Raw genomic sequence first — 57259 nt, 5'->3', positions numbered from 1 at the left:
CCGGCTACCTGGTGGAGAAGTCGCTCTCGGTCGACAACCTCTTCGTCTTCATGCTGCTGCTGGCCGCGTTCGCGGTGCCGGCCGTGCTCGCCCAGCGGGTGCTGCTCTACGGCATCGCCGGCGCGCTGGTGCTGCGGGCGATCTTCATCGCCCTCGGCGCGGCCGCGTTGCAGACCCTCGACTTCGCGTTCCTGCTCTTCGCGATCATCCTCGTCGCCACCGCGGTGAAGCTGCTGCGTGACGCCCTGTCCGGGCACCAGCAGGAAGTCGACATCAACAAGATGCGCTCGGTGAAGCTGCTGCGCAGGATCATGCCGGTGGTCAACGAGTACCACGGCACCAGGATGACCGTCCGGCAGGGCGCCAAGCGGGCACTCACCCCGTTCGCCCTGGTGGTGGTCGCGGTGCTGGCCACCGACATCGTCTTCGCCGTCGACTCGGTCCCGGCGGTCTACGGCATCACCGAGGACCCGTACCTGGTCTTCGCCACCAACGCGTTCGCCCTGCTCGGCCTGCGGGCGCTCTACTTCGTCCTGCACGCGGCGCTGAGCCGGCTGGTGCACCTCAGCTACGGCCTGGCGATCATCCTGGCGTTCATCGGTCTCAAGCTCGGCCTGCACTGGGCACACGGGATCTGGGAGAGCGTCCCGCAGATCCCCACCCTCGCCTCGCTGGGCGTGATCATCGGCGTGCTGGTGGTGGTCACCGTCACCAGCCTGCGCGCCACCCGCGGCGGCGTGCCCGAGGACCGCGAGGTCGTCACCGAACGGCACTGACCGCGCCGCGCCGGGGCGGCGAGGGGGTACGCGGGAAAGCTCCCGCCCCGGCCGGCGCGGGTGGTACGACTGTGCAATGGGAATCGTGTCACCGGGCTTTCAGGGTCGGCCCCGATCACAGGAGCCGGCCCTGCCGCCCGGTCAGTACCTGACCGAGGACTTTCCGGTGCTGTCGGCCGGCCCGACACCCCGGGTCTCCCTGGACACCTGGGAGTTCGTCATCGCCGCCGAGAACGGCAACGAGTTCCGGTGGTCGTGGCAGGAGATGATGGCGCTTCCGCAGGAGACGCCGACCGTCGACATCCACTGCGTCACCCACTGGTCCAAGCTGGGCACCACCTGGCAGGGCGTCTCCCTGGACACGCTGCTCGACGGCGTGGACACCGGCGCCCACTTCGCGCTCGCCCACTCCTACGGCGGGTACACGACGAACCTGCCGCTCGACGACCTGCGCGGCGGGCGGGCCTGGGTGGTGCACACGTTCGACGGCGCGCCGCTGCCCGCCGAGCACGGCGGTCCGGCGCGGCTGCTGGTGCCGCACCTGTACTTCTGGAAGTCCGCCAAGTGGGTGCGCGGGATCCGGCTCAAGACGATGGACGAGCCGGGTTTCTGGGAGACCGCCGGCTACCACGACTACGGCGACCCGTGGCGCGAGCAGCGGTACCAGGGTGACTGAGCGCGCCGTGGCGACGGGCACCCCGGCCCGGATGCCGATCCGCTGGCAGGTCGCCCGGCTGGTGGAGCGGCGGGTGGAGACACCGACCGCGCAGACGCTGGTGCTGGAGGTGCCGGACTGGCCGGGTCACCTGCCCGGGCAGCACGTCGACGTGCGGTTGACCGCTCCGGACGGCTACCAGGCGGCCCGGTCGTACTCGATCGCCGGGCCGGTGGTGGACGGCCCGGGTGGGCCGCGGATCGAGGTGACCGTCCAGCGGGTGCCCGACGGCGAGGTGTCCCCGTACCTCATCGATGTCTTCGGTGACGGCGACCCGGTGGAGGTCCGCGGACCGCTCGGTGGCTGGTTCATCTGGCGGCCCGAGGAGACCGCGCCGGTGCAGCTCGTCGCCGGCGGCTCCGGCATCGTGCCGCTGATGGCGATGATCCGGGCGCGCCGGGCGACCGGCAGCCGGGTGCCGTTCCGGCTGATCTACTCGGTGCGCACCCCCACCGACGTGATCTACGCCGACGAGCTGCGCCGCCGGGTCCGCGACGACTTCGGGCTGGACGTGGCGTACGTGTACACGCGTGAGGCGCCCGAGGGCTGGCGCGGCGAACCGCACCGGGTCGGGCTGGCCGACGTGAACAGCCACGGCTGGCCGCCGGACCTGCGACCGCTCACCTACGTGTGCGGCCCGACCGGCTTCGTGGAGACCGTGGCCGACCTGCTGGTGGGCTTGGGTCACCCGTCGAGGCAGATCAAGACCGAACGCTTCGGCCCCACCGGCTGACCGTCCCGCCCGAGCAGGTTCAAGGAGACCCGATGACCGAGATGTCGTACCTGGACGGCAACATGCTCGACGGACCGATGCGTGAGCTGTTCACCGTCGACCTGAGCACCGCGATGGGCCGCTGCGAGAACTGCGGGATGACCGGCTCGATGGCCAGCCTGCACGTCTACTCGCACGCCCCCGGCCTGGTCGCGCGCTGCCCGTCCTGTGAGGAGGTGATGGTGCGGTTGGTCCGCGGCCCGGACCGGGCCTGGCTGGACATGCGCGGCACCACCTTCCTCCAGGTCCCGATGCCGATGGAGCAGACCCGTCCCGGGCCGCTCTGACCCGAGCGGGCTCCGTCGAGCACCGGAGCCGGTCGATCTCCCAAGACGGCGTACGGGTCGCCTCCGTCACCCGGATCGGTCGGTGGCCCCGTCCGCCTCGCCGTACTCGCCACGGATGGGCAGGTAGTAGGCGGGTAGGAAGCCGGCGATGATGGCGACGCCCGCGAGTGGGACGACCGCGCCGACGACGACGCCGGAGCCGATCCAGAGCAGCGCGAGGGCGAACCGGCCAGGCGGCTCGGTCGACGTGCGAGCTGCTGAGTGGTCCTGCCGGAAGGCACGTACCCAAGTGTGGAGGACGTCGTTCGTCTGCTCCCTGGTCCTCGGCCAAATACCCGGGTGCGGCCCGGCGGGCTCATCCGTAGGCTCCGACCCCCGGGCCGGCTGGCCCTCCCGTCGTCGGATCGGAGCTGAGCGCAGCGATGACCAGTCACCTCTTCGCGGTGTGTTTCGGCGCCACCGAACCCCTACGTGTCGGCCGGTTCTGGTCCGCGATCCTGGGGCGGGAGTTGGTCCACGACCCACGCCACGGCGTCATGGTGCTGCCGGACGACGACAGCGGGTTCCGGCTCCGCTTCCCGCTCATGCCGGAGCCGAAGGTCGTCCAGAACCGGGCGCACCTGGAACTGACGAGCGACTCGCCGGAGCACCAGCGGCAGACGATTGCCAGGGCGCTGGACCTGGGCGCGCGGCACATCGACGTCGGCCAGCTTCCCGAGGAGAGCCACGTGGTGCTCGCCGACCCCGGGGGCAACGAGTTCTGCGTCCTCGGCCCGGACAACACGTTCCTGGCCGGCTGCGGGTTCCTCGGTGACCTGTCCTGTGACGGTTCGCGGGACGTCGGGTACTTCTGGAGCGGCGCGCTCGGGTGGCCACTGGTCTGGGACCAGGACGAGGAGACCGCGATCCAGTCCCCGCTGGGCGGTCCGAAGATCACCTGGGGTGGTCCGCCGTTGATGCCGAACGGGGGCCGGGACCGGGTGACGTTCGACCTCGCCGCCGACGACGACCCGGGGGCGGAGGTCGACCGGCTGCTCTCCCTCGGGGCCGAGCGGGTCGGCGACGACCACGACGGCGCGGTGGTGCTGGCCGACCCGGACGGTACCGAGTTCCGGCTGCTGACCCACCCCCGTGCCGCCTAGGACGGTGCCCGACCGGTGCGGACGGCGTATGCCCGCCTCATCTTGATGTGGTTGCCGCAGCCGGCCATCGAGCACCAGCGGCGGGCCTGGTTGCGTGAGGCGTCGTAGTACGCCCAGCGGCACGTGTCGCGGGCGCAGACCTTGAGGCGCCGCCAGGAGCCGTCCGTGCCGCACTCGCGGATGGCGTCGACCAGACCGGCGACCGCCTGGTCCAGCGGGGTGTGGCCGGTGGCGACCAGGCGGTGGCCGTCGGCGGTGAAGCGCGGCGCGACCGGCATCGCCGCCAGCGTGTGGTTGAGGCGGTCGATCGCACCGGGGTCGGCGCGGTGACCGGCGTGGCCGAGAAGCACCGCGCGCAGACCCTCCCGGACCGTGACGGCCGCGTCGAGGTCGGCCGGCCCGAGGGGTACGTCCGCAGGCAGCAGACGCCGTTCGGCGAACCAGTCGCGCAGCCCGTCCGGGCTGGTCAGCGTCTCGTCGTCGATCTGCGGCTCGTAGGTGTTCACGAAGTCCCGGATCAGCCGGGCGGCAACCGGCACCACCGCGTCGTCGTCCACCGGCCACCCCCTGTCTGTTACACCACCGTATCGCCTTGACAGGTGTGAAATCGCCTGCGACTGTCGAACCTACACCGGTGAAAACGTTTTGCCGGTGTGACTTGATCGGGGGAGGGCGGGTCGTGGGTCCCACGCTCAAGGACGTGGCGCGGCTCGCCGGGGTGTCGGTCAAGACGGTCTCCAACGTCGTCAACGGCTACCCCCACGTGAGCGCCGGCGTACGCCACCGGGTCGAGGCCGCCGTCGCCGAGCTGGGCTACCGGCCGAACGCGTTCGCCCGGACCCTGCGGACCGGGCGCGTCGGCGTCCTCGCCCTCGTCCTGCCCGACACCGACCCGCCGTACGTCGACGACCTCACCCGCGAGGTCGTCGACGCGGCCGGGCGTGCCGGCTACCGGGTCGTCGTGGAGCGGGGGCCCGACGAGGAGGGCGCGAACACCACCCGCCCGATGCCCGTGGACGGGGTGCTGGTCGGAGGACCCGGCGGAACGGCCCGGGCGCTGACCGCCGCCGGTCGTCCCGTCGTGCTGATCGGCGGCGGGAGCACCGACGGGTCGTGCGACAGGGTGAGCGTGGACGTCGCCGGGGCCGCCGAGGACGCGACGGCCCACCTGCTACGGACCGGCCGCCGCAGGATCGCCGCGATCGGCGCGTACCCCCCGGGACCCGGCGGTGTGCCGCCGCCGGGCACGGCCGGCTACCACCGGGCGCTGCGCGCTGCCGGGTTGACGCCGCTGCCCCGTGATCTGCTGCCCGCCCGGCACGACCGCCGGGCCGACGGCTACCGCGCGGCCCGCGACCTGTTCGCGGGCCCGGAGCACCCGGATGCGATCTTCTGCCTCTCCGACCCCCTCGCGATCGGCGCGATGCGGGCCGTCTTCGACGCCGGGCTGCGTGTCCCCGCCGACGTCGCCGTGATCGGCGTCGGCGACATCGAGGAGGGGCGCTACTCGCGACCCACCCTCAGCACGGTCGCCGTCGACACCGGCTTCCTCGCCCGGGAGGCCGTGGGCCGTCTCACCACCCGGATCGGACAACCCGACGCCGATGTCGCCGAGGTCGTCGCGCCGCACACCGTGCTCGCCCGGGAGAGCACCGAGGTCCCGGCGACCTGACCGACAGCCCGATCACACCTACCGGTTGGACAACGACAGTGCGCGTCGGTCAGAGTGGTCGGCCGTGAGATACCTGCGCACCGGTGGTCCCGCCGCGATCCGACGGCCCCGCCCCGCCGACGTCGACGAGTTCGTCGCCGGCGCGCGGCGCAGTCGGGACCTGCACCACCCGTGGCTGGCCGCGCCGGGCAGCCCCGAGGAGTACGACCGCTACCTGGCCAAGATCCGTCGCCGGGACAACGCCGGTTACCTGATCTGCGACCGGGCCACCGGAGCGATCGCCGGCTACGTGAACATCAGCGGGATCGTGCTGGGCGCGCTGCGCGGCGGCTACCTCGGGTACGCGGCGTTCGCGCCGTACAGCGGCACCGGGCACGCGTCGGCGGGTATCGCGCTGGTGATCGACCACGCGTTCACGGCCGTCGGGCTGCACCGGCTGGAGGCGAACATCCAGCCGGGCAACGAGCCGTCCCGTCGGGTGGCCCGCAAGCTCGGCTTCCGGTTGGAGGGCTTCTCGCCCGACTACCTGTTCGTCGACGGCGCGTGGCGCGACCACGAGCGGTGGGCCATCACCGCGCCGGACAGGGACGGCGGAGACCCGGTCACGTAACGGCGTCCGTCGATCGGTCGGGGCACTGGAGGCTTGGTGGCTCGATTACTCTGGGACAGGTGACGGTGACGGTCGACCATGGCGACGAGCCGTGGCCGGTCCGTATCCGCGGCCCCCAGGGGGAGGTCCTGGGCGCGGGCATGCTGATCGACGACCGTCGCATCCTGACCTGCGCCCACGTCGTCGCCGACGCGTCGCACGACCCGCACGCCGTCCCGCGAGGGCCGATCGGCGTCGACCTGGTCGGTCAGCCCGGCTCGCCGAGCGTCTCGGCGCGCGTCGTGCCGGACTGCTGGGTGCTGCCCACCGACGAGGGTGGCGGCGACATCGCCCTGCTGGAGCTGGCGCGACCGCTGACGTCCGGCGCGTACGCACCGCTGCGCCGGATGCGACTGTGGGACCGGCACGTGGTCGTCCGTGGATTTCCGGACACTCTGGAGCACGGCCTGTACGTCCGGGCGCGGCTCGCCGGCCCGTCGGGCACGCGACGCGAACGGGTCCAGATGGACGCGGCCACCACCGGCCCGCAGGTCAGCCCCGGATTCAGCGGCGCCGCGGTGGTCGACGACATCACCAGGACGGTCGTCGGGATGGTCGTCAGCACGTACCTGGAGAGCGACGACGCGCCCGCGGTGGGCGCCGGCACCTCCCCGGCCAGCGGCCTGTCCTGGATGATCCCGGTCGAGACGATCCTGCACCACCTGCCCCGGCTCGGCGACCTGGTCCCCGGTACGCCGTCGGTCGACCGCGGCTTCCTTGCGGCCAGCCACCTCCCGGTCGACCCGGCGGTCGCCCGGCAGATCACCGACCTGTTCACGCGGCAGCTCGACGCCAACGTGCTGATCGTCGTCACCGTCCACTCCGGGTCCGCCTCGGCGGCGGCGGTACGCCAGGCCGCGGTGCGCTCCAGCCGCGAGCTCCGCCCCACCGGAGCACCGGCCGTGGCGGACGAGCACGCGGACGTGCCGCCGCTGGGCAGCATCGACCTGGCCGTGGACGTCACCGGTCGCGCGACCGAGGCGGTGTCCGAGCGGATCGCCGAGTGGACCGGCGCGGCCGACGACACGGCGGACCGCCCCGCCGCCGCGCTGCCTCCACGATCGACGATCATCGACAACATCGACGAGGCGGGCGATCCCGGGACGCTGCTCTCCGACGTCGTGATGCCGCTGGTCGACCAGGCCGCCACCCGGGACCTGCGGGTGCTGCTGACCTTTCGCGGTGAGGCCGTCGGGTTGCGCCTCGCCCTGCTCGCGCGCCGCGTCGCCACCCTCGCGGCCACCGAGTCCGCCGCCGAGAGGGCGTATCGCGCGGTGGCCACGGTGGTCGCCGACCCACCGCGGGTGCCGTCGCGGTCGACCAGGCTGCGGATCCGCCTCACCGCGCTGCGCGCCATGACCGACGAGTCCGTGCTGGCCGCCCGGCTCGCGTCGACCGAACGGGCCGTCGACCGCGCGGTACGCGAGGCCGAGGCCGTCCGGCGGCGGCTCGTCGCGGTGGAGGCCGACTGGTCCGAGCTGCGCGGTCGCCTCGACGGTTTCCTCGCCATGGCCGTCGACCACGGCCTCGACGAGGACGCCGCGCTGAGTCCGCTCTACCGCCGGGCGTACGAGCAGCTCACCGGCGGGGCCTGCGATCTGGTGGCCGCCGCGGCGGCGGTGCACCGGTACGCGGACGCCGTCCGGCACGCGGTGGGCACCCGTACCGCAAGGGGTGTGTCGTGATGTCGTGCACCCGGACGCCGGGCTGCGCCGGCACCGTCGACGACACCGGTTTCTGCGACGTCTGCGGCCTGGCGCCGCTGCCCGCCGTCGGCCCGGGCGGGTCCACGGCGGCGGCGACTCCGCTCGCGAGCACCCGGGACAACTGGACGGTCGCCAGTCTCGTCTCCCTGCCGGTGCTGGCCTTCTCGACCGACGGGGACGCGGCCCGGCCGCCCCGGGTGCCGGAGGAGGCCCGTTTCTGTCCCGGCCCGGGGCGGCACCCGGTCGGTCGCGGTCGGGGCGGCCGGCCCGGTCTGGAGAAGGGCTTCTGCCCGCGTTGCCGGACGCCGTTCAGCTTTCTGCCCAGCCTGAACGCCGGCGACCTGGTCGCCGGCCGCTACCAGGTGGTCCGCTGCCTGGCGCGCGGCGGGCAGGGCTGGGTCTACCTGGCCCGCGACACCCACCAGGACGACCTGGAGGTCGCGCTCAAGGGCGTGCTGCACGCCAACGACGACGCGGCCCTCGCGGCGGCGATCCAGGAACGGCAGTTCCTCAACACACTCGACCATCCGAACATCGTGCGCAGCACCGACTTCGCCACCCACGACGATCCGGTCGCCGGCCCGACCGGCTACATCGTGATGGACTACCTCGACGGCATGTCGTTGCGCCGGCTGCTGGTGGCCGCTGGGGACGCCCGGCAGCCCGACGTCACGCTCCCACTGGACCACATCCTCGCGTACGGCCACGAGATCCTCGCCGCACTCGACTACCTGCACCGGCGTGGGCTGCTCTACACCGACATGAAGCCCGACAACGTGATGCGCACGGCCGACCGCATCAAGGTGATCGACCTGGGTGGGGTCCGCCGCAGCGACGGCACGTACGAGAACCTGGTCGGGTCCGCCGACTTCCTGGTCAGCATCGAGGAACTCCGGGCGCGGGGTGCGACGCCCCGCTCCGACCTGTTCGCGCTCGGCCGGACACTGGCGGAGCTGTTCGAGCACCGCACGCCGGGGCCGGACACCCCGGGGGCGGCGGCGGACGCGCTGGGCGTCGAGTCGTTCCGCCGGCTCGTCGCCCGGGCCGTGCACCCCCGCTGGGACCGGCGGTTCGCCTCCGCGACCGAGATGTCGGAGCAGTTGCTCGGGGTGCTGCGCGAGATCCTGGCGGGCCAGCCGGATCGGCGGCAACCCGAACCGGTGTCGCTGTTCCAGCCGTCCGCGCGGCTGCTCGACGCCGGCCTCGGGTCGGTGCCGCCGTTGCACACCTGGGTCGACGGCCCCGACACCACGCTGCTCGACGACGGCCGTCCGGCCGCCCACGTGGTGGCCCTGGGCCTGCCGACACCCCGGCCCGACCCGGACGATCCGGCCGCCGACGACCTCGCCGCCGTCGGGGCGCCGGACGCCCGCAGCCTGCTCGCCAAACTCGCCACCGTGGGCCAGGCGTCGGTGGAGGTCGAGTTGAGCCGCTGCCGGGCGTACCTCGCGTTGCACGACCGCCGGTCGGCGGCCGAGGCGTTGGCCGAGGCCGGGGTGGTCCTCGGCGAGCGGGCCGAGGCGGACTGGCGGATCGCCTGGCACCAGGCGCTGCTGGCGCTGACCGATGACCGGATCGCCGAGGCGCGGCGACACTTCGACGCGGTGTACGGCGACATCCCGGGGGAGATCGCCCCGAAGCTGGGGCTCGGCTACTGCGCGGAGCGTGCCGGCGACACCGTCCTGGCGGCCCGCTTCTACGCGGCGGTGTGGCGGCGTGACCCGTTCCAGGCCAGCGCCGCGTTCGGCCTGGCGCGGCTGCGGCTCGCGGCGACCGACCGTGTCGGCGCGGTCGCCATCCTCGACGAGGTGCCCGCGTTGTCCCGCCACCACGACGCGGCCCGCGTCGCGGCGGTGCGCGTGCTCTCGTCCCGGTTGCCCGCCGGGCCGCCCAGCGTGGCCGAGGTGGAGCAGGCCGTCGGGCGGCTGGCGACGCTACACCTCGACGGGGGCGAACGGCAGGGCGAGTCCCGCGACCGGTTGACCACGGCGATCCGGGAGATGGCGCTCGACCTGCTGGCCTCCGGTGCCGCCGACGCGCTGGCCCCGAGCCCGGTGCTGGGCGAGCCGCCGACCGAGCGGGCGGTACGCGTGCTGCTGGAGCGTTCGTACCGGGCGCTCGGGCAGCAGGCGCACCGCCCCGACGACCACGACGTGCTGATCGACCGGGCGAACGCGGTCCGACCCCGCACCCGATGGTGACCGAGACGACGACCCGGAACGGAGCGTGAATCGGTGGACGCCGGCATGGAGTTCAGCCTTCAGGTCAGCCAGAACAAGTACCTGCCGGCGAACGGCCGCGAGATGCACGCCATCCTCTCGGTCGTCGGCGATTCCCCGGGGTCGGAGACGGCCGGGCCGGCCCGGGCGGACCCGCGACGGCTGGTCGAGGTGCTGGTGATCGACTGCTCGGGCTCGATGGCGAACCCCCCGACCAAGATCGCGGCGGCGCGGCGGGCAACCGCCGCCGCCATCGACGTGCTGCCCGACGGCGTCCGGTTCGCGGTGGTCGAGGGGACCGAGCGGGCCCGGATGGTGTACCCGTCGGCGGCCGAGCTGACGACCGCCTCGGCGGAGACCAGGGCGCACGCGCGGGCGGCGGTGTCCCGGCTCAGCCCGGGCGGTGGGACGGCGATGGGCAGCTGGCTGGCGGCCGCACGGGACCTGCTGCCGGACGACCCGTCCGCGATCTGCCACGTGCTGCTGCTGACCGACGGCATCAACCAGCACGAGACCCCGCAGGAGCTGGAGCGGGTCCTCGACACGTGCGCCGGTCGATTCGTCTGCGACGCCCGGGGCATCGGCGACGGGTGGCATCCCCGGGACCTGCTGCGGATCGCCGGCGTGCTGCGTGGCACCGCCGAGGCGGTACGCCGCCCGGCCGAGCTGGAGGCGGGTTTCCGGGAGACGATCGACGCCGCGCTCGGCAAGCTGCTGCCCGACCTGCGGATCCGGGTGCAGAGCATGCCGTACTCGTCGGTGACCTTCTTCAAACAGGCCAGTCCCACCCTGACCGACCTCACCGGGTACGCCGACACGGTCGACGGCCGGACCGTCGAGTTCGCCACCGGGTCCTGGGGTGCGGAGCGGCGCGACTACCACCTCTGCCTCGCCGTCGACCCCGCGGTGGCGCACCTGGAGGAGGACCAGATGGCCGCGCGGATCAACCTGCTCGTCGAGGGGGAGGTCCGGGCCGGTCCCGCCCCCGTGCTGGTGCACTGGACCGACGACCTGGTCAAGTCGTCCCGCCTCGACCCCCGCGTCTCGCAGGTGACCGGGCAGGAGGAGGTGCGTCAGGTCATCAACGCGGGCTGCGACGCGTACGACCGGGGTGACCGGGTCGAGGCCCACGCCCAGTGGACGCGTGCGGTCGAGCTGGCCCGGCTGACCCGCGACGAGAAGGCGCTGGAGCAGCTGCGCCACCTGGTGGATCTGGAACCCGACGGTCTGGTCCGGCTCAAACCCAACCTGAGCCGGGTCGACGTCAACGTGAGCCTGCTGTTCTCCAGCCGGACCGCGCATCCGGGAGACGCGGCCGGGCCGGTCCTGGACGCCCCGGTGGGCGAGGACCGGCTCTGCGCCGCGTGCGGCCACCTGTCGCCGCCCGACGCGGCGTACTGCGAGCAGTGCGACGCCGTCCTGGACGGCGGGGACGGCGGGGAGGTGCCGTGACGGTCGTGAGCCCGATGGGACAGCGGCAGGTCAGCACCACCCGTCGTACGCTGCTGCGGCTGCGGGCTGCGCTGCTCGCGGCCACGGCTGTCGCCCTCGTCGCCTGCCTGGCGGTGTTCCTCGGTGTGGCCCGTACGGCGGACGCGGCTGCCGACCGGTCGGTGCCGGCGATCCTCGCCGTGTACGACGCGCAGCACGCGCTGCGCAGCGCGCACGCGGCGGCGGTACGCAACCTGACCGACGGCGGGCTGCTGCTGGGCGACCCGGGGGTGGACTACCAGCGCCAGATCGCCGGCGCCGGGCAGTACCTGACCCTGGTGGCCGAGAACAACGCGGCCGGGGACGAAGGCACCCGTGACATCCAGACGGTCGAGGCTCTGCTGGTGACGTACACCGGTCTGATCGGGCGGGCCGACGCCAGCTACCGCGACGCCAGCCTGCCGGCTCTGGGTGGCGCCTGGCTGCGGGACGCGGCGAGCCTGATGGACGACATCCTGGGTCTGCTCGACGACCTGTTGGCCAAGCAGGTGGCGGTCCTCGACGAGCAGCGGGACAACGGCTGGACGCACCGGCTGACCCCGGCGCTGTGGCTGCTGCCGCTGCTCGCCCTCGGCGCGCTGCTGGTGCCGACGCAGATCTACCTGTCCCGCCGCTTCCGGCGGGCACTGAACCTGCCCCTCCTGCTGGCCACCGCGGCGACGGTGGGGATGGTCGCGCTCACCTCGCTGAGTCTGCAATCGGCGGCGGACCTCGACCAGGTCCGCCGCGACGTCGCGGCCGTGCGGGAGAGCCGGCAGGGGCAGTTCCAGCAGGTGCGTCAGGAGGCCGCCGACGCGCTCGCCGACGAGGTGCGGAAGCGGTGCCCGGGCGGCTGCGCCCGTACGGTGGCGGGTCTGCGGGCCAGCGCCGCACCGCCGTCGCCGTCGGCGGCCTCGCCGTCGGCGGGCGCGGCGGAGGCCGACACCCTGACCCACGCGGCCCGCGCCGCCGACAGCAACTCCGTCGAGTTCGTCCTGCCCCTGCTGGCGCTCGGCATCGGGGTGCTCATCCTCGCGGGGTTCCAGCCCCGCCTGGCCGAATACGGATACCGGTCGACATGAGACACCGTGGAAACCTCTCGTGGACGGCGCTGGCGCTGGTCGGCGTGCTGCTGGCCGGCACCGGCCTGAGTGGATGCTCCGGCGACGGGCCGGCCGGTGAGGTGACAGTCCTCGCGTCGTGGACCGGCGCGGAGCGGGCCGCCTTCGACGCGGTCCTGCGTGGCTTCGAGGCCGAGACCGGCGTCCACGTCGACTACCAGGGCCACCGGGACGTCAGCCAGGTCCTCCAGGCCGGCATCGAGCGTGGCCGACCGCCCGACATCGCCGTCCTGCCCCGCCTCAACGACCTGCAACGCTACGTCAACGAGGACCAGCTGCGTCCGCTCGACGAGATCGTCGACGGTGACGCCGGCGCCGCCGCGCAGGTGATCCGTCTCGGCCGCAAGACCACACCGATCGGCCCGCAACGGGCCTACGCGGTCGCCGTCGCCACCCACCTCAAGAGCATCTTCTGGTACGAGCCGCGCGCGTTGGCCGCCGTCGGTCACCGGCAGCCGCCGACGACCTGGTCCGAGCTGGTCGCCCAGAGTCGGGGCGTGGCGGCCGGCGGTCGGGTGCCGTGGTGCCTGGGAATGAGTTCGCCGCCGGTGTCCGGCTGGCCCGGCACCGACTGGATCGAGGACATCCTGCTGCACCAGTCGGGGCAGGCGGCGTACGAGCAGTGGACCCGGGGGGAGCTGCCCTGGCGTACGGGACCGGTGCGCGACGCCTGGGTGGCGTGGGGTGAGCTGATCGGGGTGTCGTCGTCACCGGCGACGGCGCGGGCGGGTCTCTTCACCACGTGGGCGGACGCGGGCAGTGGTCTGCTCACCGCGCCGCCGGGGTGCTACCTGGACCACCAGGCCTCGTTCGTGCTGCGCACGTACCGGGACGCGAGGCCGGACGGGGGTGGCCCGGTCGACTTCTTCCCCACCCCGCCTGTCGGCCCGTCGGACACGTCGTCGCTGCGCGAGGTGTCCGACGACATCGCGGCCATGTTCCGGGACACCGGGCCTGCCCGGGACCTGATGGCGTACCTGGCGTCCGAGCCGGCGCAGCGGATCTGGCGGGAGTCCAGCGACGAGCTGTTCTTCAGCCGTCGTGCGCAGTCGGGCGACTACGCCGACCCCGTCATCGGCAGGGTGGCGAGCCGGTTGCGGTCCGGGACGCTGTGCCGCGACGGGTCGGACCTGCTGCCGGCGGCGATGGCCACCGCCTTCGAACGGGCCGTGCTGGTCTACCTCCAGGACCCGGCCCGTCTGGACGCGCTGCTCGCCGAACTCGACGCCGTGCGGCGTTCGGTGCCACCGGCGGAGTACATGGACCTGGGTTGCGAACCGGCAGCGCCCCCGACGAATTGAGAAGGACGACACGATGACCGAACTGCGCAGGTTCGACCTCGACGGTGGTGGCTCGGTGGTGGTCGAGGTCGACGGCCGGCCCGGCGTGACGAACGCGGGCGCCGCCGGCAAGGTGGTCCGGGAGGCGCGCGAGACGTTCGACCGGGCGCTCACCGAGGTCCGCGACGCCGCCTCGGTCGCCCTGGGCCGGTTCCAGTCGATGGCACACCGACCCGACGAGGTCGAGATCACCTTCGGGGTTCAGTTGACCGCCGAGGCTGGCGCGGTCATCGCCCGGACGGGCGTGCAGGGTCAGCTGACGGTCACGGTGCGCTGGCAGCGACCACCGGACACCCCGGTCTCCTGACCGTCAACGGCTACCACCTGGGCACGGTCTGGCCGCACGACAACTCGATCGCCGCGCTCGGCCTGGCCCGGTACGGCTACCGGGCCGAGTCGAACCGGATCAGCCTGGCGATGTTCGAGGCGGCCGAGCAGTTCGGTCACCGGCTGCCGGAGGCGCTGAGCGGGTTCGACAGGCACCGGCTGCTGTTCGCGGTCCCGTACCCGTCCGCGTGCAGCCCGCAGGCGTGGGCGGCCGGCGCGCCGCTGGCCCTGCTCCGCGCCATGCTCGGCCTCAACCCGGTCGACGGCCGGCTGGTGCTCGACCCGGACATCCCGGAGGAACTGGGCCGGATCGCCGCCGAGCGGGTGCGCGCGTACGGCGAACTGTGGGCGATGGAGGCGGTCGGCCGCCGCGGCCACGTACGCCTCCAGCCGAGCTGACGTTTGTCCCGGGCCTCGACGGGAAACGGCCCGCAATGACGAAACCTCGTGTGGTGATCGTGGGGGCCGGATTCGCTGGTTACCACGCGGCGAAGACGTTGAGCCGGATCGCCCGGGACCGGGCCGAGATCGTGGTGCTGAACTCGACCGACTACTTCCTGTACCTGCCGCTGCTGCCGGAGGTTGCCGCCGGGGTGATCGAGCCCCGACGGATCGCCGTGCCGCTGACCGGGACGCTCAAGGGCGTACGGGTGGTGATCGGGGAGGCGGACCACGTCGACCTGCAGAACCGCTGGGTCGGCTTCACACAGCCGGAGGGGGAGAAGAACCGGCTGGCGTACGACCGGTTGGTGCTCGCGGTGGGCAGCGTCAACAAGCTGTTGCCGATCCCCGGGGTCACCGAGTACGCGCACGGCTTCCGGGGCCTGCCCGAGGCGGTCTACCTGCACGACCACATCGTCCGGCAGGTCGAGCTGGCCGAGCAGGCCGAGGATCCCGCCGAGCAGCGGGCCCGGTCCACGTTCGTGGTGGTCGGCGCGGGCTACACGGGCACCGAGGTCGCCGCGCACGGGCAGCTGTTCACCGACGCGCTGCACGCCCAGCGGCCCCGGTTGACGGTCCGCCCCCGCTGGATGCTGCTCGACGTGGCGCCCCGGGTTCTGCCGGAGCTGGACAAGCGGATGTCGGACACCTCGCACAAGGTGCTGAACCGGCGCGGGGTGGACGTCCGGATGGGCACCTCCGTGGCCGAGGCGACCTGCGACGGGGTGAAGTTGACCGACGGCGAGTACGTGCCCACCTGCACCCTCGTCTGGTGCGTGGGGGTGCGGCCCGACCCGTTCGTCAACGAGCTGGGCCTGCGCACCGATCGGGGGCGGCTGGTCACCGACGAGTTCCTCAACGTTCCCGGCTACCCGGAGGTGTTCGCCTGCGGCGACGCCGCCGCGGTGCCCGACCTCACCCACCCCGGTCAGGTCTGCGGGATGACCGCCCAGCACGCGCAGCGGCAGGGCAAGCTGGCCGCCCGCAACATCGCCGCGTCGTACGGCTTCGGGCGGCGCCGGCCGTACAAGCACCACGATCTGGGCTGGGTGGTCGACCTGGGCGGCAAGGACGCGGCGGCGAACCCCCTGCACGTCAACCTGGCCGGGTTGCCGGCCAAGGCGGTCACCCGGGCGTACCACCTGATGGCGATGCCCGGGAACCGCACCCGTGTCGGCGCCGACTGGGCGTTGGACGCCGCGCTGACCCGCTCGGCGGTCCAGCTCGGGTTGGTTCCGGCGAACGCGGTGCCGTTGGAGAGCACGTCACCCGAGGTCGCTGCCCGGGTCCGCTGAGCGGCCCGGGACGGCGGGGCCGGGCCGGCGCAGCCGGCGCGGCCCGTACTCGCGCAGCAGGGTCTGCGCGATGCCGGCGGCGGGGATGGCCAGCAGCGCGCCGAGCAGGCCGGCCAGCTCCGCCGAGAGCAGCACGCTGACCAGCACGGTCAGTGGGTTGAGCCGGACCGCGCGGGACAGGATGAGCGGCTGGAGCAGATGGTTCTCGGCCTGCTGGTAGACCACGAAGAACACGAGCACCACCACGCCCGCGACGGGGGAGTGCAGGAAACCGGCGCCGGCGGCGATCACCGCGCCGAGGGTGGCGCCGACCAGCGGGATCAGGTCGGTCACGGCCACCAGCAGGGCGATCACGGCGGCGAACGGCACCCCGGTGAGGGCCAGCACCAGGTAGGTCAGGCCGCCGCAGATCACACTGATGAGCAGGTTGCCGCTGAGGTAGCCGGTCACGGTCCGCGACACCTCACGGCCCACCCGGCGCAACCGTTCGCCCTGACCGTCCCCGGCCGCCGCGAGCACGCCGCCGGTGATCCGCGGGGATTCCAACACCATGAGGTACGCCAGCACGACGACCGTGACCAGCCCGGCCACCGTCTCCACGATGCCGCGCAGCACCCCGACGGCGGGTTGGCGCAGCCGGGTGCCCAGGTCGCGCAACTGGTCGGAGTGCTCCGAGGCGTACCGGCGGGCGCCGGTGCGTTCCAGCAGCTGCCCCAGCGGTCCCTGCCCGGCGCGGGCGTCGCGCAGCAGCTGCGGTGCCTGGTCGGCGAAGCGGCCCAGCTCGTCCACCAGCGGCACCAGGATGATCGCGCCCACAGCGGCCACGACCACGAGCACGGCGAGGAACACCAGCAGCGTGGCGAGCGCCCGCCGCCGGACCAGTCGACGTTGCAGCCGGTCGACGAGGGGCTTGATCGCGACGGCGAAGAAGGCGGCCACCACGACCCACACCAGCACCCGGCGGGTCGCGTACACGAAGGCCAACGCGAACGCGGTCGCCAGCACCAGACCGATGACGATCAGGGTCCGGCGGGCGGTCACCCGTGTGTCGGCGTCGCTCACCCGCCGGGCCTTCCCCGCGCACGCCGTCGGAAACCCGGCATCACCCCTGATTGCGGACGGGTCGGCCCCGTCAGGGCGTGTCGTCGTCGCTGACGGGTCGGGCGCCCGCGACGAACGTGTCGAGCGCGGCGCCGTGCAGCAGACCGCCGGGCACCGGATCGCGCAGGGCGGCCACCGCCAGCCTGCCGACCGGCAGCCCGCCGGCCCGGGGTGTCGCGGCGAGCACCAGGTTGCCGTAACGGCGGCCGCGCAGCATCCGCCGGTCGCCGAGCACGCACACGTCCCCGAAGACCGCCCGCAGGACCGCCACCTGCACCCGGGTGCCGACCAGCGGCGGCAGGTCGGTGACGTTCACCAGGTACAGGCCGTCCGGGCGCAGGGTCCGCGCCACCTCGGCCGCGAACTCGACGGTACGGACGTGCCGGGGCATCCGGGCCGCCCGGTAGATGTCGGCGATCACCAGGTCGTAGCTGGCCGCCGGGGACGCGGTGACCGCCTCGCGGGCGTCGGCGACCTGCACCCGCACCTCGGGCGGCAGCGGTGGCAGTTCCCGGGCCACGAGCGCGACCACCGCCGCGTCCCGCTCGACGACCCGCTGCGCAGAGCCGGGCCGGGTCGCCGCCAGCCAGCGGGGCAGCGTCAACGCGCCGCCGCCCAGGTGCAGGACGTCCAGCGGGACACCCCGTGGGGCGGTCAGCTCGGCCGCGGCGGCGATCCGCCGGACGTACTCGAAGTGCAGGTGCCGCGGGTCCTCGACGTCCACGTACGACTGCTCGACGCCGGCGGACAGCAGCGTGCGCCCGGTCCGGCGGACCGGGTCGGTCACCAGTTCCAGCCGGTCGGCGGTGCGGTTCATGACCGGCACGCTAGCCGAGCGGGCCGGCGGAGCGGGGGGCTGCCCCGCGTCCGCCGGCCGTCGTCCGTCGCGGTGGCCGGTCAGCCGGCCATCCCCGCGCCCACCTCGTCGATCGCGTCGTCGATGCGGTGGGCGAGGTCCACGTCGAGCGCGGTGACCCCGTCGGCCTGGCTGGTCCGTACCGTCAGCACGGCAGCCGTGCCGCCGGGACGCCCGATGCTCGGGCCGCGTCCGGTCTCCTGGCGCAGCCGGTCCAGCCGGTCCAGCACCCGGTCCAGGTTGTCCGGCGGCAGCGCCACCACGCGGTACAGGCCGTCGCTGTCCCCGGCCCAGTACGGCAGGTCGTCGAGCGCCGCCTGGAGCTGGTCGGCGTCGAGGGTCGGCGTGGTGGTGGAGGCGCCCACGAGACCACCGCCGGCCTCCGGCGGGTTCAGCAGCTCGCGCAGCCCGTCCGGCACGTGCAGCGACTCGACGAGGTCGCCGTCCTGGTCGGCGAGCGCGGCGAGGGTCGCCTCGGCCTGGTAGCGGGCCTGCTCGGGTGTGCGGCCGCTGATCCGGCCCACCTCGGCCAGGAAGCCGGGCAGGTCGCGGTGCCGTTCGATGCCGTCGACCGGCAGGACGTCGTGCAGCGAGTTCGGCACCGCGTCGAGCAGCGTCTGCCGTTCCGCCGCGTCCAGGGCGAACGCCAGGACCAGCACTGTCGCCTCGGCGCCGACCTTGGCCGTGCTGAAATCCACGCCCGCCCGGCGACCCACCTCGTCGACGAGGGTGTGGTAGCCCACGGTGTTCACCCCGGCCCCGCCGTCACGCAGGGGCGGTTGCGGTCGGGGATTGTCCGGGGTGCCGGGCGTCGGCGGGGCGGGCCCGCCGCGCGTGGAGTCCTGCTTGTGCCGCCCGGCCGCTGCGGGACCGGCGCGCTTGCCCTGCTCCAGGCTGGTGACCTGCTTGGAGGCGCTCAGGCTGGCGCCGAACTCGCTGGGCTGGCGACCCTGCTCGCGGGCCTGCCGGGCCAGTGCCCGGCGCCGCTGGTTGTCGCCCTCCATCTGCTTGCGCATGGTGTGACACCACCTTCCGCTGGGGATCGTGGCTGCGCCCGTCGCCTTCCCGCCGCCCCGGCAGCCGAAACGGTCGCCGCCGGGTGGGCCGGCCGGGCGGCGGCGGGCTTCATCCGCCACGGGTGAGGGACGCTCACCCGCACGGCCCGCAGGATCGGGTCAGGACCGGAGTTCTTCCGAGGTACGCGGAAGGAAGGTCGTCATGAAGCGGATCGTCGAGATCGTCCCCGCACGACCCGGCTGGTACGCGCGCTGGCAGCTCACGCCCGACGCCACCCGGTGCTATCCGGTGAGCCTGTGGGCGTTGGTGGAGGAGGCCGACGGGTCCGGGCGCGAGGTGGTCGGCATGGACTGCATCGGCCAGTGGCCCGGCGCGGACGACAACGAGGTGGGTGGGGAGTTCGTCCGCTACCTGTACCAGACGCCCGATTCGGGTGTTCCCGAGGACGCCGACGCGACGCCTGTCGGCGCGCTCCGCGACGACGGACCCCGGCTCCAGCCGATGACGGCACCCTAGACATTCCTCCGGCCCCCGACCCCAGGTCCCAGGGTCGGGGGCCACCCCGCCCGGGGGTGGCCCGGATCAGCCGATGGAGCGCACGTCGGCGTCGGCGTCGGTGGTGGCGTGCTCGACGGCCAGCAACTCGGTCAGGCCGGTGCGGTCGAGCATCTGCCGCAGCTGTGGGCCGACCCCGGTCAACCGGATCGACCCGGCGGCGCGGTGCACCACCAGCAGGGCGCTGAGCCCGGAGGAGTCGCAGAGGCTCACCCCGCCCAGGTCGACGAGCAACCGCTGGCCGTCCGCGTCGCGCAGGTGCGCCACCGCCGCGATCAGCTCGGGTGCGGTGTCGTAGTCGAGTTCGCCGGTCAGCCGCAGCTGGAGGTGCCCGGCGTCGAGCCGGGTCACCTCGATGGTCAGCAGCTGGTCGGACATTCCACCATGTTCGCAGTCCCGCGCCCGAACGCAAAGCCGGGGGACCCGTTTCCGTGGCCCGCGTGGCGGCGAACGCTCAGGCGGTCGCGGCGGGCCGCCGCCCGTCCGTTCGCGCCTGGGTGTGCCGGGCGAGCAGCCCCGCCACCCCGGTGATGTCGAGGATGGACGCCAGGAACGGGGGGACCGCGCGCAGCCGGATGTCGGTGCCGACCTCCCGGCCCTCCCGCCACGCGTGCACGATCACGGCCAGACCGGTGCTGTCGATGAAGTGCAGGTCGGTGAAGTCCAGTACCAGGGTCGGTGGCGCGTCGGCGAGCACCCGGTCGACCTCCACCCGCAACGGCCCGCACGTCGCGTACGCCAGCTCACCGGTGACCCGGATCACCGGCCCGGCCGGGTCGGACAGATCGACGGACGTGGTCAGGTCGCTGGCCTCGGGTCGTCGCACTGGGGATTGCACGCTCACGCCTTTCCACCGGTGCCGCTCGGGCCGGTTCGAGGAGGATCGTAACAACGCGCCGTGCGGTCCGCCGGATACGCGGCACAGGTCGGTGGGCTGCCGTGGGATGCCGCTTCCGGCATGCCGGCGTAGGGTGGTCGGGAGACAGGTGATCCCAGACGCCGTCCCCCGCGTGGGTCCGGTGGACCACGAGGAGTGAGGCTCAGCTGGTGACTGCTTCCGACGTCAGGGGCTTCGACCCGGGCGACGGACGGATCTCCACGCCGAGTGCCGCACGGGCGTTGACGTGGTCCGCCGACGACGCGCCCCAGCCTCCCGCCGCGCTGCCGCCGCTGGCTCCCGACCGGGGCCGGGCCGAGCCCGCCTGGTCCGAGGTCGTCGAGCACTTCCGCGAGGGCCTGGTGGTCTGTGACGCCGACGGCGTCGTACGGCACGTCAGCCCGGTGGCCGAGCGGCTGCTGCCCGAGGTGCTCCCCGGCGGGCAGCTCGCCGCCGCCGGTGTGCCCGGCCTCGCTTCCGACAGTCCGGCACGTTTCACCCACGGCGGTCGTCAGCTCACCGCCCGCCGGGTGTCCCTCTCCGGCGGCCGCTTCTGCTGGTACGTCGAGGACGTCACCGAGAGCGCGAGCCGCGCGGACGCGCTGCTGGCCGAGCGGGCACGGTCGGCCTTCCTGGCCGTGGTGGGCGACAAGCTGGGCAACCCGCTGCATCCGGACCGGGCCGCCGCCGCGGTCGTCCGCCTCGCCGTGCCGGCCCTGGCGGAGGTGGCAGTGCTGGTGCTCGCGCCGCGCGCCGGCCGGGCCCGCTGGTGGCGCGCGTCGCGCAGCGATGACGAGACGCCGCTTGTGGACAGCGGTGTGCTCCCGAGCTCCGACCTGCCGGCGGCCATCGCCGACGGGTTGACCGGCGTGGAGCCGCACGCGGTGGACTGGCTGGTGGAGCAGGCGGTCGACGCCGGCTGGCTGCCCGGTCTCAGTGTCGCCGAGAGCACCGCCCGGGTCGTGCCGCTGCCGGGCCGCGACGCCCCGGCCGGGGTCCTGTTCGTGGCGCGTCGCAACACCCGCTGGTACGACGAGGACGATGTGCAGCTGGTCCGCGCCTTCGCGGCCCGGGCCGGCGCCGCGCTGACCACCGCGCTGCTCTACCGCGACCAGGCGGAGGTGGCCGACACCCTGCAGGCCAGCCTGCTGCCGGTGGAGCCGGTCGAGGCCGCCGGTGTGCAGTGGGGCACCGCGTACCGGCCGGCGCAGGCGGGGCTGCGGATCGGCGGCGACTTCTACGGCTCGCACCGGCTCGCCGACGGCGGTTCGGTGTTCTTCCTCGGCGACGTGTCGGGCAAGGGTGTCGAGGCGGCCGTCTTCACGGGTCAACTGCGGCAGTGTCTCCAGGCGCTGCACCGGTTGGAGTCCCATCCGGGGCGGCTGCTGCGGCTGCTCAACGACGCGCTGCTGGAGACGACCCAGGCGCACGGTCAGGGCCGGTTCGCCACGATCGTGCTCGGCGTGGCCCGCCCGCACCGCGACGGGGGTCTCACGCTCACCATGGCCGGTGGCGGGCACCTGCCGCCGCTGGTGCTGCGCGCCTCGGGCGAGGTCGAGTCGGTGCCGCTGCGCGGCATGCTGATCGGGGTGGTGCCCGATCCGCGCGTCGGCGAGGTGACCGTACGGCTGGCCCCGGGCGAAACCTGCCTGCTCTACAGCGACGGGGTGACCGAGGCGCGGGGCGGCCGCCGGGGCGACGAGCAGTTCGGCACCGATCGGCTGGTCACCGCGGTGACCGGTTGTCAGCGCATGCCGGCGCCCGCCCTGGCCGAGCGGGTCGAGCAGGTCACCTGCGACTGGCTGGGGCACGGCGACCACGACGACATCGCGGTGCTGGCGTTGCGCGCGGTGGGCCCGAGCGGCCGTACCCCCCGGCACCTGCACTCGGTGCCCGAGCCCGCCGGCGCCGAGCCGCGGAGGGAGACCGACTCGTGAGCGCTCCGACGGCCCCCGTCGACCCGACCGACGCGTACCGCGGCTACCTGGACTGTCTCGGCGACGCCGACGAGTACGCCGCCATCGACGTGGCGCTCGGCCTGCTCGACGCGGGCGTACCCGCCGAACGGGTGCTGCTCGACCTGGTCGCGCCGGCGCAGGCCGAGGTGGGCGAGCGGTGGGCGCGCAACGAGTGGAGCGTGGCGCAGGAGCACGCCGCCACGCACATCAGCGAACGGGTGGTGGCGGCGGTGGCCGCGCACGCCAACCCCCGCCCCACCGGCGGGCGGGTCGTGGTCGCCTGCATGGACGGGGAGTGGCACGCCCTGCCTCCCCGGCTGGTGGCCGAGGTGCTGCGGCTGCGGGGCTGGCAGGTGACCTTCCTGGGTGCCAGCGTGCCGGCGGCGCACCTGGTGTCGTACCTGCACCGGCACGACGCGCACGCGGTCGCCCTGGCGTGCGCGCTGCCGATGCGGCTGCCGCACGCGCACCGGATGATCGAGGCGTGCCGGCGTTCGGACGTACCGGTGGTGGTGGGCGGGCGTGGTTTCGGCCCGGACGGGCGGTGGGCCGCCCGGCTCGGCGCGGCGTGGGCACCGAGCGCGCCGGCGGCGGCGGAGCTGATCGCCGACGAGCGGGCGCTGCGCCGGGTCCCGCCGGCCCAGCTGTCGCACCTGGTCGACGACGAGTACGCGAGCCTGGTCCGCAGGCGGGGCGAGTTGATCGACAGCGCGCTCGCCGACCTGCGGGAGCGGGTGCCGGCGGTACGGGACTACACGGCCGCCCAGTTCGACTCGACGGTGAGCGACCTGGGCCACATCGTGGACTTCCTGGCCGCCGCGCTGTACGTCGACGACCCGTCGCTGTTCACGGAGTTCGTGTCGTGGCTGGTGGAGATCCTGGCCAGCCGCGGGGTGCCGGCCGCCGCCGTGGACCTGACCCTGGGGCACTACGCCGGTGTGCTGCGGGACTTCCCGCGCGCGGCGCGGGCGCTCGCGCTGAGCCGGTCGGGTGCGACCGCCGCCGGCTCCCACGCCGTGCGCTGAACGTCCATCCCGGCGGCAGCCGAGTCGATCACCGCGGCCTGCGGCCGTCGACGTACCTCTGCGTATACTTGCCGCACTGCAAACGTCCCACCGAAGCCGGTGGAGCGAGGGGGAGAACGGTGACGTTCAGCGTCAGGTACGCCGGGCGCGACGGCGGTGGCGCTCGCCTGCAGCTCGCCGGTGAACTGGACCTGAGCACAGCCCCCCAGCTGTCCGCCGCGATCGACAAACTCGCCGAGGCCGGCGAGAGCCGGCTGCTGCTCGACCTCGCCGACCTCACGTTCTGCGACTCCACCGGGATGGCCGTGTTCGTCCGAGGTGACAACCGGGCCGCCGCCGACGGCGGTTGGTTGCGGCTCACCGGCGCCCACGGTCGGGTCGAGCGGGTGTTGCGGGTCACCGGTCTGGCGGACGTGTTGCGCTACGAACCGGACACCGTCGACCCGGCGTCCCGCAGCGCCTCCTGATGGGCTACATTTCCCCGCCAACACGGTGACCGTCAGGTCCCGTCTCCGTCGACCCGAGGCAGGAAAAGATGGGCGTAGACAGCCCGCAGCCGGTACGCATCCTGGTCGTCGACGACGACCCGGGTGACGTGCTGATGATCGAGGAAGCGTTGGCGGACTCCGACGTCGAGAAGGTCATCGACGTGGTCAGCGACGGCGAGGAGGCGATGGAGTTCCTGCGCGCCGAGGGCCGCCACGAGCAGGCCCGACGCCCTGACGTCATCCTGCTGGACCTGAACATGCCCCGGATGGACGGGCGGCAGGTGCTCGGCGCGGTCAAGCAGGACGAGGATCTGCGCACCATCCCGATCGTGGTCCTGACCACCTCCAACGCGGACACCGACATCGTCGGCAGTTACACGTTGCAGGCCAACGCGTACGTCACCAAGCCGATCGACCTGGACGACTTCAACGACGTGGTCCGCCGCATCGACGAGTTCTTCGGACGGGTCGTCGTCCTGCCCAAGCGCCCCTGACCCGGGCCGGGGCCGCCCGCGCCCTCGGATGCTGAACATTTCTCCCGAACTCCCTCGGCCGCTGCCGCCGCCGTCGAGGATCCAGTGGGGAAGTGACAGCAGCTGCCTGGGGGGGCGACAGGATGAGGTTCTCCGTCGTTGAGAACGGTTACGACAAGCGGCAGGTGGACGCCTGCCTGGACGAGCTGGGGGTCCGGCTGGCCCGGCTCGCCGCGCGGGCGCGGAGCGCCGCCGGGGCCACCGGGGAGTGGGACGAGATCCGCGAGGAGGCGGCCTTTCTCAGCGGCCTGCTCCAGCGGCTCGACCTGGGGGACACCGCGGTGCCCCGACACGCCCAGGACGCGGCGGGTCGGGAGGCGGCCGACATCCTGGCCCGGGCGCGCGTCGAGTTGGACGAGGCCCACGCGGAGGCGCGGCAGGTGCGCGAGCGGGCGTACGCCGATGCCGTGCGGGCCCGCCGCGAGTTCGAGGCGGCGTTGCACGCTCGCCGGCGGCGGGTGGAGCGGGCCGACGAGATCCTCAGCGGGGTGACCGTCGACGGCGAGTCGGTGCCGGTCGACACGGCGACGGCGGCGGCCGGCACGGGCGCGCCGGCGACGCGGGTGGCCGCCGGCGGTGTCGCGGCGGAGCCGCCGAGCGGGCGTCCGGCGGCGGACACCCGCCAGCCCCGGCTCAGGTGGTGAGGGCCGCCGCGACGGTGGTGGCCCGCTCCTCGTGCTGGGCGTACGCGTCGGGGTAGGCGGAGATCTGCACCGACTGAGCGGCGGCGGTGACGCTCATGTCCTGCCAGCCGGGGATCTCGTTGAGGGCCGAGTAGAAGGCCCGGGCGGCGTACGAGGGGCGCATCAGTTCGGCCACCGTGCCCCAGCCGCTGCTGGGCCGCTGCTGGAACAGCCCGACCGAGTCGTGGTCGGAGCCGCTGCCCTGGTTCGGGTACTGCGCCGACTCGGGCAGCACGTCGCTGGCCAGGTTGTAGAGGTTGCTCTCCTGCATCGCGGTGGCCAGCGCCACCACCAGGGCGCGACGCGGCATCTTCATCTCCAGGCCGACGTCGACGATGATCTTGGCGTTGTCCATCTGCGCCTGGTCGAGGCCGGCGACCGGGCGGGGCCGGCGGGGCTTCACCGGCTTCTTCGGGGCCGTGCGGACGGCGGCGCGGCTGGGGGTGGGCGTCGCCACCGGGCTGGGGGTGACCCGGGCGGGGGCGACGTCCCGGTCCAGTGACCGGGAGGCGCGCTGGTCGGCGATGGCGGCGCGGTCGGCGACGGCCTCGGCGAGCGGCTCCACGGGGCGGACGTCGTCCTCGCCGCCGCGGGCGGTGGCCACGGCGGCCAGGCCGAGGCAGCAGGTGACACCGGTAGCCAGGGCCACCCGCACCGGCGTGGAGCCCAGCAGGCTCCGGCGGGGCGGTTCGGGGGCCCGGTGACGGCCGATCGTCCGTTCGGTTGATGCGGCGTCGCCCGAGAGGGTGGTGGGGCGCGCGTCGGTCAGCTTCTTCTCGGAGGGGTCGTCGGCATGCACCCGCCGAGGCTAGATAGCTCAGGGCTCTATGCCATCGGCCCTTACGGTGGCATGCGCCACAATTTGCCCGGATCGCGGACACAATAAGGGGCGAAGGCCACCGGAAAGCCCAGAACCTCGCCGATCGGGCCAGACGGGTATTTCCGATTGGCTGCACGAAGGCGGTCATCGGCTCGAGCCCGCGCGCCGGATCGGGCCGCGGGTCAGCATCACCCGTACGGGCGAGGGCCGCGTGCCGGAACGTCGGCGCCGACCTGCCCACCCGGAGGGGTCAGTGGCGGCCGTTCTCGGCCGGCGTGACCGTCAGCCGGTGCCGGGTGTTGTCGCCGCTGGAGAACGGCCAGAGCCGGTCCGCGTACTCGACCAGGTCGGCGAGCTGGTCCCGGCTCAGACCGGCCGAGGAGATCTCGGCGTGCACGTCGGCCCGGTAGCGGCCGTCGTTGTCGCGCCCCAGCTTCGCCTCCGCCCGCACCTGCACCGTGTGCGCCTCGTCGGTGATCTCCCCGGCCACCTCCACCGCCGCGTGGTGCAGGCAGGACGCGAAGGCGGCGGCCAGCAACTGCTCCGGGGTCAGCCCCGTGCAGTGCGGCGCCAGCGGTGAGGCCAGCGCGGTGGAGAGCCCGCCATCGTCGGTGCGTACGTGACCGCCCTCGGCGGTCGCGGTGGCCTCACGCAGCCAGGAACTCTGATCCGGCATCGCGTTTCTCCCGTCGCTCACCGCCCGGCTACCCGGCCGTGGCCCGCCGAAACGCCGCGAGAGCCACGGTCAGCGGCCGTCCCACCCGTCGGCGAGCGCCACGGCCTCGGTGGCCTCGGTCGCCGCCCGCTCGGTCCACGGCGACACCGGGGCCGGCTCGCGGGGGGCCGGCACCAGCATCGGCACGTACACCCGGGCGTCCACCGCCTCGGCCAGCAGCAGCGCGGCGACCAGGCTGGTCGGGCGTCGCGCCGGGTCGTCGTCCAGGCAGGAGTGGCACAGCTCGGCCACCTCCGCCGGCAACCCGTCGATCTCCGGCAGGCGGTCCGGTGGCCGGTGTCGACGCGCGCCGAGCAGCTCGCTGGTGCTGGCCGCCCGGTACGGCAGGCGGCTGGTGAGGCAGTAGTAGAGCAGCACGCCGAGGGCGTACATGTCCGCCGCCGGGGTCGCCGGCGCGCCGTCGAGCTGCTCGGGCGCCAGGTACGCCGGGGTGCCCATCAGCATCCCGGACGGCAGCGGGTCCCGTGCGCCGGCCGGGGTGGCGATGCCGAAGTCGAGAACCTTCACCCCGGCCGGGGTGAGCATGACGTTCGCCGGCTTCACGTCCCGGTGCACGATGCCGCTGGCGTGCGCCGCGGCCAACGCCGCGGCGACCTCCGCGCACACCCGCGTGGAGATCCGCCAGTCCAGCGGACCCGACCGCAGGTGCGCGGCGAGTGTCTCGCCCTCGGCGAGTTCCATCACGATGTACGGCACCGGGCGACCGGGCAGTGTGGACGAGGTGCCGAAGTCGTGCACGCTCGCCACGTTGGGGTGCACCAGACGGGCCGCCGAGCGGGCCTCCGCCCGGATCCGCTCCACCGGCCCGTGCTGTCCGTCCGGGCCGGGCAGGATCAGCTTCACCGCGACCGGCCGGTCCAGCACCTCGTCGTGGGCCCGCCACACCTCGGACATCCCGCCGACGCCGATGCGCTGTTCGAGCCGGTACCGCCCGTCCAGCGTCCGCATCGACCACTCCTTGCCCCCGACCCGCCGGCGGCGGGTGCTTCGATGGCGGTACCCGGGCTCCGAGCTGGGCAAACCGACGCGGGAATCGTGGGCGCGCGATCCCGCCGTACCTCGCTGCGGGCACACGGCGGGTGCGGTAGCTTGCGAGCCAGGGCCGGCTCACCGAGCGTGCCGGCACGGTCACCGGGGGGACGCCGCGATGAGCGAGGTCACCGTACGCTTCGTCGGCGGGCCCGCGGACGGCCTGGTGCGGCAGGTGCCCGCCGGCCCGGACGGCGCGCCGCCGCAGCGGTGGATCATGCGCCACCCGGACGGCACCGGCCCCACCCAGCCCGGCCCCGACCACCTCTACGAACGCGACCGGCCCGACGGGCTGGGCGGCTGGAGCATGCGGTTCGTCCGCACCGACGCGTTCGGGGTGTCCGAGTGACCCGGCGGTGACGCGCGCACCGGCCGCACAGCCGGCGCACAGGTGGCGCAGGGGCGCGGCACAGGTGCCCCACCCACGATGGGGGGCATGGTGATGGACGGGCACGTCGCGCCGGGCCGGATCGAGCTGCGTCGCCCCGACGGCGAGCCGGTGCGGGTGCTGGTGGTCGACGACGAGGCGACCCTGACCGACCTGCTGTCGATGGCGCTGCGCTACGAGGGCTGGCAGGTGCGCAGCGCCGGCAACGGTCAGGCGGCGCTGAGCACCGCGCGGCAGTTCCAGCCGGACGCCGTGGTGCTCGACGTGATGCTGCCCGACCTGGACGGCTTCCAGGTGCTGCGCCGGCTGCGTGAGCACGCCCCGACCGTGCCGGTGCTCTTCCTGACCGCCCGCGACGCCGTCGAGGAACGCATCGCCGGCCTGACCGTCGGCGGCGACGACTACGTGACCAAGCCGTTCAGCCTGGAGGAGGTGATCGCCCGGCTGCGCGCGCTGCTGCGCCGCTCCGGCTTCGCGGTCGCCGCCCGGGAGGACGCGGTGCTCACCGTCGGTGACCTGAGCCTCGACGAGGACAGCCACGAGGTACGCCGGGCCGGCCAGCTGATCACCCTCACCGCGACCGAGTTCGAGCTGCTGCGCTACCTGATGCGTAACCCGCGCCGGGTGCTCAGCAAGGCGCAGATCCTCGACCGGGTGTGGAACTACGACTTCGGCGGCCAGGCCAACGTGGTCGAGCTGTACATCTCGTACCTGCGCAAGAAGATCGACGCCGGGCGCGCACCGATGATCCACACGCTGCGTGGCGCGGGGTATGTCCTCAAGCCCGCCGAGTAGCCGCCGCCCGGTGCGCGCCGCCCGCCGGTGGCTGGCCGGCCGGTCCCTGCGTACCCGACTGGTGTTCGCCCTTGTCGCCCTGCTGGCCGTGGTCAGTGTCGCCATTGGCGGGCTGACCACGGTGGCGTTGCGGCACTTCCTGATCGACCGGCTCGACGCGCAGCTCGCGCCCGCGACGGCGATGCGGGGTGAGCGTCCGGGGCGGCCGGCCTTCCCGGGCAGCGGACCGGCCGTCCCACCCGGCTCGCCGTCCGGCACGGTGGTCGCGGTGATCACCGACGGCCGGGTGACGAGCGCGCGGACCCTCACCAACAGTCCGTCCAGCGACGACCCGTTCCCCGACGAGCAGGCCGTCCCGGTCGGGGAGGTCGCCACCCTTGCGGACCTGCCGGTCGGCGCCGCCCCGCGCACCGTCGACCTCGGCACCCGCGGTGACTACCGGGCCGTGGCCCGGCAGTACTGGGACGGCCGGGTACGCGTCGTCGCCATGCCGCTGTCCGGCGTCCAGGAGACCGTCTGGTGGATGGTCGCCGCGCAGGTCGCGGTGGCCGCCGTCGGACTGGTCATCGCCGGTGCCGCGGGCGCGCTGATCGTGCGGGCCACGCTGCGCCCGCTGACCCGGGTGGCCGCCACCGCCACCCGGGTCACCGAGCTGCCCCTGGACCGTGGTGAGGTGGCGCTCGCCGTCCGCGTCCCGGCCGCCGACACCGACGCGCGTACCGAGGTCGGTCAGGTCGGCGCGGCGCTGAACCGGATGCTCGGCCACGTCGCCGACGCCCTCGCCGCCCGGCAGGCCAGCGAGACCCGGGTACGCCAGTTCGTCGCCGACGCCAGCCACGAACTGCGCACGCCCCTCGCCGCCATTCGCGGGTACGCCGAGGTGGCCCGGCGTGGCCGCGACGAGGTCCCCGCCGACGTGGCGCACGCGCTGCGCCGCGTCGAGTCCGAGAGCACCCGGATGACCAGCCTCGTCGACGACCTGCTGCTGCTGGCCCGCCTCGACACCGGCCGCCCGCTCGCTGTCGAACCGGTCGACCTGACCGCCCTGGTGATCGACGCGGTCAGCGACGCGCACGTGGCCGGCCCCGAGCACCGCTGGCAGCTCGACCTGCCCGAGGTGGCGATCGGGGTGCCCGGCGACGCGGCCCGGCTGCACCAGGTGGTGGCGAACCTGCTGGCCAACGCCCGCGTGCACACCCCACCCGGCACGACGGTGACGACCACGCTGAGCGTCGACGGTAGCGACGCGGTGCTGACGGTCGCCGACGACGGGCCGGGGGTGCCGGCGGAGCTGCGCCCGGCGATGTTCGAGCGGTTCGCCCGGGGCGACAGCTCCCGGTCGCGGGAGCACGGCAGCACCGGCCTCGGCCTGGCGATCGTCGCGGCGGTCGTGGACGCCCACCACGGCACGGTCGCGGTGGACAGCCGCCCGGGGCGGACGGTGTTCACCGTCCGGCTGCGCAGTCCCACAGCCGACGCATAGGCCGCGCACGGCGTCGCGCCAGCCCGACGCTCAAGGCTGGCCGCATGGACAGAACCGAGACCCTGCCGACGCCTTCGGACCCGGGCCCGCCGCCTCCGGCGACGCGTCCCGCCGCGCCACCGCCGCCGACGCGGCGCTCGCCGGCCTGGACCCGGCCCGCGCTGGCCACCCTGCTGCTCGCCACCGCCGTGCTCTACCTCTGGGGCCTGGGTGCCTCCGGCTGGGCCAACTCGTTCTACGCGGCGGCCGTGCAGGCCGGCTCGGTGAGCGCGAAGGCGTTCCTCTACGGCTCGTCGGACGCGGCCAACTCCATCACCGTCGACAAGACACCCGCGTCGCTGTGGCTGATGGCCCTGTCGGTACGCCTGTTCGGGCTCAACAGCTGGGCCATGCTCGTGCCGCAGGCGCTCTGCGGCGTCGCCTCGGTGGGTGTGCTGTACGCGACGGTGAAGCGCTGGCACGGGCCGGTCGCCGGCCTCATCGCCGGTGCGGTCCTCGCCGTCACCCCGGTGGCGACGCTGATGTTCCGGTTCAACAACCCCGACGCGCTGCTGGTCCTGCTGCTGGTCGCCGGGGCGTACGCCACCGTGCGGGCGGTGGAGACGGCCGGCACCCGGTGGATCGTCCTGGTCGGTGTGCTCGTCGGCTTCGGCTTCCTGACCAAGATGCTCCAGGCGTTCCTGGTGGTGCCGGTCTTCGCCGGGGTCTACCTGCTGGCCGCGCCGACCGGCCTGTGGCGGCGGGTCCGCCAACTGCTCCTGGCCGGCCTCGCGGTGCTGGTGTCCGCCGGCTGGTGGGTGGCGCTCGTCGAGCTGGTCCCGGCCAGCGCCCGGCCGTACATCGGCGGGTCGCAGGGCAACAGCATCCTGGAGTTGACCCTCGGCTACAACGGCCTCGGCCGGATCACCGGTGACGAGGTCGGCAGCGTCGGCGGCGGCGGTCCCCGGATGGGCGGGGGTGGCGGTGGCCCGTTCTCCGGGCAGACCGGCCTGCTGCGGATGTTCGACGGCGAGGTCGGCGGTCAGGTCTCCTGGCTGCTGCCGGCCGCGCTGATCCTGCTCGTGGCCGGGCTGGTGGCGGCCGGGCGGGCGGCGCGTACCGACCGGACCCGGGCCGGGCTGCTGCTCTGGGGTGGCTGGCTGCTGGTCACCGGCCTGATCTTCAGCTTCATGTCCGGGATCTTCCACGCGTACTACACGGTGGCGCTCGCCCCGGCCGTCGGCGCGCTTGTCGGCATCGGCACGACGCTGCTCTGGCGGCAACGCCGCCCGCTGCCCCCGTCGGACGACGCCACGGTCGCCGGAGCACGCGGTCAGCGGTGGCGTCCGCTCGCCGCCACGGTGACGCTCGCCGGCACTCTCGCGGTCACCGTCTGGTGGGCGTGGGTGCTGCTCGGGCGCAGCCCCGACTGGTACCCGTGGCTGCGGGTCGTGGTGCTCGTCGTCGGCCTGCTCGGGGCGGCGCTGCTCCTGCTGGTCGCCCGACTGCCCCGCCGGTTCGTGCCGGTGGTGCTGGGTCTGGGCGCGGCGGCGGCCCTCGCGGGCCCGGTGGCGTACGCCGTGCAGACCGCCGCGACCCCGCACACCGGGTCGATCCCGAGCGCCGGTCCGTCCGTGGCGGGCGGCTTCGGGCGCGGCGGCTTCCCCGGGGGGCGACCGGCCGACGGCCAGTTCCCCGGCGCAGGCGGGAACGACGGCGGCCGTGACGCGGGAGGCCGCGAGGGTGGCCGTGACGCGGGGGGCCGCGACGGTGGTCAGATGCCGGGCGCGCCCGGCGTTGGTCAGATGCCCGGCTTCCCCGGGGGCGGCCAGCGGCCGGGCTTCCCGGGCGGCGGCATGGGTGGGCTGCTCGACGCCCGCGAGCCCAGCGCCGCGCTGCGCGAGCTGCTGGAGCACGACAGCGACAGCTACACCTGGGTGGCGGCGACCATCGGCTCGAACAACGCCTCCGGCTACCAGCTCGCCACCCGAGCGCCGGTGATGCCGATCGGCGGTTTCAACGGCAGCGACCCGTCACCGACCCTCGCGCAGTTCCGGCGCCACGTCGCCGACCAGAAGATCCACTACTTCGTCGGTGGCGGTGGCTTCCGCGCCAACGGCGGCAGCTCCGCCGCGCAGGAGATCGCCACCTGGGTCCAGGAGACCTTCACGGCGCAGGCCGTGGACGGGGTCACCGTCTACGACCTGAGCACCGGCGGGAACGCGTCGTGAGCGCGGTCAGCGGCCCCCGCGCCGCCGTCCGGACCCGCCCCAGCAGCGCCGGCGTCGTGCTGGACGTGGTGATCCCGGTCCACAACGAGGAGACCGACCTCGGGCCGTGCGTACGGCGGCTGCACGCCCACCTGAGCGAGCACTTCCCGTACCCGTTCCAGATCACCATCGCCGACAACGCCAGCGTCGACGGCACCCTGACCGTCGCCGACGGTCTCGCCGGCGAGCTGCCCGGCGTCGAGGTCCTGCACCTGGACGCCAAGGGCCGGGGCAGGGCGCTGTCGGCCGCCTGGTCGGGATCGTCCGCGCCGGTGCTCGCGTACATGGACGTGGACCTGTCCACCGACCTGGCGGCGCTGCTGCCACTCGTCGCGCCGCTGATCTCCGGGCACTCGGACCTGGCGATCGGCACCCGGCTGGCGCGTACCTCCCGGGTGGTGCGCGGCGCCAGGCGGGAGGTCATCTCACGGGCGTACAACCTGCTGCTGCGCGGGGCGCTGGCGGTGCGGTTCTCCGACGCGCAGTGCGGGTTCAAGGCGATCCGCGCGGACGTGGCCGCTCGGCTGCTCCCGCTGGTCGGCGACACCGGCTGGTTCTTCGACACCGAGCTGCTGGTGCTCGCCCAGCGGGCGGGGTTGCGCATCCACGAGGTGCCGGTGGACTGGGTCGACGACCCGGACAGCCGGGTCGACATCGTCGCCACCGCCCTGGCCGACCTGCGCGGCATCGGCCGGTTGGGACGGGCGCTGCTGACCGGCGCGCTGCCGCTGGCCGACCTGCGCGCGCAGCTCGGCCGGGCACCGCTGGCCGTGTCGCCCGCCCGGGTGCCGGTCGGGCTGCCCCGGCAGCTGGTCCGGTTCGCCGCCGTCGGGGTGGCCAGCACGCTGGCGTACCTGCTGCTCTTCGTGGCCACCCGGGGAGCGCTCGGGGCGCAACCGGCGAACCTGCTGGCGCTGCTGGTGACCGCCGTGGCGAACACGGCCGCGAACCGCCGGTTGACGTTCGGCATCAGCGGACGTCGGCACGCCGGCCGGCACCACGCCCAGGGGCTGCTCGCCTTCGGGCTCGGTCTCGCGCTGACCAGCGGCTCGCTGGCCGTGCTGCACGCGGTGACCGCCGTACCGGCCCGGTCGGTGGAGGTGGCGGTGCTGGTGGCCGCGAACCTGGCCGCCACCGTGCTGCGGTTCGTGCTGCTGCGCCTCGGCATGCACCACCGGCGCACCTGAGGCGCCGGCCGCTGGCGGACCTGGGACGCTGGCCGCTCAGCTGCCGAGCACCTGCGCGAGGACCTCGACGACGCGTCGGGTGTGCCGCCCGTCGGGGTCCTCGTCGACGTTCAGGTCGGCCACGCTCATGCCGAGCAGCCGGTCGGCGCGGGCCAGGGGAGTGACCAGGGCGATCAGGTCGGGCCAGCGCAGCCCGTCCGGCTCGGGGTAGGTCACCGCCGGCAGGTCGCGCGGGTCCACCGCGTCCAGGTCGAGGTGCAGCCACGCCGGCCCGGACCCGGCGGCGGCCAGCCTGTCGCCCACCGCCGCCGCACCCTCGCCGAGCAGCTCGGCGGCGGGCAGCTGGTGGATCGCCGGGTCGATCCGGGACGACTCGACCCGGCCGCTGTCGTCGTCCGCCGGGCGGTGCCCGAGCAGGTGTACCCGCCCGGGGTCGAGCAGCGGGCCGTCGCACCCGATGGCGGCGGCCGGGCCGTGCCCGGTGACGACCGACAGGTCCATGTCGGCGGCCTCACCGGTCGGTGACGTCCCGCCGTCGAGGAAGTCCGGATGGGCGTCGACGAACCACAGCTCGGTCGCCGGCGGCAGGGCGCGGCAGATGCCGGGCAGGATGGCGCAGTCCCCGCCGAGCACCAGCGGCCGCCGTCCCTCGGCGAGCAGTGCCACGATCCGGGCGGTGATGGCCGCGCCGGCGTGGACCAGGCCGGCCGCGCCGATCACCCCGCTCGCCGCGTCCCGTACCGGGTCGCGCAACCAGGCCTCGTCCACCCGGCCGCCGTCGTCGGCGGCGAGGGCGTCCAGCAGCCCGGCGTCGCGCAGCGCGGCCGGGGCCCGCTCCTCGCCGCGGCCCGCGCCGGAGGAGTCCAGTGGCGCGTCCACGATCGTCAGGCGCACGCCCGCAGCGTACCGGCGGGGACCGTCGTCCCGGCCACATTCTGTGGTGAGGCTGGGAGTACGCCGATGTGCCCGCGACGGTGCTGGCGATCGGCGTACGGTGGCAGAAGTCCGGCTTTCTGGGTCAAAAGCCTCACCGCTGTACGCCCGGGACGCCGGTGTCGACACGGGGCGAGGACAAGGAGCGATCGGTGATCCATCTGGCCTACCTGGACGCGGGGTCCGGCAGCCTGATCGTGCAGGCGGTCGTCGGGGGAGTCGCCGGCGTCGCGGTCGCCGCCAAGCTCTACTGGCGACGACTGGTCGACCGGTTCCGCCGGCAGCCCACCGACCAGCGGTGACTCGCTCGGTACCGGCGACGCCGACCGTACCCACCCGGGTACGGACCGAGCCGGCCTCCTTCCGCGACCCGGCCAACCGGGTCTTCCACGTCGGCGACGAGGTGCTGCGTGGGCTGGACACCGGGGCCGCCGAACACTGGCGGGCGCTCACCGCCAGCACGTTCTTCCCCGCGCTCGTCGCCGCCGGCAAGGTCTGCGCCACAGAGGAGGCCCCGTCCGCCCTGGTGCCGGCGGGCCTGCCGTGGGCCGCGGTGCTGCGCCACGAACGGATCCCGTTCGTCTCCCACCCGTACGAGTGGTCCTTCACCATGCTGCGCGACGCCGCGCTGCTGCACACCGAGATCCTGGCCGCTGCCCTCGCCGACGGCTTCACCACCAAGGACGGCTCGGCCTACAACCTCCAGTGGCACGGGGTGCAGCCGGTCTTCATCGACGTCGGCTCGTTCGAGCCGGTCCGCGACGGCGAACCGTGGGCCGGCTACCGGCAGTTCTGCCAGACCGTGCTCTACCCGCTGCTGCTCACCGCCCACCTCGGCGTGGACTTCCAGCCGTGGCTGCGCGCCCAGGTCGACGGCATCGAGGCCGAGCAGCTCCGGCCGCTGTTCGGCGGGACCCGCCGGCTGCGCCCCGGCGTCCTGACCCACCTGCACCTGCACGGCGCCATGCAGCAGCGCAACGCCGCCGCCAGCACCACCGACGTCCGCGCCCAACTGCGCGCCGCCGGCTTCTCCCGCGAACTGCTGCTGTCCACCGTGCGCGGTATCGAGAAGCTGCTGCGCCGCCTCGAACGCCGTCCGACCGGCAGCCACTGGGCGGACTACCAGCGCACCTGCGGCTACACCGCGCAGGACCGGTTGGCCAAGGAACAGTTCGTGACCGCCGCGCTGACCGCCGGCACCCGGCCCCGCCTGGTGCTCGACCTGGGCGCGAACGACGGCCGGTACTCCCGGCTGGCCGCCGCGTACGCCGACCACGTGGTCGCCGTCGAGCAGGACCCGGCCGTGGTCGACGACCTGTACCGTGCGCTGCGCGCCGAGGGGCAGCAGCGCGTCCTGCCGCTGGTGCTGGACCTGGCCGACCCGTCACCCGGCGGGGGCTGGCGGGGCGTCGAACGGGCCGGTTTCGCGCAACGGGCCGACGCGGACGCCGTGCTCGCCCTGGCGGTCGTGCACCACCTGGCGATCGGACGCAACGTGCCACTGCCGGAGGTCGTCGACTGGCTGGCCGGGCTGACCGCGCGGGGTGGGGCGGTGGTGGTGGAGTTCGTCCACCCCGACGACCCGATGGCCCAGCGATTGCTCGCCAACAAACCCGAAGGGCTCTTCCCCGACTACCGGCGGGACGCGTTCGAGGCGCTGCTCGCCGCCCGTGGCCGGATCACCGAGCGTCTGGAGCTGCCCTCGGGCACCCGCACCCTCTACCGGGCGGTGATGGGTGGCTGAACCGGCGGGGCGCTGGGACCGGGGCTGGCGCGGCGAACTGGGGCGCCTGCTGGAGGTCGTGGCGCTGGTCGGGCTGGTGGTCACCCAGCCGCTGCTGGACGTGCTGGGCCGCAGCCCCGACTTCTTCCTGTTCCACCGGGCGGACACCGGGCAGATCCTGCTGCTGACGGCCCTGGTGGCGGTGGTGCCGACCGTGCCGGTGGCGCTGCTCGGCGCGCTCAGTCGGCTCGCCGGCCGCAGCGCCCGCGCCGTCGCGCACACCGGACTGGTCGGGCTGCTGTTGGCGGCGCTCGCCGTGCAGGTGGGCCGACACCTGACGCCGCTTCGGGGCGTACCCCTGCTGGTGGTGGCCGTGCTGGCCGGCGCGGCCGGCGCGGCCGCGCACCGGCGGTGGCGGGCGCCCGCCCGGGTGCTGCGGCTGGCCGCCGTCGGTCCGCTGGCCTTCGTCGCGCTGTTCCTGTTCGTCTCGCCGACCTCGGCGGTCGTGCTGCCGCGCGGCGACGGCGGCGCGGCCGGCACCGCGCAGGGTACGGCCGTGCACCCGCCGGTGGTCATGCTGATCCTCGACGAGCTGCCTCTGGTCAGCCTCCTGGGCGGAGACGGGCGGATCGACGCGGCCCGGTACCCGAACTTCGCCGAGCTGGCCGGCGGCTCGACCTGGTACCGCAACGCCACAGGGGTCAGCGGGTGGACGCCCAACGCGCTGCCGGCGATGCTCACCGGGAAGTACCCGGCGCGGCAGGTCGCCCCGCACTACTCGCAGTACCCGGACAACATCTTCACCGCCTTCGGCGGCCTGTACGACATCCAGGCCGAGGAGAGCATCACCCGGCTCTGCCCGCCCAGCCGCTGCGAGCAGCCGGTCGCCCCCCAGCAGGGCCTCGGCGTGCTGGTCCGGGAGACCGGCACACTGCTCGGGCAGGTCGCCGGGCCGACGGAGAGCACCGTCGACCCGGAGGACTCCTACCGGGAGCGGACCCGCGCCGAGGCCGGCGTGGACGCCGCCGAGCCGGTGCCGGCCGACCCGAAGTTCCGCTGGGACAGCCTCGACGACAACCAGCCCGCCCGCTTCACCAGCTTCCTGGCCGGGCTGAAACCCGAACCCCGGCCGGTGCTGCACTTCCTGCACCTGCTGATGCCGCACTCACCGTGGGCGTACCTGCCGTCCGGCGCGCGCTACGACGCCCCGGAGGACCTGCCGAACGACGGCGCCGGCTGGGTCGAGCTGGCCCGGCAGCGCCACCTCGCGCAGTTGGGCTACACCGACCGGCTGATCGGCGAGACGCTGCGGACGCTGCGCGCCAGCGGCCTGTACGACCGGGCGCTCGTGGTGGTGACCGCCGACCACGGTGTGAGCTTCCGCCCGGGCGCGCAGGGCCGGGGGATGGACGCGATCAAGGCCGCCGCCGGTGAGGTCGCCTGGGTGCCGATGTTCGTCAAGGAGCCCCGGCAGCGGGCCGGCCGGGTGGACGACCGCAACTGGGAACACGTCGACCTGCTGCCGACTGTCGCCGACGAGGCCGGGATCCGGCTGCCCTGGCGGGTCGACGGCCGTTCCGCCCGGCAGGCCCCGCGCACCGACGGCACGAAGCACTTCTACGACCGGCCCGGCGAACCGGTCACCTTCCCCGGTGGGGTGCCCACCCCGCCGCCGCTGCCGGCGCCGCATCCCCTGGTGGGCACCGAGGTCCGGGCCGGCGCCACGGAGGGCGACGCGCGGGTCGCCGACCTGGCCGCGTTCCGCGCGACGGACCCGGACACCGGCACCCTTCCGGCGCTCGTCTGGGGGGACGTGCCGGACCGGATACCGGACGGAACGATGCTGGCGGTGGCGGTCAACGGCACGATCGGGGCGGTCGTCCCGGTGGTGCCACCCGATCCCGGCGGCCGCCGGTTCGCCGCGTTGCTCACCGACGACCGGCTGTTCCGGGCCGGGACCAACCAGCTCGACGTCTACCAGGTCGCCGGGGACGGTACGCTGCGACGCCTCGCGCTGTCCTGAACCGGTCCGGCGCCCGGTCCCGGGTACCGGGACGGGGGTTTCCCGGCCATCCGGTCGGGAATCGGGTGACGCAGGCCTCACCGCAGAACCATGGCGGGCGTTGTCCCCGGAGCCGCAATTACGGTAGAAGCGAAGGCAATTCAACGTAGATCTGCCGGCGAAGCGAGGAACCACATGACGGAAGTCAAGCTCGATCACCCCGGTGGGCAGCTGTCGATGCCGGTGCATCCCGCGGTCGAGGGCCCCGCCGGTGTCGGGGTGAGCAAGCTGCTGAAGGAAACCGGGATGACGACGTACGATCCCGGTTTCGTCAACACCGCGGCTGCCTCATCCGCGATCACCTACATCGACGGCGACGCGGGGATCCTGCGTTACCGCGGATACCCGATCGAGCAGCTGGCCGAGAAGTCCTCCTTCCTGGAGGTCTCGTACCTGCTCATCTACGGTGAGCTGCCGACCGAGCAGCAGTTGACCGAGTTCACCGAGTGGATCCGGCGGCACTCGCTGCTGCACGAGGAGATGCGTCGCTTCTTCGACGGCTTCCCCCGGGACGCCCACCCGATGGCGGTGCTGTCCTCGGCGGTGAGCGCCCTGTCGACCTTCTACCAGGACAGCCTGGACCCGTTCGACTCGGAGCACGTGGAGATCTCCACGGTCCGGTTGATGGCGAAAGTCCCCACCATCGCCTCGTACGCGTACAAGAAGTCGATCGGGCAGCCGCTGCTCTACCCGGACAACTCGCTGGGGTACGTGGACAACCTGCTGCGGATGACCTTCGGCGTGCCGGCGGAGCCGTACGAGGTCGACCCGGTGATGTCGAAGGTGCTGGACATGCTCTTCGTCCTGCACGCCGACCACGAGCAGAACTGCTCGACGTCGACGGTGCGGCTGGTGGGTTCCAGCAACGCCAACCTGTTCGCCTCGGTGTCGGCCGGCGTGAACGCGCTGTTCGGCCCGCTGCACGGTGGCGCCAACCAGGCGGTGCTGGAGATGCTCCAGCAGATCCACGCCGGCGACGACGACGTCCGCTCCTTTGTCCGCAAGGTCAAGAACAAGGAGGACGGCGTCAAGCTGATGGGCTTCGGCCACCGGGTCTACAAGAACTACGACCCGCGGGCGGCGATCGTCAAGAAGGCCGCGCAGGACGTGCTGGGTCGGATGGCCAAGCCGGACCCGCTGCTGGACATCGCCATGGAGCTGGAGGAGATCGCGCTCGCCGACGACTTCTTCGTCTCGCGCCGGCTCTACCCGAACGTGGACTTCTACACCGGCCTGATCTACAAGGCCATGGGCTTCCCCACGAAGATGTTCACGGTGCTCTTCGCGCTCGGCCGGCTGCCCGGCTGGATCGCCCAGTGGCGCGAGATGATCAACGACCCGGAGACCAAGATCGGCCGTCCGCGGCAGGTCTACGTCGGCTCGGCCGAGCGGGACTACGTCCCGGTCACCGAGCGCTGACGCTCCACCGTCCCGCACGATCGCAGGCCGTCGACCCGGAAACCGGGTCGGCGGCCTGCGCCGTTGCCGCCCCGCGAGCGGCTCAGGGCAGCGGGACGACGTACGAGTCGACGCGGGCGATCAGCCCGTCGCGGAACGTGAACAGGTCGTTGAAGGCGAACCGGAACGGCCCGTGGTCCACGCTGACGCCGCCGCCCTCGCCGGTGGTGACGACGACCGGGCCGTCCTCGTAGACCCGTTGGACGTCCAACCGGGGGCTGCCGGTGAACGCCGGGTTCTCGATCTCGCCGTCGAACTCCGCCTTGCCGTTCGTGGTGCGGTGACCGTGGATGACCCACTCGACGTCGTCGGTGAGGGTCGCGAGGATGCGCGGGTGGTCGCTGGTCCGGAAGCCGGCGAAGTATTCCGCGACGAGGTCGCGTTGGGTCGTCCGCGTCATGTCGTGCTCCGTCCTGGTGTGGGTTCGTCGTGCTGGAGGTGGGTGGCGAGGGCGTCGAGGATCGAGGCGAGCCCGTCGACCGCCCGGGTGCTGCGCAGCTCGGGGGGTAGCCGACGCTGGTGGACGGTGAGGTCGGTGCCGTCCGCGGCGGGCCGGATGGTGACGGTCGTGCGCAGGCCGGTGACCGGCTCGTCGAACACCAGCTCGTGCGGGGCGGAGATGCTCAGGTAGACGAAGCGGAGCCGGCGGGACGCGCCGTCGGGCGCGCGGGTGTCGAGCGCGAAGGCGCCGCCGGGCCGCAGGTCCACGGTCACGGACTCCGGGGGTACGGTGGCGTGCGATCCGCCCCAGAACGCCGCGATGCCGCCCGGTGAGGTGAACGCGGTCCAGACACGCTCGGGCGTCGCCCTCAGGTGACGCCGGGCGATCAGTTCGTCGCCGTGGAGTTCGGCGCGGGCGGTCATCGGACCGTTCCGTCGTCGTCGAGGTGCCGCTCGAGGGCGTCGAGTCGGTCGTCCCAGGCGCGGCGCTGCTCGTCGATCCACCCGCCGAGCAGCGACAGGTGGTCGGCCCGCAGCCGGCAGGGGCGTCTGGTGCCCTCGCGTCGCTGCTCGACCAGACCGCACCGCCGCAGGACGCCGACGTGGTGCGAGATCGCCTGTGGGGTGAGGTCGAACGGTTCGGCGAGCTGGCCCACCGTGGCGTCGCCTCGGGCGAGACGCGTCACGAGGGCGCGACGGACGGGGTCGCCGAGGGCGGCGAAGGCCGAGTCGAGATCCGGGCCGGACGCCGTGGGTGAGGTGGACATGGCGCCACCCTAACGCAAGCACTCCTTTGCGCAAACCATCGTTTGCACAGTGCGTGGCGCGCGACGGTCCCGGAGGCTCACCGCACGGCGTCCCGGATCGTGCTGCGACGCGGGGGCTCCTGCACCCCGCGCCGCCGCCCGGTCAGCGCAGGCCGGCGGCGGCGAGCAGGTTGCCCTCGGGCAGCGCCGGCAGGGTCCGCCCCTGGGACATGCGCCGCTCGGCCCGCTCGGCGGTGCACGCCGCGTCGGTGGCGATCGCCGCGGCGTAGCTGGCGGCGGTGCGCTGCGCGATCGCCGACCAGCCGTACTGGTCGTGGACCATCCGGCGGGCGCGGCGGGCCATGACACGGGCGTGGTCGGGGTCGGACAGCAGCGCGTCCACGGCGTCGGTCAACCCGTCCGGGTCGTGCGGGCGGAAGGTCGTACCGGTCAGGCCCGGCTCGATGATCTCCGCGAGGCCGCCGGTGGCCGCGACGGCGAGGGGCGCGCCGGCCGCGGCGCCCTCCAGCGCCACCATGCCGAACGGCTCGTAGATGCTCGGCACCGCGAAGCAGTCGGACGCGGCCATCAGCGCCGGCAGGTCCGTGCCGCCCAGGAAGCCCGGCATGGTGACCATGCCACCGAGCCCACGGCGGTGCACCTCGGCCTCTAGCTCGGCGCGGTACGGGCCGTCACCGGCGATCACGGCACGCAGGCCGGGGTGGCGCTCGCGCAGCCGGGGCAGGGCGGCGATCAGGTGCTGCACGCCCTTCTCGTAGACCAGGCGGCCGGCGAAGGTGACCAGCTTGCCGTCGCCGGCGAACCGGGCGCGGGCGGCGGCCACGGCGCGCGCCGGCACCCGCCAGCGGTGCGGCTCCACGCCGTTGGCGACCACGTCGACCCGTCCGGCCGGTACGCCGAACAGGGCGTTCACCTCGTCGCGCATGTACCCGGAGCAGACGATCACCCGGCCGGACTCGCCGCTGAGCCACTGCTCCACGCCGTGGATGGTGCGGTTCATCTCCTCCGGCAGCCAGCCCTGGTGCCGCCCCGCCTCGGTGGCGTGGATGGTGGTCACCAGCGGGATGTCCAGGTGGTCGCGCAGGGTCATCGCGGTGTGGGCGACGAGCCAGTCGTGGGCGTGGATGACGTCGTACGAGCCGGCTTCGGTGGCGCGTAGGGCGGTGCGGGTGAGGGTGTGGTTGAAGGCCATGGTCCAGGCGAGCAGGGAGCTGGTGGCCAGGGGGAAGGTGACGGGGTCTTCGGGGGCGCGCAGGATGCGTACGCCGTCGGCGTACTCCTCCAGGGGTGCGCCGTCGGTGTGGCGGGTGACGACGGTGACCTCGTGGCCGGCGGCGGCGAGGGCGACGGAGAGGGCGTGCACGTGTCGGCCGAGGCCGCCGACGAGTACCGGCGGGTACTCCCACGACAGCATCAGGATGCGACGGGTCTGCGGCGGCACTCCCGGGCCGGGCTGCGTCGGCACGGCCACGCCGGGCTGCGCGGGCCGGGAGGTGAGGGTGGGCCGGTGTGCCCGGTCCGTGGCGCCAGCGAGCTGCTCGCCGACCCGCAGGGTCGTCACATCTGTCTCCGTCCGTGCATGGTGGTACGCGCCGGCGTCGATGGCGGCGAAGCGTGGGGTGTCGGGGTGGCCGAGGGCCGAGTGGGCACGCGCGGGCGCGTGTCCCCAACCAGCAAAGGGCATCGAGCGCGATACCGCACCTTCAGAGCCGCCATGGTGACGGAAGACACCTGAGGGGTGTAGCGCGCACCAGACAGGTGGATTTCGACCCTCGCCTGAAAGGATGGATTGGCGTGCCGGGGCGTAGGGCAATACCCGCGCACATGACCGTGCTTTGAGGGAGCGACATGCAGGTCTGGCCGGGTGAGCGGTATCCCCTGGGCGCCACGTACGACGGAATGGGCACCAACTTCGCCATCTTCTCCGAGGTGGCCGAGCGGATCGAGTTGTGCCTCTTCGACGAGTGGGACACCGGCGCGGAGCGCCGTGTCGAGCTGCGGGAGGTGGACGCGTACGTCTGGCACGCGTACCTGCCGGGCATCGAGCCGGGGCAGCGGTACGGCTACCGGGTGCACGGCCCGTACGACCCGGCGAACGGGCTGCGCTGCAACCCGCACAAGCTGCTGCTCGACCCGTACGCGAAGGCCATCGACGGCGACGTCGAGTGGGACCCGGCGGTCTACGACTACGACATGGCCGAGCCGGAGCGGATGAACGAGACCGACTCGGCGCCGTTCATGCCCAAGTCGGTGGTGGTGAACCCGTACTTCGACTGGGGCAACGACAAGCCGCCGCGCACCCCGTACCACCACTCGGTGATCTACGAGGCGCACGTGCGCGGGTTGACCATGCGGCACCCGGACATCCCGGAGGAGCTGCGCGGCACGTACGCGGGCATCGCCTCCCCGCCGATGATCGACTATCTGACCCGGCTCGGGGTGACGGCGATCGAGTTGATGCCGGTGCACCAGTTCGTGCACGACCACCGCCTGAGCGATCTGGGTCTGCGCAACTACTGGGGTTACAACACCATCGGGTTCTTCGCCCCGCACCACGGCTACTCGGCGCTCGGCCGCCTGGGTCAGCAGGTGCAGGAGTTCCGGGGGATGGTCAAGGCGCTGCACGCGGCGGGCATCGAGGTCATCCTCGACGTGGTCTACAACCACACCGCCGAGGGCAACCACCTCGGGCCGACGTTGAGCTTCAAGGGCGTGGACGCGCCCAGCTACTACCGGCTCAGCGAGGAGGACCGCCGCTACTTCGTCGACTACACCGGCACCGGCAACAGCCTGAACGTGCGCAGCCCGCACTCCCTGCAACTGATCATGGATTCGCTGCGGTACTGGGTGACCGAGATGCACGTCGACGGTTTCCGGTTCGACCTGGCGGCCACCCTGGCCCGCGAGTTCTACGAGGTGGACCGGCTGTCGACCTTCTTCGAGGTGGTGCAGCAGGACCCGGTGGTCAGCCAGGTCAAGCTGATCGCCGAACCGTGGGACGTCGGCCCCGGCGGCTACCAGGTGGGCAACTTCCCGCCGTTGTGGACGGAGTGGAACGGCAAGTACCGCGACACGGTGCGGGACTTCTGGCGCGGCGAGCCGGCCACCCTAGCCGAGTTCGCGTCCCGGATCTCCGGCTCCGCCGACCTCTACCAGGACGACGGGCGGCGGCCGTTCCACAGCATCAACTTCGTGACGGTGCACGACGGGTTCACGCTCAACGACCTGGTGTCGTACAACGACAAGCACAACGAGGCCAACGGCGAGGACAACCGGGACGGCGAGAGCCACAACCGGTCGTGGAACTGCGGTGTGGAGGGCGAGACCGGCGACGAGGCGGTGCTCGCGCTGCGCGCCAAGCAGCGGCGCAACTTCCTGGCCACGCTCATGCTGTCGCAGGGCGTGCCGATGATCGGTCACGGCGACGAGTTGGGGCGTACCCAGCACGGCAACAACAACGTCTACTGCCAGGACAGCGAGCTGGCCTGGGTCGACTGGGACAACGTCGACGAGCAGTTGCTGGAGTTCGTCCGGACGCTCACCGCGTTCCGCAAGCGGCACCAGGTGTTCCGCCGCCGCCGGTTCTTCACCGGCCTGCCGGTGGGCGGACGGGACGTCGACGCGCCCCTGCCGGACCTGGCCTGGCACACCCCGGACGGGCGGGAGATGACCGGCGACGACTGGGGCAACGACTTCGGCCGCTCGGTGGCGCTGTTCGTCAACGGTGAGGGCATCCGGGAGCGCGGCCAGTACGGCCAGAAACACCACGACGCCTCGTTCCTGCTCTGCTTCAACGCCCACGACGCGCCGCTTGACTTCACCCTGCCCGGCAGCGAGTACGGCCAGAAGTGGGAACGGGTGATCAGCACGGCCGACCCCGAGCCCGACGACGCGACGGTGATCAGCGCGGGCGGCACCATCCGGGTGCCGGACCGTTCCCTCGTGGTGCTGGAGAGGACGATCTGACATGCCGGCCACCCCTCCGAAGGCCACCTACCGCATCCAGGTCCGCCCCGGCTTCGACCTGGACGCGACAGCCGCGATCGTCGACTACCTGGCCGACCTCGGCGTCAGCCACCTCTACAGCGCCCCGCTGCTGAGCGCGACGCCCGGCTCCCAGCACGGCTACGACGTGGTCGACCACCGGGAGGTCAACCCGGAGCTGGGCGGGGAGGCCGCCCGGCAGCGGCTGCTGCGCGCCCTGCGGGACAAGAACCTCGGGCTGGTCGTGGACATCGTGCCCAACCACGCCGGGGTCGCCGTGCCACCGGCCAACCCGGCCTGGTGGGACGTGCTGCGCCGGGGGCGCGACTCGTCGTACGCCGACTGGTTCGACATCGACTGGGACCGGGGCCGGCTGCTGCTGCCGGTGCTGGCCGACGACGCGGCCGCCCTGGACGACCTCAAACTCGTCGACGGGGAGCTGCGCTACCACGAGCACCGCTTCCCGGTCGCCGACGGCACCGGCGACGGCGACGCCCGGGCGGTGCACGACCGGCAGCACTACGAGCTGGTGTCGTGGCGTCGGGGTGACGCCGAGCTGACGTACCGCCGGTTCTTCGCCATCGCGACCCTGGCCGGTCTGCGCGTGGAGGACCCGGCGGTGTTCGCCGCCACCCACGAGCTGATCCTGCGCTGGGCCGCCGCCGGGGAGGTCGACGGCATCCGCGTCGACCACCCGGACGGCCTGCGCGACCCGGCCGGCTACCTGGCCCGGTTGCGGGCCGCCGCTCCGGACGCCTGGCTGGTGGTGGAGAAGATCCTGGAGTACGGCGAGGAGCTGCCGGACTGGCCGGTGGACGGCACCACCGGCTACGACGCCCTGGCCATGGTCGGTGGGCTCTTCATCGACATCGACGCCGAGGGCGACTTCACCGTCCTGGACACCCACCTCAACGGCCGGCAGACCTCCTGGGAGGACCTGACCCACTCCACCAAACTGGCCGCCGCCACCCGGCTGCTCGCCGCCGAGCTGACCCGGCTGGCCGCCCTCGCCCCCGAGGTGCCCACCGAGCAGGCCCGCACGGCGCTCGCCGAGCTGGCCGCCGCGTTCGCCGTCTATCGGGGCTACCCGCCGCACGGCGCCCGGCACCTCGCCGCCGCCCGCTCCGAGGCCGGTCGCCGCCGCCCCGACCTGGCCCCCGCCCTGGACGCGGTGACCCGCCGGCTGCGCGACCCCGACGACGAGCTGGGCATGCGGTTCCCGCAGCTCACCGGCGCGGTGATGGCCAAGGGCGTGGAGGACACCGCGTTCTACCGGTGGACCCGGTTCGTGGCGCTCAACGAGGTCGGCGACAGCCCTTCCCGCTTCGGGGTGCCACCGGCGGAGTTCCACCGCTTCGCCACCGCGCAGCAGGTCCGCTGGCCCACCGGCATGACCACCCTCTCCACCCACGACACCAAGCGCAGCGAGGACATCCGCGCCCGCCTCGCCGTGCTCAGCGAGCTGCCGGGCCGCTGGGCGGAGCAGGTCAAGGCCTGGATGGAGTACGCCCCGCTGCCCGACCCGTCGTTCGCCCACCTGCTCTGGCAGACCGCCGTCGGCGCCTGGCCGATCGAACGGGAGCGACTGCACGCGTACGTCGAGAAGGCCGCCCGGGAGGCCGGGGCCTCGACCAGTTGGGCGGACCCGGACCCGGCGTTCGAGCAGGCCCTGCACGCCGTGGTCGACCTGATGTACGACGACCCAAGCCTGCACGACGAGCTGACCGAACTCGCCGCCGCGATTACCCCGGCCGGCTGGTGCAACTCGCTGGGGCAGAAGCTGATCCAACTCACGATGCCCGGTGTGCCGGACACCTACCAGGGCACCGAGTTGTGGGACAACTCGCTGGTCGACCCGGACAATCGCCGCCCGGTCGACTTCGACGTACGCCGAGAGATGCTGGCACGCCTCGACGGCGGCTGGCGTCCCCCGGTCGACACCGACGGAGCGGCGAAGCTGCTCGTCGTGTCGCGGACGCTGCGGTTGCGGCGGGCGCACCCGGAGCTGTTCACCAGCTACCGGCCGGTGGCCGCGCACGGGCGGGTGAGCCGCCACGTGGTGGCGTTCGACAGGGGAGGCGCGATCACCGTGGCGACCCGCCTGCCGCTGGGCCTGGCCCGCGCCGGAGGGTGGTGCGACACGGCCCTGTCGCTTCCCGTTCACGATGTGAAGGACCTGTTCACCGGGCGGGTCTACAGTGGCGAGGAGATTCCGCTGGACACTCTTCTGGCCGACTATCCCGTCGCTCTCCTGGCTCCTCTCACCGCCGCCGAGGAGGCCGCTTCATGACCGAATTCTCCGTGTGGGCGCCGGACGCCTCCCGGGTGCGACTGCGCCTGGCCGGCGACACCGACCACGAGATGCGAGCCACCGCCGACGGCTGGTGGCGGGTCGACGTCCCCGACGCCGGCCTCGACTACTCCTTTCTGCTGAACGACGACGAAACGGCCCTGCCCGACCCCCGTTCCCCGTGGCAGCCTGCGGGGGTGCACGGGCCGAGCCGCCGCTACGACCACGCCGACTTCGCGTGGTCCGACAGCGCGTGGACCGGCCGGCAGCTGCCCGGCAGCATCCTCTACGAGCTGCACATCGGCACCTTCACCCCGGAGGGCACCTTCGACGCGGCCGTCGACCGCCTCGACCACCTGGTGAACCTCGGTGTCGACCTGATCGAGCTGCTCCCGGTCAACGCCTTCAACGGCGAACACAACTGGGGGTACGACGGCGTCTGCTGGTATGCCCCACACGAGCCCTACGGCGGCCCCGACGGCTTGAAACGGTTCGTCGACGCCGCCCACGCTCGCGGGTTGGGGGTGATCCTCGACGTTGTCTACAACCATTTCGGGCCCTCCGGGGCCTACGCGCCACGGTTCGGCCCCTACCTCGCCGAGCAGAGCAACAGTTGGGGCCGCTCGATCAACCTCGATGGCCCGCAGTCCGACGAGGTACGCCGCTACATCATCGACAGCGTGCTCATGTGGCTGCGCGACTACCACGTCGACGGGCTACGCCTGGACGCGGTGCACGCGCTGCCGGACACCCGCGCGGTGCCGCTGCTCGAAGAGCTGGCGATTGAGGTCGAGGCTCTGTCGACGCACCTGGGGCGGCCGTTGTCCCTGATCGCCGAGTCTGACCTCAACGACCCGCGGCTGATCACCCCCCGGGAGGCGGGTGGGTTCGGGCTGCACGCGCAGTGGAACGACGACGCGCACCACGCGCTGCACACGTTGCTGACGGGGGAGCGGCAGGGTTACTACGGGGACTTCGGCTCCCTCGAAACGCTGTCTGATGTGCTGACGGGCGGGTTCTTCCACGCGGGGACCTGGTCCAGCTTCCGTAACCGGCACCACGGGCGGCCTGTCGATCCTCGGGTGCCGGGGCACCGGTTCGTGGCCTACCTACAGAACCACGACCAGATCGGGAACCGGGCTACCGGGGACCGGATCTCTGCCTCGCTGTCTCCGTCGCTGCTACGGGTCGGTGCCACGCTGCTGCTGACCGCGCCGTTTACTCCCATGCTGTTCATGGGGGAGGAGTGGGCGGCTTCTACGCCTTGGCAGTTCTTTACGTCGCACCCGGAGCCGGAGTTGGCTTCTGCGGTGCGGACCGGGCGGCGGCGGGAGTTCGCCTCGCACGGGTGGCCCGAGGGGGACGTGCCTGATCCGCAGGACCCGCAGACGTTCGTGCGGTCGCGGTTGGACTGGGCGGAGCTGGACAAGCCTGAGCATGCTTCGATGCTGTCGTTCTACCGGCGGTTGATCGCACTGCGGCGGTCTCTTCCTGATCTTTCGGATCCTCGGTTGAACGCTGTTTCTGTGCAGCACGGGGATCAGTTCCTGCTGATGCGGCGGGGGGACACGCTTGTCGTGGCGAACCTGGCTGGGCGGGGGCAGGGGGTGTCGCTGCCTGGGGTGGCGCGGCGGGTGCTGCTGGCTACGGGGGAGGGGGTCACGGTGATGCGGGACCGGATCGAGTTGCCTGCGGAGACTGCGGCGATCGTCGCCCTGTGAGCGTTGTGTCGATGACGGCCCCTGGCAGGGGATGCTTCTCGAGGTCTACCCAGCCTCGATGCTAGACAGCGCCGACCGCTCGATGATCCCCCACGCGGCGGCGGTCAAGGTCGTAAAGTCCGCTCTAAACCCATATGTAATGCATCTCTCACTCGGTCGATATCAGCTATTTACGGGCGTCCGAGATCTGTCCGGGCAACTACCAGAAACAGCTCACGTGTTTGGCTCCCCGCGCTTGGAGACCGTTACGAGCCCTTCGGCTGGCCGAACAGTGGCGGTGAGGCCCGGCGATCTGTACGTGCGGCAGATGCGCCTGGCCTCTAGTCGGCCCTGCCCGAGCCGCCGACGGGGATTCGCGACTCGCGGAGCGACAGAGTTGTGGCATCGTGCCTCGTAGCTAGCACGTAGGTACGGTCAGCGACCGCGGCGGCACTGTCACGACACTGTCACGACACTTTCGAGGTGCTGGTCGCCGCCATCTGGGTGTCGGATGCTTAGTGGTAGGACCGCGCCCGACGAAGTGAGCCATGCTGGTCTCACCTAAACACCCACCTGGATACGGCATGTCTTCGCCGGCTCCGGCTTGCCCACCGGCTCTGACTGCGGCATCTACCCTGCTCCGTGCCAGGCTCGCGACCGTCCGCATAGTGCCGACCAGCGAACCTTCGCCGTTCATCCACAAGGGCAGGCCACCCCACGGCGACCGTCACCGTCGGTCGGCCGCTTTGAATCCCGTCTCTACACGTCAAGGCCATGATCCGTTGCCCATATCGGCGGCCCACTCGACTACCCGTTGATTCGTACCCGTTATGTGCCGACATACGCAAATCAGATGCCTGAGTAACGTCAGATATCCGACTAACCCAGATGTGAGACGCCTTCCCCGACGGGTGTTGCACGTGACGGTGTTGACGCCAGCAGTCCCGTGCAGTTGAGTGCAAGTGTACAGACGTATGGGCTTCGGAGGCGGAGACGCCCAAGCAGTTGAAGCTACAGATCCCGAGAAAGTGTGTGTGGTCTTGGTGTCGAATGATCATAACCTTCGGGTCGGCACGCGTTACGACGTAGAGCTCGTCGGAACTCGCTCGTCGTACGCTTTGACAGCTGAGGTAGTCAAAGTTTTTGAGACCGAAATTGCGCTGAAGACGGACGATGGCCGAGAAATCATGGTTCCGATTGAGGCGGTTGCATCGGCAACGGCGCAGCATAGGTCTCGGCAGCCCACTCCCCGGCAGGGGAGGGCCGTAGAGCCACCTTCTCAACCGAAGCCGAGTCAAATTCGCAGGCAAGCTGACATCGCGCGTGGTCTACAGGAGATGCTGCAATCTGCGGCTGTGCAACATGACTATTTGAAACGGGCAGAAATCATCTCCGCTCGGCTGGCGCAAGACGTAAGTTCCATAACGTCAACAGTAAATAGCCGGCGGGCGCACGCAGTGCTTGTAGTGGCAAGACAACTCCTTCGTCTACTTCGATACAGAGATGATGTCGACGCTTCATACCTAGAAGCGCGAACCAACTTCGTCAAGGCGGAGCGAAATGCAAGGAAGGGCCGAAGTTACCAGGGTCGAGGCGGGAACTTGCCGGCAGTCCTGGACGAGATCTTTGAGTCGATTGTCGAGATAGAGCGTCTACATTCGGAGGCATTGGCCGAAGGAGGGGGCTCCGCCCCGCGCATTTTGACGCAGGACACGGTTAACGTAACGCGCGGCAACGACAACGAATTCGAGCTTCCCGTCCGAGTGTCGCTAGATCAGCCTTCATTGAATGTGCGAAATGTTCGACTGGTTCTCGATAAATTCAGGAATCTCAAAGTGATCGGAAGCCTTCCCGTTATTCCAGAATTGAAAGCTGGCGAGTCTTCTATTCTGACTGCAAGAATGAGGGACAATAGAAAGCAAGGCTCCAGAACCGAGGTTCGGGTCGACGCACATCTAGCTTTCGTCGGACCTGGCGGGGTGGTCTCAGCAACGCCTCGACAAACTCTCATTGTCAAGATTCACGGAAAGGAAGAGCACCAGGAAATCGCCAATCCTTTCCGAGCGTATGCTGGTGGCCTTCCTGTCTCTAAGCGTGAGATGTTCTTTGGCCGCAGAGTCTTGATCGAGGAGTTCATCAGGGAACTGGCCAAAATTCCTGCAGGCATGTGTTACGCGTTATATGGGCAACAGCGGACCGGGAAGTCGAGTGTCTTAGAGCAAGTTAGGAGTCGGCTGACCGAGCGGGGGGCTATCGTTGCGAGTCTATCGATGGGGACAATCGATAGGAGGAGCATGACGGTAGATTTTGTCGAGGAAATTCTCGACCAGTTTCGTGTCCAGTTGGACCGCAAATTGCCGCCGGAGTTGTCAGGTCCGCTCCTGTCGCGCTGGCCAGATTCGGCAACGATCGAAAGGCGACCGCTTCGAAGCCTGCAACGAGCACGAGAAGCAGGTCGAGTCGTCCTGCGGATGGCAGGATTCCTCAACACGCCTTTCGTTATCGTCGTGGACGAGTTCACATACTTGCACGAAGTTCTGCGACGCCGAGGTATTGAGCCCCGCGAACACAATGAGCTCCGTGATTTCATGCGTCAACTTAAGGGCATATTAGAGGCTCGGCTTTTCTCGGCTCTGCTAGTGGGGCAGGACACTATGCCGAGATTCTTGGAATCCTACCCCAACGAATTTAGCGTAATGACTACGCGAAGACTCGACTACTTAAATCTAGAAGAGACCCAGGCCTTGGCTGATGTTCCCGTTCGGACACCGCAGAATGCCAGCCGATACACTGGATATGCGTTGAGCACTATCGCATCGTACACCGACGGTCACCCTTTCTTTACGCAAATACTCTGCGATCGAATAATCGAATTTGTAAACTCAAAGCGACGATCGAATATTACGCAAAGTGATGTTGAGGAAGCGGTCGAAAGTCTACTTTCGGGAAATGATTGTATCGAAGGGCATAAGTTTGACTGCTTGGTGAGCGCCGACAATACTCATTCTTTATTGTCGGCAATGGACCAAGAGCAGGAAGAGGATGGTTCACGTCTTGCCATGGAGGTTCTGCGCCGGATCGCGCTTTTGTCTGGGAGCCAGAATCACCCAGTTCAAGTCGAGGCGCTGCAACTTGAAGCAAGGCAGATGAAGGCGCTCGAAGATCTACGAATGCGAGGAGTTGTTCGCGAGACGGAGGCGGGTGTTGCAATTCGTGTCCTGCTGTACGCAGACTATTTGAGGCGGAGGGCTTCATGACTTCCCGGATGGATCTCCCCGAGCGAGTTCGTGCCCTCTTGAGTGCCCCAGCGAACGTTGCTGTTCACGGCAGCCCAGGATCCGGCAAGTCCTGGATCTCAGATCGCGTCATTGCAAGTTTCGATGGCGACGGTTCGCGCCTTATTAGGGTAGACCTGTCGACGGTTAAATCTGGTCTGGAACTTTTTGCTGAAATAGCCTCCCTGGCCTCGCATGGTCCACGATGCGAAGCCGGCACCGCCACTCCGCCGCACACGCATGCAGCTTGGAAGGCCGCACGGCAGCAAATCGAGCAGGCAGGTTGTCGGGTCATACTTGTCCTAGACCAATTTGACCGAGTCCTGCATTTCGATGATGGGCAGGAATTCTTGCTACTGTTCCGCGAACTTGTCCACCGTCCGGAGACGTTGCCCTGCACGGCTCTTATCTTGTCTCGAAGATCTTTGCAATCTATTGAAGCAAAGGTTACAGGAATTTCGACGCTCGCAAGCGTTTGTTATGCAGAGTTTCTGGGGAGTGTCTCAGTCGAAGATGTGAGCTCTTTTGCCTCCACAGTTAACAGCGTTAGTGCAGACGATGCCAGCGAATGCTTGAAGTGGTCTGGGGGTCACCCGGCGCTTGTGAAATATTGGCTGACTGTTCGTCCAGACCGCCATCCGGTACGCGCTGCCGACCTGGAACGATCCAAGCTTTTGCTGCGGGTCATCGATTACCTTGGCGAGATTGACTTGGTTCATGCCGCCGCTCAGTTTGTGCTAGGGCCGATAATTGACGACATGCTGCTTGAGAAGCAGGAGCTAGAGCTACTCGGAATACTTGCTCTACAGAATGAAAAAAGCTCGACCGATGAAGTCTCATTATCTGACCAGGAGATATTCCGGGATGCATTGAGAAATCGTACGTGGAGTCTGGATCCGTGGGGCATCCTTGGTCACGCCGAAGTGCGATTGCGTGGCATTGTGGAGGCCCGGATGGTCGAGGAATATGGTGAGGATTGGCCCGCTTTAGTGACGAAAAAGAGTCCCGCTATCTTGCGAGCGTGGAACGAGGCTCTTGCAAAGATGGAGCGTGACCAGAAGATGTTTGCGAGGCAGGCTCCGTGGCTTTCCTACACCTACCCCGGTGACTTATGGACAATCATTCAAGTCGAATGGGAATATTTTCAAAGGGTCTTCGATAAGAACGACAAGGTTTACTGGAGGAACGTTCTGATTGGGCTATCTCAGTACAGGGCGCCTCTCGCCCATGGTCGCCCTGAAGTTCTTGGCGAAGCTCAACGAACGCAATGTCGAATCTTTGCCAATGAAGTCATAGAATCGATCAACCGGTTCGAGGCGAGCGTTCGGAGCCTGCCGCGCCAAGATCATCGAAGCCCGGGTTCTCGGGCGAAAACATGAAACTTGTGAGCTGGGCGTAATGGGCATACCTTGAGATGCGTCGCCGTTCAAGCGAGTAAGAAGCCAAGTTGCATCGAACCGGCATCATTGTGCGTCGGAGGAGGCCAACTCGGACCTGAGGTTGCTCGAGAGCTGTGCTAGCTCGCGGTTCCAGGGTGGCGTGCGCTCATGGAGGCAGGGTGGCGGTGTGCCGCCGCTGGTAGCTATGCGGATAGCGGTCTCTAGGATGCCAGGGTTGGTTTCTCACTTGGGACCGTTATATCCCGGGAGCTTTGTTGGCCGACCCTTGAGCGGGTACTCGGCAGGCAGATAGACGGTCGAGCTTCTAGCTCGGGCACGCATTGCTGCAAGAACTCGAGGGGCGACGTTGTCGGGAAGACGCTGCTGCGCATCTTGGCCGGGCAGGAAAGCTGCGTCCTCTATTTCCTGTCCAGCCAGTTTGAGTTCGGCGAGGTCTGGCATCTGCCCGCAGTCGAACGTGAAGCTGACTATAGAGCGGGGTCGGTGTGCTGCGGGCGGTGCCCAGTCCACGACGAGGAGTTCGCGAACGATTGCAGGAATCCCCAGTTCCTCTCGGATCTCGCGGGCACAGGCTTCATGTGGGTTCTCACCCTCGTCCACATAGCCACCAGGGAATGCCCAGTGATCGCGGTAGGTGGGCTTAACGAGCAACACGTTGCCGGCCGGGTCGGTGATGAAGGCCGCAGCGGCGGCGTAAAAGGAAGCCAGGTTTGCGTACCACGTGGCGGGGTCCGTCCAGGTCACCTAGGTGAGGCTAGCGGACATGCCTAGGTCCGCTCCTGCACTAGTTGGCCGCTGGCATGGCTGCCAGAGTATGGAGGGCTTCGTTGACCTGGGGTGATTCCCGCTGCGGACCGAGCGAGGCAGCGAGTTCATCGACGCGCTGTCGAACACGCGTCGACTGGATGCCTGCGGCGTGTTGCCCGAGCTTGACGGCCCAGTTGCAGGCGGCGTCAGTGTCACCGGCGCGAGCGTGAGCCATGGCGATGAGGGCGGTGTGTAGGGCACGCGTTCGGACGTTCTGGCTGCCGAGGTTGAGCGCGTCGGGGACGTGTCGAAGGGCCTGCTTGTGCAGACACAGGTCACTCAGGCACCTGATCGCCGCCCCTGCTAGGTGGGCAGGGCTGAAGTAGCTAACCCAGCGTGGGCCAGGGTCCTTGCCCGTTTGATCAAGAGCTCGCTCCGCCCTGGTTAGGGCGAGCTGGCAGGCGCGCCGCTCGCCTGACTGTCCGTATGCGGTAGCGGCGGTGGAGTGCAGCCGTGCGAGGACGGCAGCGGGTGCTCGGCCTGCTCCGTCAATCGCTGCCTCGATGAGCCGCGCCGCCTCTCGGGAGTGCCCTAGAAAGACTGCCTGTGTGGCGAGGTTGGCCAGCAGATGTGCACCGTAGAGGCGGTCGTCAGCGGCCTTGACGAGCCGTAAGCCGAGGGTCGCATGATGTTGCGCCGTAGCATGCTCACCTGCGTCGTACGACATGAAGGCGAGTTGCCCGGAGAGCGTTGCCGCCGCGCGCATGAGGTCGCGCCCCACGGCGTCAGTGTAGGTGCCGCGCAGCATGGGGATGACCTGACGTACGAGGAGTTCGGCCATCACCGTGCGGGTGTGTGGAGAGCCGCTGCCGTGACGTCGGTCGAGATCAGTGAAGTGGTCCGCCAGCGTGTACAGCGATTGAACGTCGGTGGAGGTGACCTGTTGCCGACCGTTCCGGCTGACCGTCTCGTCGGGCAGGTCGTATCGCCAACCGAGCGCGGCCTGTAGCGCCTTGCCGCTGTCGAACCCCTCGCTGGCATGTTGGTTGATGTGCTTGGCCAGCCGAGTCCATGCGTGCTCTGCGGTATCGGTCGCCCCGTCAACCGACGCAGGGTAGATGCACATTCCGACGTTGTCGACGGCACCGAATCCCAGCTCCGTGACCGCCACTGAGCGACCAAGCTTGCGGGCCAGTGTTTCGACCATGGCGGCCTGGACGTGCTCGTGAGGCCGACGGCCGCGAAGCCACCAGTAGACGCTGGCAGCGTCGTAGCGCCAGGTGCCCTGGTCGCGGCCGGCGTGATTGAGCTGGCGAGCAAATGCGGCGTGGGCGTTGCCGTAGTCGGCGGCACTTAGCAGCCGTTCGAACGCTGCGTTCGTCACCGGTCGCACCATGGTTAAGCCTCCAGGCATCAGCCAACTACGAGTAGTGACGAGCCTATGGGCTGCGAGGGTCCTATGGGGACTGGCGCAACTCCGCGCAACCCACGTCTTGGGCAGCGCAATCGAGCGCATCGCTCGCCATCTGGCTCATTGATCGACAGCCCGCTTCGCTGATCACAGGAGTCCTGGGTGCGGCGAGGTCCGAGTGTCGCGCTCCGGTTGACGGAGGTGAGAATGCAAGGCGACGAGCGTGCGAGCCGAGGCGAGCAGTGCGAGGCGGCCGAGCGGGAGGCCGCCAAGCAGCGTCTCCTGGCGCAGGCCGAGGCGGAGCGCGTACCCGTAGAAGACACGACCCGCGCGGTCCCGGACGGGCGGTGGCGGCGTGACCAGCGATGACATCCCCATCGGCCGCCGCGTCGCGAGTTGGCGGGTGCGGCGGTCGATGACGCAGCAGATGCTCGCCGACCGGCTGCGCAGATCGAAGAGCTGGGTGGACAAGATCGAGCGGGGCGCCCGCGCCCTCGACCGGTACACGGTCATCCAGGAACTCGCCCACGTCCTGCGGGTGGACCCCGAGGTGCTGCTCGGTCAGCCGCGGAGCACCCCGGCGGGCACGCCGGACGGGGTGGACGAGATCCGGGCCGCGTTCGCCCGCTACGACGTCCCGCAGTCTCCACCGCAGACGGACGAGCTGCGATGGCAGGTCGGGCACGCCTGGTTGACCTACCAGCACGCGCACTACGGGCAGTTGGTGCGCCTGTTGCCGGGTCTGCTCGACGCCGCCCAGGCCGCGCGCTCGGCAGAGGTGCTGGTGCACGCGTACCGGATCACCTCGTCCCTGCTGGTCAAGCTCGACGAGCCCGACCTGGCCTGGCTGGCCGCCGACCGCGCGATGGCCGCTGCCGGCGACGACCCGATCCTGGCGGCAACGGCGGCCATCTCGGTCGCCCAGGCGCTCCGCGCGTCACACCGCGACCGCCTGGCCCTGGCCGCGACCCTCACGGCCGCGAACCGCATCCTCCCACCCACCCCCGACCCGGCCCGCTCCCGCCCCGGTGATCATGTGGTTGACGGGCCGGATGAAGATCGAACCACCCGCCAACTCCATGATCACCGGGGCGAAAGCAGGGCGTGGGCCGTGGGTGGGACGCTGCTGCTCCAGGCCGCGCTGGCCGCCGCCGGTTGCGGCGACGCCCGCCGCGCCGACGAGCTGACCGATCGGGCCGCGGGGGTCGCTGCCAACCTTCGGGGGTACGACGACACGCACCGCACCAGCTTCGGGCCGATCGCCGTGGACCTGGCGCGGGTGCTGTCGGCAGCGCAACGGGGTGACGTCGATGAGGCGCTGCACAGGCACTCGACGTTGATTCGGCGGGAGGCGTG

At 71.6% G+C, this 57259-nt stretch carries 53 protein-coding genes (2 of these 53 cut by a window edge); 37 read left to right on the top strand and 16 right to left on the bottom strand.

Features of this window, described 5'->3' with window-relative positions:
* From ABZS77_RS15975 to ABZS77_RS15955, 5 genes are all read left to right on the top strand, one after another.
* A protein-coding gene (locus ABZS77_RS15975; protein ID WP_354823093.1) for a TerC/Alx family metal homeostasis membrane protein crosses the window boundary here: on the top strand, positions 1–776 show its 3' portion. Its footprint begins 247 nt before the window's first position; the window shows 776 of its 1023 coding nt (coding positions 248–1023); its start codon lies off the left edge, out of view; the stop codon is at positions 774–776.
* A 76-nt stretch (positions 777–852) separates the two neighbouring features.
* On the top strand, positions 853–1452 hold the full coding sequence (locus ABZS77_RS15970; RefSeq protein WP_354823091.1) for a sulfite oxidase-like oxidoreductase: 600 nt from the start codon (positions 853–855) through the stop codon (positions 1450–1452).
* Between the two features lie 31 nt (positions 1453–1483).
* Complete coding sequence (locus ABZS77_RS15965) at positions 1484–2224, top strand: ferredoxin reductase (protein WP_354823119.1); 741 nt, start codon at positions 1484–1486, stop codon at positions 2222–2224.
* 32 nt (positions 2225–2256) lie between these two features.
* Complete coding sequence (locus tag ABZS77_RS15960; protein WP_354823089.1) at positions 2257–2550, top strand: DUF6510 family protein; 294 nt, start codon at positions 2257–2259, stop codon at positions 2548–2550.
* 422 nt (positions 2551–2972) lie between these two features.
* On the top strand, positions 2973–3692 hold the full coding sequence (locus ABZS77_RS15955; protein ID WP_354823087.1) for a VOC family protein: 720 nt from the start codon (positions 2973–2975) through the stop codon (positions 3690–3692).
* Here ABZS77_RS15955 and ABZS77_RS15950 read toward each other — a convergent pair.
* Positions 3689–4249 (bottom strand): CGNR zinc finger domain-containing protein, encoded by a 561-nt coding sequence (locus ABZS77_RS15950; RefSeq protein ID WP_354823085.1) that lies wholly within the window; start codon positions 4247–4249, stop codon positions 3689–3691. The two genes, ABZS77_RS15955 and ABZS77_RS15950, sit on opposite strands and share 4 nt — an antisense overlap.
* A 122-nt stretch (positions 4250–4371) precedes the next feature.
* Here ABZS77_RS15950 and ABZS77_RS15945 point away from each other — a divergent pair, with 122 nt between their 5' ends.
* From ABZS77_RS15945 to ABZS77_RS15900, 10 genes are all read left to right on the top strand, one after another.
* Positions 4372–5364, top strand: coding sequence for a LacI family DNA-binding transcriptional regulator (locus ABZS77_RS15945; protein ID WP_354823083.1), 993 nt, complete (start codon positions 4372–4374; stop codon positions 5362–5364).
* 64 nt (positions 5365–5428) lie between these two features.
* Positions 5429–5974, top strand: coding sequence for a GNAT family protein (locus tag ABZS77_RS15940; RefSeq protein WP_354823079.1), 546 nt, complete (start codon positions 5429–5431; stop codon positions 5972–5974).
* A 59-nt stretch (positions 5975–6033) separates the two neighbouring features.
* Positions 6034–7698 carry a trypsin-like peptidase domain-containing protein gene (locus ABZS77_RS15935; RefSeq protein WP_354823077.1) on the top strand — a complete coding sequence of 555 codons (1665 nt, stop codon included), beginning with the start codon at positions 6034–6036 and terminating at the stop codon, positions 7696–7698.
* Complete coding sequence (locus tag ABZS77_RS15930) at positions 7698–9920, top strand: tetratricopeptide repeat protein (RefSeq protein WP_354823075.1); 2223 nt, start codon at positions 7698–7700, stop codon at positions 9918–9920. Before ABZS77_RS15935 ends, ABZS77_RS15930 begins: the two co-directional genes overlap by 1 nt.
* A gap of 33 nt (positions 9921–9953) precedes the next feature.
* Entirely contained in the window at positions 9954–11390 is a 1437-nt protein-coding gene (locus ABZS77_RS15925; RefSeq protein ID WP_354823073.1) for a VWA domain-containing protein, read from the top strand.
* Entirely contained in the window at positions 11387–12490 is a 1104-nt protein-coding gene (locus ABZS77_RS15920) for a hypothetical protein (protein WP_354823071.1), read from the top strand. Before ABZS77_RS15925 ends, ABZS77_RS15920 begins: the two co-directional genes overlap by 4 nt.
* Entirely contained in the window at positions 12487–13830 is a 1344-nt protein-coding gene (locus ABZS77_RS15915; RefSeq protein WP_354823069.1) for an ABC transporter substrate-binding protein, read from the top strand. The genes ABZS77_RS15920 and ABZS77_RS15915 overlap by 4 nt, the downstream gene beginning before the upstream one ends.
* 13 nt (positions 13831–13843) lie before the next feature.
* A complete protein-coding gene (locus ABZS77_RS15910) occupies positions 13844–14176 on the top strand; it encodes a CU044_2847 family protein (RefSeq protein WP_354823067.1) in 333 nt (110 codons plus the stop codon).
* 110 nt (positions 14177–14286) lie between these two features.
* Positions 14287–14595, top strand: a complete 309-nt coding sequence (locus ABZS77_RS15905; RefSeq protein WP_354823065.1) for a hypothetical protein — start codon at positions 14287–14289, stop codon at positions 14593–14595.
* A 35-nt stretch (positions 14596–14630) separates the two neighbouring features.
* On the top strand, positions 14631–15932 hold the full coding sequence (locus ABZS77_RS15900; protein ID WP_354823063.1) for an NAD(P)/FAD-dependent oxidoreductase: 1302 nt from the start codon (positions 14631–14633) through the stop codon (positions 15930–15932).
* On the opposite strand, the gene ABZS77_RS15895 is transcribed toward ABZS77_RS15900, so the two are convergent.
* From ABZS77_RS15895 to ABZS77_RS15885, 3 genes are all read right to left on the bottom strand, one after another.
* Positions 15903–16994 carry an AI-2E family transporter gene (locus ABZS77_RS15895; protein ID WP_354823061.1) on the bottom strand — a complete coding sequence of 364 codons (1092 nt, stop codon included), beginning with the start codon at positions 16992–16994 and terminating at the stop codon, positions 15903–15905. The genes ABZS77_RS15900 and ABZS77_RS15895 overlap by 30 nt on opposite strands.
* 70 nt (positions 16995–17064) lie before the next feature.
* Positions 17065–17850, bottom strand: a complete 786-nt coding sequence (locus tag ABZS77_RS15890; protein WP_354823059.1) for a fused MFS/spermidine synthase — start codon at positions 17848–17850, stop codon at positions 17065–17067.
* Positions 17851–17930: 80 nt separating this feature from the next.
* Complete coding sequence (locus ABZS77_RS15885; protein WP_354823057.1) at positions 17931–18905, bottom strand: DUF2267 domain-containing protein; 975 nt, start codon at positions 18903–18905, stop codon at positions 17931–17933.
* Between the two features lie 202 nt (positions 18906–19107).
* Between ABZS77_RS15885 and ABZS77_RS15880 the strand changes: the two genes are divergently transcribed.
* Positions 19108–19422: a hypothetical protein gene (locus tag ABZS77_RS15880; protein ID WP_354823055.1), complete on the top strand. Its 315-nt coding sequence runs from the start codon at positions 19108–19110 to the stop codon at positions 19420–19422.
* A 66-nt stretch (positions 19423–19488) separates the two neighbouring features.
* On the opposite strand, the gene ABZS77_RS15875 is transcribed toward ABZS77_RS15880, so the two are convergent.
* Together ABZS77_RS15875 and ABZS77_RS15870 are read right to left on the bottom strand one after the other, a co-directional pair.
* Complete coding sequence (locus tag ABZS77_RS15875) at positions 19489–19839, bottom strand: STAS domain-containing protein (protein ID WP_354823053.1); 351 nt, start codon at positions 19837–19839, stop codon at positions 19489–19491.
* Positions 19840–19915: 76 nt separating this feature from the next.
* Entirely contained in the window at positions 19916–20299 is a 384-nt protein-coding gene (locus ABZS77_RS15870; protein WP_354823051.1) for an STAS domain-containing protein, read from the bottom strand.
* A 209-nt stretch (positions 20300–20508) separates the two neighbouring features.
* Here ABZS77_RS15870 and ABZS77_RS15865 point away from each other — a divergent pair, with 209 nt between their 5' ends.
* The 5 genes from ABZS77_RS15865 (at position 20509) to ABZS77_RS15845 (ending at position 24986) form a co-directional block, all read left to right on the top strand.
* Positions 20509–22275 carry a SpoIIE family protein phosphatase gene (locus tag ABZS77_RS15865; RefSeq protein ID WP_354823049.1) on the top strand — a complete coding sequence of 589 codons (1767 nt, stop codon included), beginning with the start codon at positions 20509–20511 and terminating at the stop codon, positions 22273–22275.
* Positions 22272–23321 (top strand): cobalamin-dependent protein, encoded by a 1050-nt coding sequence (locus ABZS77_RS15860; RefSeq protein WP_354823047.1) that lies wholly within the window; start codon positions 22272–22274, stop codon positions 23319–23321. Before ABZS77_RS15865 ends, ABZS77_RS15860 begins: the two co-directional genes overlap by 4 nt.
* Before the next feature lie 119 nt (positions 23322–23440).
* The gene (locus ABZS77_RS15855; RefSeq protein ID WP_354823045.1) at positions 23441–23788 is read left to right on the top strand and encodes an STAS domain-containing protein; all 348 of its coding nucleotides are present in this window, start codon (positions 23441–23443) and stop codon (positions 23786–23788) included.
* 68 nt (positions 23789–23856) lie between these two features.
* Complete coding sequence (locus tag ABZS77_RS15850; protein WP_354823043.1) at positions 23857–24303, top strand: response regulator; 447 nt, start codon at positions 23857–23859, stop codon at positions 24301–24303.
* Positions 24304–24425: 122 nt separating this feature from the next.
* Positions 24426–24986, top strand: a complete 561-nt coding sequence (locus ABZS77_RS15845; RefSeq protein ID WP_354823042.1) for an ATPase — start codon at positions 24426–24428, stop codon at positions 24984–24986.
* Here the strand turns inward: ABZS77_RS15845 and ABZS77_RS15840 are convergent.
* The 3 genes from ABZS77_RS15840 to ABZS77_RS15830 all read right to left on the bottom strand — a co-directional run bounded on the left by ABZS77_RS15840 (position 24976) and on the right by ABZS77_RS15830 (position 27529).
* Positions 24976–25824, bottom strand: a complete 849-nt coding sequence (locus ABZS77_RS15840; protein ID WP_354823040.1) for a hypothetical protein — start codon at positions 25822–25824, stop codon at positions 24976–24978. The two genes, ABZS77_RS15845 and ABZS77_RS15840, sit on opposite strands and share 11 nt — an antisense overlap.
* 271 nt (positions 25825–26095) lie before the next feature.
* Positions 26096–26521 carry an OsmC family protein gene (locus ABZS77_RS15835; protein ID WP_354823038.1) on the bottom strand — a complete coding sequence of 142 codons (426 nt, stop codon included), beginning with the start codon at positions 26519–26521 and terminating at the stop codon, positions 26096–26098.
* 69 nt (positions 26522–26590) lie between these two features.
* Positions 26591–27529, bottom strand: coding sequence for a serine/threonine-protein kinase (locus ABZS77_RS15830; RefSeq protein WP_354823036.1), 939 nt, complete (start codon positions 27527–27529; stop codon positions 26591–26593).
* Positions 27530–27728: 199 nt separating this feature from the next.
* Between ABZS77_RS15830 and ABZS77_RS15825 the strand changes: the two genes are divergently transcribed.
* The 5 genes from ABZS77_RS15825 to ABZS77_RS15805 all read left to right on the top strand — a co-directional run bounded on the left by ABZS77_RS15825 (position 27729) and on the right by ABZS77_RS15805 (position 33712).
* Entirely contained in the window at positions 27729–27959 is a 231-nt protein-coding gene (locus tag ABZS77_RS15825; RefSeq protein ID WP_354823034.1) for a hypothetical protein, read from the top strand.
* Between the two features lie 87 nt (positions 27960–28046).
* The gene (locus tag ABZS77_RS15820) at positions 28047–28793 is read left to right on the top strand and encodes a response regulator transcription factor (RefSeq protein ID WP_354823032.1); all 747 of its coding nucleotides are present in this window, start codon (positions 28047–28049) and stop codon (positions 28791–28793) included.
* 31 nt (positions 28794–28824) lie between these two features.
* On the top strand, positions 28825–30276 hold the full coding sequence (locus tag ABZS77_RS15815) for a HAMP domain-containing sensor histidine kinase (protein ID WP_354823117.1): 1452 nt from the start codon (positions 28825–28827) through the stop codon (positions 30274–30276).
* Between the two features lie 44 nt (positions 30277–30320).
* Positions 30321–32486 carry a glycosyltransferase family 39 protein gene (locus ABZS77_RS15810; protein ID WP_354823030.1) on the top strand — a complete coding sequence of 722 codons (2166 nt, stop codon included), beginning with the start codon at positions 30321–30323 and terminating at the stop codon, positions 32484–32486.
* Positions 32483–33712, top strand: a complete 1230-nt coding sequence (locus ABZS77_RS15805; RefSeq protein WP_354823028.1) for a glycosyltransferase — start codon at positions 32483–32485, stop codon at positions 33710–33712. The genes ABZS77_RS15810 and ABZS77_RS15805 overlap by 4 nt, the downstream gene beginning before the upstream one ends.
* Before the next feature lie 36 nt (positions 33713–33748).
* Here ABZS77_RS15805 and ABZS77_RS15800 read toward each other — a convergent pair whose 3' ends face one another.
* Positions 33749–34606 (bottom strand): arginase family protein, encoded by an 858-nt coding sequence (locus ABZS77_RS15800; RefSeq protein WP_354823026.1) that lies wholly within the window; start codon positions 34604–34606, stop codon positions 33749–33751.
* A gap of 191 nt (positions 34607–34797) precedes the next feature.
* On the opposite strand from ABZS77_RS15800, the gene ABZS77_RS15795 reads away from it, so the two are divergent.
* The 4 genes from ABZS77_RS15795 (at position 34798) to ABZS77_RS15780 (ending at position 39849) form a co-directional block, all read left to right on the top strand.
* On the top strand, positions 34798–34947 hold the full coding sequence (locus tag ABZS77_RS15795; RefSeq protein ID WP_167517342.1) for a hypothetical protein: 150 nt from the start codon (positions 34798–34800) through the stop codon (positions 34945–34947).
* Positions 34944–36389, top strand: a complete 1446-nt coding sequence (locus ABZS77_RS15790; protein WP_354823024.1) for a class I SAM-dependent methyltransferase — start codon at positions 34944–34946, stop codon at positions 36387–36389. The genes ABZS77_RS15795 and ABZS77_RS15790 overlap by 4 nt, the downstream gene beginning before the upstream one ends.
* Positions 36382–38391: a sulfatase-like hydrolase/transferase gene (locus ABZS77_RS15785; RefSeq protein ID WP_354823022.1), complete on the top strand. Its 2010-nt coding sequence runs from the start codon at positions 36382–36384 to the stop codon at positions 38389–38391. Before ABZS77_RS15790 ends, ABZS77_RS15785 begins: the two co-directional genes overlap by 8 nt.
* A 174-nt stretch (positions 38392–38565) precedes the next feature.
* Complete coding sequence (locus tag ABZS77_RS15780) at positions 38566–39849, top strand: citrate synthase (protein ID WP_354823020.1); 1284 nt, start codon at positions 38566–38568, stop codon at positions 39847–39849.
* A gap of 82 nt (positions 39850–39931) precedes the next feature.
* On the opposite strand, the gene ABZS77_RS15775 is transcribed toward ABZS77_RS15780, so the two are convergent.
* The 4 genes from ABZS77_RS15775 to ABZS77_RS15760 form a co-directional block, all read right to left on the bottom strand.
* Entirely contained in the window at positions 39932–40288 is a 357-nt protein-coding gene (locus ABZS77_RS15775; RefSeq protein WP_354823018.1) for a nuclear transport factor 2 family protein, read from the bottom strand.
* Entirely contained in the window at positions 40285–40752 is a 468-nt protein-coding gene (locus tag ABZS77_RS15770) for an SRPBCC domain-containing protein (protein WP_354823016.1), read from the bottom strand. Before ABZS77_RS15770 ends, ABZS77_RS15775 begins: the two co-directional genes overlap by 4 nt.
* Positions 40749–41096 (bottom strand): metalloregulator ArsR/SmtB family transcription factor, encoded by a 348-nt coding sequence (locus ABZS77_RS15765; protein ID WP_354823014.1) that lies wholly within the window; start codon positions 41094–41096, stop codon positions 40749–40751. Before ABZS77_RS15765 ends, ABZS77_RS15770 begins: the two co-directional genes overlap by 4 nt.
* A gap of 142 nt (positions 41097–41238) precedes the next feature.
* Positions 41239–42657, bottom strand: a complete 1419-nt coding sequence (locus ABZS77_RS15760) for a glycosyltransferase family 4 protein (protein WP_354823012.1) — start codon at positions 42655–42657, stop codon at positions 41239–41241.
* 287 nt (positions 42658–42944) lie between these two features.
* Between ABZS77_RS15760 and glgX the strand changes: the two genes are divergently transcribed.
* From glgX to ABZS77_RS15735, 5 genes are all read left to right on the top strand, one after another.
* Positions 42945–45062, top strand: a complete 2118-nt coding sequence (gene glgX, locus ABZS77_RS15755; RefSeq protein ID WP_354823010.1) for a glycogen debranching protein GlgX — start codon at positions 42945–42947, stop codon at positions 45060–45062.
* 1 nt (position 45063) lies between these two features.
* Positions 45064–47370 carry a malto-oligosyltrehalose synthase gene (treY, locus tag ABZS77_RS15750; protein ID WP_354823008.1) on the top strand — a complete coding sequence of 769 codons (2307 nt, stop codon included), beginning with the start codon at positions 45064–45066 and terminating at the stop codon, positions 47368–47370.
* Positions 47367–49091 (top strand): malto-oligosyltrehalose trehalohydrolase, encoded by a 1725-nt coding sequence (treZ, locus tag ABZS77_RS15745; protein WP_354823006.1) that lies wholly within the window; start codon positions 47367–47369, stop codon positions 49089–49091. Before treY ends, treZ begins: the two co-directional genes overlap by 4 nt.
* 1580 nt (positions 49092–50671) lie before the next feature.
* Positions 50672–52327 carry an ATP-binding protein gene (locus tag ABZS77_RS15740; protein WP_354823004.1) on the top strand — a complete coding sequence of 552 codons (1656 nt, stop codon included), beginning with the start codon at positions 50672–50674 and terminating at the stop codon, positions 52325–52327.
* A complete protein-coding gene (locus ABZS77_RS15735) occupies positions 52324–53724 on the top strand; it encodes an ATP-binding protein (protein WP_354823002.1) in 1401 nt (466 codons plus the stop codon). The genes ABZS77_RS15740 and ABZS77_RS15735 overlap by 4 nt, the downstream gene beginning before the upstream one ends.
* A gap of 243 nt (positions 53725–53967) precedes the next feature.
* Here the strand turns inward: ABZS77_RS15735 and ABZS77_RS15730 are convergent, their stop codons facing one another.
* Both ABZS77_RS15730 and ABZS77_RS15725 read right to left on the bottom strand, forming a co-directional pair.
* Complete coding sequence (locus ABZS77_RS15730; protein ID WP_354823000.1) at positions 53968–54489, bottom strand: NUDIX hydrolase; 522 nt, start codon at positions 54487–54489, stop codon at positions 53968–53970.
* Between the two features lie 40 nt (positions 54490–54529).
* Positions 54530–55876, bottom strand: a complete 1347-nt coding sequence (locus ABZS77_RS15725) for a hypothetical protein (protein ID WP_354822998.1) — start codon at positions 55874–55876, stop codon at positions 54530–54532.
* Positions 55877–56110: 234 nt separating this feature from the next.
* On the opposite strand from ABZS77_RS15725, the gene ABZS77_RS15720 reads away from it, so the two are divergent.
* Both ABZS77_RS15720 and ABZS77_RS15715 read left to right on the top strand, forming a co-directional pair.
* Entirely contained in the window at positions 56111–56272 is a 162-nt protein-coding gene (locus tag ABZS77_RS15720; protein WP_354822996.1) for a hypothetical protein, read from the top strand.
* A protein-coding gene (locus ABZS77_RS15715) for a helix-turn-helix domain-containing protein (protein WP_354822994.1) crosses the window boundary here: on the top strand, positions 56259–57259 show its 5' portion. The gene runs 235 nt beyond the window's last position; only the first 1001 of its 1236 coding nucleotides appear in the window; it begins with the start codon at positions 56259–56261; its stop codon lies beyond the right edge, outside the window. The genes ABZS77_RS15720 and ABZS77_RS15715 overlap by 14 nt, the downstream gene beginning before the upstream one ends.

Source organism: Micromonospora sp. NPDC005298, assembly GCF_040607375.1.
In the GTDB taxonomy this organism is placed as follows: domain Bacteria; phylum Actinomycetota; class Actinomycetes; order Mycobacteriales; family Micromonosporaceae; genus Micromonospora.
Note: the sequence above shows the minus strand (reverse complement) of the source record. Positions and strands in the feature narration are given on the sequence as shown.

Bases quoted from the DNA above. Each gene is read 5' to 3' on its own strand.
- ABZS77_RS15765 (WP_354823014.1), bottom strand. From the start codon at position 41,096: ATGTCCACCTCACCCACGGCGTCCGGCCCGGATCTCGACTCGGCCTTC.
- ABZS77_RS15965 (WP_354823119.1), top strand. From the start codon at position 1,484: ATGCCGATCCGCTGGCAGGTCGCCCGGCTGGTGGAGCGGCGGGTGGAG.
- ABZS77_RS15960 (WP_354823089.1), top strand. From the start codon at position 2,257: ATGACCGAGATGTCGTACCTGGACGGCAACATGCTCGACGGACCGATG.
- ABZS77_RS15955 (WP_354823087.1), top strand. From the start codon at position 2,973: ATGACCAGTCACCTCTTCGCGGTGTGTTTCGGCGCCACCGAACCCCTA.
- ABZS77_RS15775 (WP_354823018.1), bottom strand. From the start codon at position 40,288: ATGACGCGGACGACCCAACGCGACCTCGTCGCGGAATACTTCGCCGGC.
- ABZS77_RS15880 (WP_354823055.1), top strand. From the start codon at position 19,108: ATGAAGCGGATCGTCGAGATCGTCCCCGCACGACCCGGCTGGTACGCG.
- ABZS77_RS15825 (WP_354823034.1), top strand. From the start codon at position 27,729: ATGAGCGAGGTCACCGTACGCTTCGTCGGCGGGCCCGCGGACGGCCTG.
- ABZS77_RS15915 (WP_354823069.1), top strand. From the start codon at position 12,487: ATGAGACACCGTGGAAACCTCTCGTGGACGGCGCTGGCGCTGGTCGGC.
- ABZS77_RS15930 (WP_354823075.1), top strand. From the start codon at position 7,698: ATGTCGTGCACCCGGACGCCGGGCTGCGCCGGCACCGTCGACGACACC.
- ABZS77_RS15900 (WP_354823063.1), top strand. From the start codon at position 14,631: ATGACGAAACCTCGTGTGGTGATCGTGGGGGCCGGATTCGCTGGTTAC.
- ABZS77_RS15720 (WP_354822996.1), top strand. From the start codon at position 56,111: ATGCAAGGCGACGAGCGTGCGAGCCGAGGCGAGCAGTGCGAGGCGGCC.
- ABZS77_RS15885 (WP_354823057.1), bottom strand. From the start codon at position 18,905: ATGCGCAAGCAGATGGAGGGCGACAACCAGCGGCGCCGGGCACTGGCC.
- ABZS77_RS15820 (WP_354823032.1), top strand. From the start codon at position 28,047: ATGGTGATGGACGGGCACGTCGCGCCGGGCCGGATCGAGCTGCGTCGC.
- treZ (WP_354823006.1), top strand. From the start codon at position 47,367: ATGACCGAATTCTCCGTGTGGGCGCCGGACGCCTCCCGGGTGCGACTG.
- glgX (WP_354823010.1), top strand. From the start codon at position 42,945: ATGCAGGTCTGGCCGGGTGAGCGGTATCCCCTGGGCGCCACGTACGAC.
- ABZS77_RS15830 (WP_354823036.1), bottom strand. From the start codon at position 27,529: ATGCGGACGCTGGACGGGCGGTACCGGCTCGAACAGCGCATCGGCGTC.
- ABZS77_RS15770 (WP_354823016.1), bottom strand. From the start codon at position 40,752: ATGACCGCCCGCGCCGAACTCCACGGCGACGAACTGATCGCCCGGCGT.
- ABZS77_RS15835 (WP_354823038.1), bottom strand. From the start codon at position 26,521: ATGCCGGATCAGAGTTCCTGGCTGCGTGAGGCCACCGCGACCGCCGAG.
- ABZS77_RS15850 (WP_354823043.1), top strand. From the start codon at position 23,857: ATGGGCGTAGACAGCCCGCAGCCGGTACGCATCCTGGTCGTCGACGAC.
- treY (WP_354823008.1), top strand. From the start codon at position 45,064: ATGCCGGCCACCCCTCCGAAGGCCACCTACCGCATCCAGGTCCGCCCC.
- ABZS77_RS15890 (WP_354823059.1), bottom strand. From the start codon at position 17,850: ATGAACCGCACCGCCGACCGGCTGGAACTGGTGACCGACCCGGTCCGC.
- ABZS77_RS15970 (WP_354823091.1), top strand. From the start codon at position 853: ATGGGAATCGTGTCACCGGGCTTTCAGGGTCGGCCCCGATCACAGGAG.
- ABZS77_RS15905 (WP_354823065.1), top strand. From the start codon at position 14,287: ATGTTCGAGGCGGCCGAGCAGTTCGGTCACCGGCTGCCGGAGGCGCTG.
- ABZS77_RS15875 (WP_354823053.1), bottom strand. From the start codon at position 19,839: ATGTCCGACCAGCTGCTGACCATCGAGGTGACCCGGCTCGACGCCGGG.
- ABZS77_RS15845 (WP_354823042.1), top strand. From the start codon at position 24,426: ATGAGGTTCTCCGTCGTTGAGAACGGTTACGACAAGCGGCAGGTGGAC.
- ABZS77_RS15735 (WP_354823002.1), top strand. From the start codon at position 52,324: ATGACTTCCCGGATGGATCTCCCCGAGCGAGTTCGTGCCCTCTTGAGT.
- ABZS77_RS15910 (WP_354823067.1), top strand. From the start codon at position 13,844: ATGACCGAACTGCGCAGGTTCGACCTCGACGGTGGTGGCTCGGTGGTG.
- ABZS77_RS15810 (WP_354823030.1), top strand. From the start codon at position 30,321: ATGGACAGAACCGAGACCCTGCCGACGCCTTCGGACCCGGGCCCGCCG.
- ABZS77_RS15780 (WP_354823020.1), top strand. From the start codon at position 38,566: ATGACGGAAGTCAAGCTCGATCACCCCGGTGGGCAGCTGTCGATGCCG.